Raw genomic sequence first — 56853 nt, 5'->3', positions numbered from 1 at the left:
CTGGGGCTGACGGCAGAGGTTGCTGGCCTGCCGGGCCTTGCGCGCTCTTTGCGGCCGGTGCCGCGCCCTGTGACCGTTGCCGCCCTGGCGCCTGCGCCCGTCGCCGCTGCTTCCGCGCCCGCCCAAGCAGCACCGGCGGCGGCGGCGCAGGTGGTGATGGCGACCGCCTCTGCCCCTGTGCCCGTGGAAAAAAAGGGGCTCTTCGGGATGCTGCGCCCGAACAAGCGGCCCGGCGATCTGGTGGACAAGCAACTGGTTTCCGCCACCTTGGCCCCCGTCGCGCCCGGCAAGCAGGGCGTTGTTTCGAGGAAGGGGGCAGTCTGCGGTGATCCGTCGATCATGGGCGAGGCTCTGGCCCCCATCACCTCGCGGGTGAAGGGATGCGGGGTGCCGGACCCTGTGCGCATCACCAGCGTGGCGGGGGTGAGGCTCAGCCAGGCCGCCACGGTCGATTGCGACACCGCGCGCGCACTGAAGACATGGGTGGAGCGCGGGCTGGAGCCTGCCTATGGCAAGGGCAAGGTGGTGCAGTTGCAGGTGGCGGGCAGTTATGTGTGCCGCACCCAGAACCATCGCAGCGGGGCGCGCCTGAGCGAGCACGCGCGGGGGCGGGCGATTGACATCTCTGGCTTTACCTTTTCGAACGGAAAGACGGTTTCTGTCCTGCGCAATTTCGACAAGACCATGCGAAAAGCGCACAAGGCGGCCTGCGGCATCTTCAAGACGACCCTTGGCCCCGGTTCAGACGGGATGCATGAGGACCATCTGCATTTTGACGTGGCGCAGCGGGGCAGCACCTATTGCCGCTAGTTCAGACGCGGCGCGGGGCCAAGCGGCAACAGGCCAAGCAGCATCTGGCCATTGCGGAAGGTCAGCGGCATTTCCAGCACATCGGGGTCGCCCGAACTGCTGGCGAGCGCCTGCATCATGTTTTGCATCATCGGGGCGAGGTCGGGCCGGATCAGGCCCGTCGAGGTCGCCAGCGTCACCAGATTGCGCCAGCCGTTCACGCGGACGGTAACACGACCTTCGGGCAGGCCATCCTGAACCTGTAGATCACCCTTGGCCAGAATGGACAGGCCCCCCCATGTCAACAGCGCCTCCTTGATGGTCAGGGCGGCTAGTTCGGGGCGGATGTCGGTCAGCACCAGATCGAGCGGGGCGGTGAGGGTGGCATTGGCATCCAACCGCGCGACGCTGATCTGCGGCGGCAAGTCCGGCAGGCGTGCGGCAAGGGCCGGATCGGGAGCAAGGCCAAGCAGTTCCAGCCCGAGGTCATAGGCATTGGTGCGGCTGGGATCGGTGCGGACGGCAAGGCGCAGGGTTTCGGCGGCAAGCGTCCAGCCAAGGCTCGACTCGGCCCGCACCGCATCTCCGACCAGTGTCGCGCGGTCCAGAGTCAGGGCCGATCCGGGTTTGACCACAAGGCTGCCCTGCAGTTTGCCGTTTTGCAGCGTGATGTCTTCGGCAGGGGTGCGCAGCATCTGTTCGGGCGCAAAGGCCGCGATGACATGCCACGGGCTGTAGCTGAGCGAGAACACCTGGACGAAGGGGGCCTCCCACTGGATCTCGCTGCGCAGGTCTTTGGCGCGCGGTTCGGTCACCGTCAGGTCAAAGCGGTTGGGAAAGCCCGCGACGGAATAGCCGGATTCGGACAAGAGGAACCCCTGCTGCGGTGCCGTTTGCAACAGGATGGCAAACTGACGTTCAACCCATGCCTTGCCCACGAACCAGTAACCCGACCAAAGTGCCACCAAAAGCGTGGCAACCCAAAGCAATACGCGCATCATCGGCCCTTTTCTTTCATTCGCCCGTGTTGTTTAGAGGCTGCGCAGGCGGAGGGCCAGTCACGTGACCGAGACGATGTGGGTCTTTGGATATGGATCGCTGATCTGGAATCCGGAGTTTCCGGTGGCCGAGACGCGGATCGCGCGGGTGCGGGGCTGGCGGCGGTCTTTCTGCATGCGCTCGATCCATCACCGCGGATCGGAAGCGGAGCCCGGACTGGTTTTGGCGCTGGATGCGGATGCCGGATATTATTGTGACGGCGTGACCTTCCGGGTCGAGCCGGGGGCAGAGGCCGCTACGCTGGCCCTGCTGCGCGAGCGGGAGTTGATTTCTTCGGCCTATCTGGAGGCGCAGGTGCGCGCCGATTGGCCGGACGGGGGCGGGTGCGATGCGCTGGTCTATGTGATCGACCCCCATCACTGGCAGTATTGCGGCAATCTTGATCTGGAAGAGCAGGCGCGGATCATCGCGCGGGCCAAGGGCGGGCGCGGTTTCAACCGCGATTATCTGTGGTCGACCGCGCAACATCTGGCCGATCTGGGCATTTCGGACCCCGAGTTGGAGTGGCTGGCACAGCGCGTAAAGGCGCTTACCCTGTGATGGGCCAGAGAATATCTGCAAATCGGGGGAATTTCTTTGGCACCGCTGATTTCGTGGCGTATCCTCTAGGCGGGCAGAACAAACGGGCAGGCAGCGTCTGATGAAGCAGACCAAGGCCGAGAACAAGGCCAAAGCAAGCCGCACTGGGCGAGAGCGCAGGGTCGCAAAATTCACGCAACCGATCCAGCAGATCGTGACCATGCTGGTCATCGCCGGTCTGGTGGCGGCGGGGGCATGGCTTATTCACGGGCAAGTCGCCGATGTGTTCCGCGCCAACCTTTGGCTGAACGGGTTCATCGCCTTTATCTTCGTTTTGGGGGTGTTCACCTGTTTCTGGCAGGTGCTGATCCTGATCCAGTCGGTCAGTTGGATCGAAGATTTCGTGAGCCACGGGCCGGGTGCGGAAACCCAGCGCCCGCCGCGCTTGCTGGCGCCCTTGGCCTCTTTGCTGCGCTCTCGCGGGCAGCAGACGCAGATTTCGGCCTCAAGCTCCCGCTCAATCCTCGAATCGGTGGCCACGCGTATTGACGAAGCGCGCGACATCACGCGGTATCTGACCAACCTTCTGATCTTTCTTGGCCTTCTGGGAACCTTCTACGGCCTTGCCACATCGGTTCCGGCCATTGTGGAAACGATCCGCTCGCTGTCACCGCAGCCGGGTGAAAGTGGCACCGCGGTGTTCCAAAAGCTTATGGGCGGGCTTGAGGCGCAGCTTGGCGGGATGGGGACGGCGTTTTCCTCGTCGCTTCTGGGGCTGGCGGGGTCTTTGGTGGTGGGATTGCTGGAGCTGTTCGCCGGACACGGCCAGAACCGCTTTTACCGCGAGTTGGAGGAATGGCTGTCCTCGATCACGCGGCTCGGGATCGCCAGCGGAGAAGCCGATGGCGACGGGGACGGTGATGCCGTGGTTCTGGTGCTGGACCAGATGGTCAGCCAGATGGAGGTGCTGCAAGGTCTTTATGCGCAATCGGACGCCAGCCGCGCCGAGGTGGACGCGCGCATCGGCGATCTGACGCAGGCGGTTGGCGCACTCGCCGAGCGGCTTGAGGCGGGCGGCGGCCAGACCGCCGCGCTGGAGCGTATCGCCGAGGGGCAGGAGCGGCTGATCGCAGCGCTTGTGGGGGCGGAAGGGGGCGCACATTCCGACGCGGAAAGCCGGATGCGCCTGCGGTCGATCGATGTGCAGTTGCTGCGCATTCTGGAAGAGATATCCGCAGGGCGTCAGGAAAGCGTGGCTGATCTGCGCGGCGAGATTTCGGCGTTGACCGCCGCGGTGCGCCAGCTTTCGCGCACGGGTGTGGGACGCTAGGTCATGGGACTGTCGCGGCGGCGGGACGCCTCGATCATCTGGCCGGGATTTGTGGACGCTGTCACCACGCTGGTGATGGTGCTGATGTTCGTGCTGACCATCTTTACCGTGATGCAGTCGGTGTTGCAGGAAACCATCACGACACAGGACAGCGAGTTGACCTCGCTGACCGATCAGGTGGCCGCCCTTGCCGATGCGCTGGGGCTGGAGCGGGGGCGCGTCGGGGCCTTGCAGGCGGAAGTGGGGGCGCTGCGATCCGATCTTGCGGCGAGCGAGGCCGAGGGCGCACGGCAGGCGGCGCTGGTTGCCGGATTGACGGGGCGTCTGGCGGTTGCAGAGGCCGATCTGCAAAGCGCGCAGGCGCGGGTCGCCAGCTTTGAGGCTCAGGTGGCGACGCTTCTGGCCGAGCGTGATGCTGCGCGTGGGCAGGTGGCGGATCTGACGGCGAGTTCTGCCGAGCTTGAGGCGGCGCGCGCCGCGCTTTTGACGGAACGCGATGCGCTGCAACTGGCCTTGGCGCGGGCGCGCAGCGAGATTGACGAAAGCGCCGAGGCGGCGCGACTGGCGGCGGCGCAGCGCGAGGCGATCGAGGCGATGCTGGCGGAGATGCGGGCGCAATCCAACGCGGATGCAGCCGCACTGAGCGCTGCGCAGGCGGAGCTTTCGGAGGCGGAGGCCGCGCGACTGGCGGATGCGGCGGCGCTCGAGGCGCTGCGGGCCCGCCTTGCGGGGGCGGATACCGAGTTGGCAGCGATGACGCTTGCCTTGGAGGAACAGCGCAAACGGGCCGAGGAAACCTTGCTTTTGCTGGCGGCAGCGCAGACGGAAGCCGCGCAGAATGCGGCGGAGGTGGATGAACGCGCGGCCTTGCTGGCAGCGGCGGAACGCGCGCTGACCGACGAGCAGGCCAAGGTGATCGAGGCGGCAGAGCGGGTGGCCCTGTTGAACGCCCAGATCGCCGCCTTGCGCGGGCAGTTGGGAAGTTTGCAGGCAGTGCTGAACGAGGCCAGCGAAAAGGATGCGCAGGCGCAGGTGCAGCTCGAGGCGCTCGGGTCACAGTTGAACGCCGCTTTGGCGCAGGTCGCGTCCGAGCAACGGCAGCGCGCGGCGCTGGAGGAGGCGGAGCGGCGGCGGCTCGAGGCGGAAAACGCCGATCTGGCGAAGTTCCGCAGCGAATTCTTCGGCCAACTCAGCCGCTTGCTTGCGGGGCGAGAGGGCGTGCGCGTGGTGGGGGACCGCTTTGTTTTCTCGAGCGAGGTGCTGTTCCAACCCGGTGCCGCCGATCTTGCCCCCGAAGGCCGGGCGCAGATTGCGGGAGTGGTCGAGATCCTGAACGAAGTGCGGGCCGAAATTCCTGAGACGATCGACTGGATCATCCGGGTCGATGGCCATACCGACAATGTGCCGCTGTCGGGGTCGGGGGCCTTTGCCGACAATTGGGAGTTGAGCCAGGCGCGGGCCTTGTCGGTGGTGCGATACATGCAGACCTCGCTCGGCTTTCCGCCCGACCGGATGGCAGCCACCGGCTTTGGCGAATATCGTCCGGTTGTGAGCGGCAATTCCGAGGCCGCACGCCAGCAGAACCGCCGGATCGAGTTGAAGCTGACAGAACGCTAGGGCCAAGGCCGAGGCGGTGTCTGGCCCTCCGCGTTGCCGGTCATGCAATGGGAAAAGGCCCCTGCTTTCGCAGGGGCCTTTCCAGATCTTAGGGCTTCCGCCTTATTCTGCGGTCAGCAGCGGCGGCTTGGAGCCTGTGAGGCGCGGCTTTTGCGGCTCGTCGATTTCAAGGACGATGGCATCATCCTTGACGGTGACCCGCACCACCCCGCCTTTGACCAGTTTGCCGAACAGAAGCTCCTCGGCCAGCGGCTTCTTGATGTGTTCCTGGATCACGCGGCCAAGGGGACGCGCGCCCATCTTGTCATCATAGCCCTTGTCACCCAGCCATGTTGCTGCCTCTGGCGTGAGTTCGATGTGAACCCCGCGATCCATCAGCTGTGCTTCAAGCTGCATGACGAACTTTTCGACCACCTGGAAGATCACCTCTTTGCCCAAGGCCGAGAAGGAGATCACCGCATCGAGACGGTTGCGGAACTCGGGGGTGAAGGTGCGTTCAATCGCAGCGGTGTCTTCGCCGGTGCGCTTGTCGCGGCCGAAGCCGATGGCCGATTTCTGCATGTCCGCCGCCCCTGCGTTTGACGTCATGATCAGGATCACGTTGCGGAAATCGACGGTGCGGCCGTTGTGGTCGGTCAGCTTGCCGTGGTCCATCACCTGAAGCAGGATGTTATAGACATCGGGGTGCGCTTTTTCCATCTCGTCGAGCAGCAGCACGCAATGCGGGTGCTGGTCGATGCCATCGGTCAGCATGCCGCCCTGATCAAAGCCGACATAGCCCGGAGGGGCGCCGATGAGGCGGGAAACGGCGTGTTTCTCCATATACTCCGACATGTCGAAGCGCAGAAGTTCCACGCCGAGGCTGGAGGCCAGCTGTTTGGCAACCTCGGTCTTGCCCACACCCGTTGGCCCGGCGAACAGATAGTTGCCGATGGGCTTTTCGGGTTCGCGCAGACCAGCACGGGCCAGTTTGATGGCCGAGCAAAGTGCCTCCACCGCCTTGTCCTGACCGAACACCACGCGCTTGAGCGTCTTTTCCAGATCACGCAGGGTTTCCGCATCATCCTTGGAGACATTCTTGGGCGGAATGCGGGCGATCTTGGCGACCACAGCCTCGATCTCCTTGGTGCCGATCACCTTGCGGCGCTTGGAGTCCGACAGAAGGTGCTGGGCCGCGCCCGCCTCGTCAATCACGTCGATGGCGCTGTCGGGCAGTTTGCGGTCGTTGATGTAACGGCTGGCCAGTTCCACCGCCGATTTGATCGCATCCGCGGTGTAGCGCAGATCGTGATGTTCCTCGAAATGCGGCTTGAGGCCCATCAGGATCTTGATGGCATCCGGGATGGATGGCTCGTTCACGTCGATCTTCTGGAAGCGGCGTGACAGGGCGCGATCCTTTTCGAAGTGCTGGCGGAACTCCTTGTAGGTGGTGGAGCCCATGCAGCGCAGTTTGCCGCCCTGAAGCGCGGGTTTGAGCAGGTTCGACGCATCCATCGCGCCGCCCGAGGTGGCGCCGGCGCCGATGACGGTGTGGATCTCGTCGATGAAGAGGATCGCGTCGGGGTGATCCTCCATTTCCTTGACCACGGCTTTCAGACGCTCTTCGAAGTCACCGCGATAGCGGGTGCCGGCCAGCAGCGCCCCCATGTCGAGCGAGTAGATGGTCGCGCCGCCCAGAACATCCGGCACTTCCTTGTTGATGATTTTCCATGCCAGACCTTCGGCGATGGCGGTCTTGCCAACACCGGGGTCGCCCACCAGAAGCGGGTTGTTCTTGCGGCGGCGGCACAGGACCTGAATGCAGCGTTCCACTTCGGAATCGCGCCCGATCAGCGGGTCGACATCGCCCTTGCGCGCCTTGACGTTCAGATCGACGCAGTATTTCGACAGCGCGGATTCCTTTGCGTCCCCGGCTTCGGCCTTGGGGGTTTCGTGCTGTTCTTCCGCACCCTGCACCGGACGGCTTTCGCCGAAGGACGGGTCCTTGGCCACACCATGCGCGATGAAGTTGACCGCGTCATAACGGGTCATGTCCTGTTCCTGCAGGAAATAGGCGGCGTTGCTTTCGCGTTCGGCGAAGATGGCGACCAAGACGTTGGCGCCCGTCACTTCGTTGCGACCGGAGGATTGCACATGGATTGCCGCGCGCTGGATCACGCGCTGGAAAGCCGCAGTGGGAACAGCTTCGGACCCTTCGACATCGGTGACGAGTGTGGACAGATCGTCATCGATGAAATCCATCAGCGTCTTGCGCAGATCATCGAGATTGACCGAGCAGGCCTGCATCACGCGGGCGGCGTCGGGTTCATCCAGCAACGCCAGAAGCAAATGCTCCAGCGTGGCGAGTTCGTGGCGGCGGGCGTTGGCCAGGGCCAAGGCACCGTGAATGGCTTGCTCGAGCGTGGTTGAAAACGAAGGCACTTGCTGCGTGCTCCTGATCCTCGGGGCAGGTTCGGGTGACGGACCACCCCAACCAACCGTTGCCTCATAACCTTTAAGTTCGGCTTTATTTGCCGCACTTCAAGAAGAATATTCACGCTTTTGGCCTTGGTGACATTTGTCACAACAAAAGTGATCAGAGCCTAAGCGGTCGTGTGTCAGAACCTGTCTTTGCGCTTGCGGATTTCGGCAAAGGCTTCCGCGTCGGTTGCATCGGGAAGTCCGATGGCAGCCTTCAGTTCTGGCAAGGCGGCACGAAGAAAAGGGTTCGTCGCCAGTTCTTCGGACAGGGTCGAAGGCACGGTGGGGCGACCATCCTCGCGCGCCAGTGCCACCTTCGATGCACGAGAGATAAGTGCCGGATTGCCGGGTTCAAGAGCAAACGCGAAGCGGATGTTCGAGGCGGTGTATTCGTGCCCCGAGCAGATCAGCGTCTGCGGCGGAAGGGCGGCCAGTTTGGACAGGCTGGCCCACATCATCGCGGGGCTGCCTTCGAACAGGCGGCCACAGCCTGCGGCCATCAGGCTGTCGGCGGTGAAGGCGAGCCCCGCTTGGGGAAAGTGAAAGGCGATATGGCCGATGGTATGGCCGGAGACGTCGATCACATGGCCGGTCTGGCTGCCGATCGAAAGCGTGTCGCCCTCGGCGAGCGCGTGATCGAGCGGGGGCAGGCGGTGCGCATCGGCCTGCGCCCCCCAGACCCTGGCCCCTGTTGCCGCGCGCAGATCGTTCACGCCTGCGATATGGTCATCGTGATGATGGGTGATCAGGATGTCGGTCAGCGACCAGCCGCGCTGTGACAGGGCGGCGAGAATGGGGGCCGTCTCTGGCACGTCGATGACGGCGGTTCTGTTTTCGACGGCATCATGGATCAGAAAGGCATAGTTGTCTTTCAGGCACGGGATCGTCACAAGGTCTAGGGGCATGGTCGTCCTTACGGTTGACTTTGTCGCAAGTGGCCAGCATGGCCCGGAAGAAGGATGGTCCGCAATGCATCTTGATGTGCTCGATCTGCGCAACTTCTATTACCGCACCCAGTTGGGGCGCGTGGCGCAGCGGGCGATCCGGGATCAGGTGGTCGCGTTCTGGCCTCCTGCAGCGGGGCAGACGGTGGCGGGCTTCGGCTTTGCGGTGCCGCTGTTGCGGCCCTATCTGGCCAAATCGCGCCGCGTGGTCGGGCTGATGCCCGGGCCGCAGGGGGTGATGCCTTGGCCTGCGGGGATGCTGAACGTCTCGGTCCTGTGCGAAGAGACGGCCTGGCCGCTGCCGACTGGTCTGGTGGACCGGCTGGTGCTGATGCATGGGCTGGAAACATCAGAACACCCGAGCGCCGTGCTGGAAGAGGCGCACCGGGTGCTCGGGCCGGGGGGGCGGGCCTTGTTCGTGGTGCCGAACCGGTCCGGCATCTGGGCGCGGCGCGATGGCACTCCTTTCGGCTTTGGCCGCCCCTACAGTCTGAGCCAGCTTGAAGCGCAACTGAAGCGGCACGGGTTCACGCCCGACCGCGCCACGGCGGCCCTGTTCGCGCCCCCGTCCAACGGGCGCTTCTGGCTGCGCACCGCCGATTTCTGGGAGCGGCTCGGCAAGCAGGCCCCCTGGCTGGTGGGGGGCGTGTTGATGGTGGAAGTGACCAAGCAGGTCTATGCGCCAACACGCGGCGGCCTTGCCGCAGCGGTGCGCCGGCCCCTGCGCATCCTCGAAGGCGTGGGCCAGCCGGTTCCCTCGCCTGCGGGGGCCAACCGTCTGGAAGAGCGGACGACCCATGCCAATGTTCCCTCGGGGGGGATTCGCCAGACGCTGTGAAACGCTCTCGCTGCGGGGCAGTTCCGGCGCGCTCTGACAGCGCAGCAGCGCCGTTTTGCCTTGCGAGGGGGCGGTGCAGAGGTGCCAAAGAGTCGCACCTGTGCAGGTGCAGCGCAAACATGTGCGAAACCTGCATCGAAGGTTCACAAAGTGGCGACCAACACGGTTGCGGGGTGCCGAAGGCTCTGCTAGAGACGCGCAAAATCAAGACGCATACCCTCGTATGCGCCATTGGCGGCCTCTGACCAGCGGACCTGCGGGGATGGGCCTAAGACAACGGAAGGGTTGACGTGTCCGAACCAGCTTCGATCTCCTCCGGCATCGCCGCGCGCTACGCCACCGCTCTGTTCGAGCTGGCCAAGGACTCCGGGAGCCTTGCGGCCCTTGAATCCGACGCAGACGCGCTGACTGCCGCATTGTCCTCCAGCGCTGATTTCGGGACGCTGATTTCGTCGCCCGTGATCACCCGTGACGATCAGGCCCGCGCCATGGCTGCGATCGCGGCAAAGATGGGTCTGTCGTCCCTCACCGCAAACACCCTGCAACTGATGGCGGCCAAGCGCCGCCTTTTTGTGTTGCCGCAGGTGTTGTCCGGCCTTGCCGCCCGCATCGCGGAAGAAAAGGGCGAGGTGACAGCCGAAGTGACGTCGGCGACCGCCCTGTCGGCGGAACAGTCCGAAACCCTTGCCGCGACGCTTCGTGCGCGTGTGGGCAAGGATGTGAAATTGAAAACCACTGTCGATGAAAGCCTCATCGGCGGTCTTGTCGTCAAGCTCGGCTCCACCATGATCGACACGTCGGTCAAGGCAAAGCTCGCAGCTCTCCAGAATGCAATGAAAGAGGTTGGGTGATGGGAATTCAGGCTGCTGAGATCTCTGCGATCCTGAAAGAGCAGATCAAGAACTTTGGCCAGGATGCCGAAGTGGCCGAAGTTGGCCGTGTTCTTTCGGTGGGTGACGGGATTGCCCGTGTGCACGGGCTGGACAATGTCCAGGCCGGTGAGATGGTGGAATTCCCGGGCGGTATCCGCGGGATGGCGTTGAACCTCGAAGTCGACAACGTCGGCGTCGTGATCTTCGGTTCCGACCAGGACATCAAGGAAGGCGACACCGTCAAGCGCACCAAGTCCATCGTGGACGTGCCTGCCGGTGATGCGCTGCTCGGCCGCGTCGTGGACGGTCTGGGCAACCCGATTGACGGCAAAGGCCCGATCATGGCCTCCGAGCGCCGTGTGGCCGACGTGAAAGCCCCCGGCATCATTCCGCGCCAGTCGGTGCACGAGCCGATGGCAACCGGCCTCAAGGCCGTGGATGCCATGATCCCCGTTGGCCGTGGCCAGCGCGAACTGATCATCGGCGACCGTCAGACCGGCAAGACCGCCGTGGCGCTCGACACCATCCTGAACCAGAAGTCCTATAACGAGGCTGCTGGCGACGACGAATCCAAGAAGCTGTACTGCATTTACGTGGCCGTCGGTCAGAAGCGTTCCACCGTGGCGCAGCTGGTGAAGAAGCTCGAAGAAACCGGTGCGATCGCCTATACCATCGTGGTCGCTGCAACCGCTTCGGACCCGGCTCCGATGCAGTTCCTCGCACCCTATTCGGCAACCGCAATGGCGGAATATTTCCGCGACAACGGCCGCCATGCGCTGATCATCTATGATGACCTGTCCAAGCAGGCCGTTGCTTACCGCCAGATGTCGCTGCTTCTGCGCCGTCCGCCGGGGCGTGAAGCCTATCCGGGCGACGTGTTCTATCTGCACTCCCGTCTGCTGGAGCGTTCGGCAAAGCTGAACAGCGACTTCGGTTCGGGCTCGCTGACCGCGCTGCCGATCATCGAAACCCAGGGCGGCGACCTTTCGGCCTTCGTTCCGACCAACGTGATCTCGATCACCGACGGCCAGATCTTCCTTGAAACGGAACTTTTCTACCAGGGCATCCGTCCGGCCGTGAACACGGGTCTGTCGGTGTCGCGCGTGGGGTCCTCCGCTCAGACCAACTCGATGAAAACCGTGGCTGGTCCGGTCAAGCTGTCGCTGGCACAGTATCGCGAGATGGCGGCTTTCGCCCAGTTCGGTTCCGACCTCGACGCCTCGACCCAGCAGCTGCTGGCCCGCGGTGCGCGCCTCACCGAGTTGATGAAGCAGAACCAGTATTCGCCGCTCACCAACGCCGAGATCGTCTGCGTGATCTATGCTGGCACCGCCGGGTTCCTTGACAAGGTTGCCGTGAAGGATGTGGGCCGTTTCGAAGCGGGTCTGCTGTCTTTCCTGCGCAACCAGCGCAAGGACATTCTGGACTGGATCACCAGTGCGGACCCGAAAATCAAAGGCGCTGATGAGCAAAAGCTGAAAGACGCTATCGCTGAATTCGCCAAAACCTTCGCTTAAGCGTCTGAAAGGACAGGGATATGCCCAGCCTTAAGGATCTTAAAAACCGGATCGGCAGCGTCAAGAACACGCGCAAGATCACGAAGGCCATGCAAATGGTGGCCGCGGCGAAACTTCGCCGCGCACAGGATGCGGCCGTGCAGGCGCGCCCCTATGCCGAGCGGATGAATGCCGTGATGGCGGGGCTTGCCTCGGGCGTTGGCCAGTCGTCCAGCGCGCCCCGGCTTCTGGCCGGGACGGGCCGTGACCAGGTGCATCTGCTGATCGTCATGACGGCAGAGCGCGGCCTGTGTGGCGGCTTCAACTCCAGCATTGCGCGTCTGGCACGCGTCAAGGCGAACGAGTTGCTGGCCGCTGGCAAGACGGTGAAAATCCTCACTGTCGGCAAGAAGGGCCGCGAGCAACTCAAGCGCGACCTGTCGCAGCATTTCGTCGGTCATGTCGACCTGACAGAAGTGAAGCGGATCGGTTACGCCAATGCCCAAGGGATCGCGCGCGATGTGCTCGCGCGGTTTGACGCGAACGAATTCGACGTCGCCACATTGTTCTACAACCGCTTCCAGTCGGTGATCAGCCAGATCCCGACCGCACAGCAGATCATTCCGGCCAAGTTCGAAGGCGACGCATCCACGGCGCTTTACGATTATGAACCGTCGGAAGAGGCCATCCTGACCGATCTGCTGCCCCGCGGCGTGGCAACCCAGATTTTCACCGCTTTGCTGGAAAACGGCGCCTCCGAACAGGGCGCCCGGATGAGTGCGATGGACAACGCCACCCGTAACGCGGGTGACATGATCAACAAACTCACCATCCAGTATAACCGCAGCCGTCAGGCCGCGATCACCAAAGAGCTTATCGAAATCATCTCGGGCGCGGAAGCGCTCTGACGAACTGGAGAAACACTATGGCACAAGCACCGAAAGCAGCTGCCGCGGCTGGCAAGGTCACTCAGGTGATCGGCGCCGTGGTTGACGTGCAGTTCGAAGGCGCGCTTCCCGCAATTCTGAACGCACTGACCACCGACAACAATGGCAAGACCCTGGTGCTGGAAGTGGCCCAGCATCTGGGTGAAAACACCGTCCGCACCATTGCGATGGACGCGACCGAAGGTCTGGTCCGTGGCGCCCCCGTGACCGACACCGGCGCACCGATCTCGGTGCCGGTGGGCGACGCGACGCTGGGCCGCATCCTGAACGTGATCGGCGAGCCGATCGACGAAAAGGGCCCCGTTGACGCGACCGTAACCCGCGCCATCCACCAGCCCGCGCCTTCCTTCGCGGAGCAGGCCACCGCGTCTGACATCCTTGTCACCGGGATCAAGGTGATCGACCTGCTGGCTCCCTATTCCAAGGGCGGCAAGATCGGCCTGTTCGGCGGCGCCGGCGTGGGCAAGACCGTTCTGATCATGGAACTGATCAACAACATCGCCAAGGTGCACTCGGGCTACTCCGTGTTCGCCGGTGTGGGCGAGCGGACGCGTGAAGGGAACGACCTCTATCACGAGATGATGGAATCGGGCGTTATCGTCTCTGACGACCTGACAAAGTCCAAGGTGGCACTTGTCTACGGCCAGATGAACGAACCGCCGGGAGCGCGTATGCGTGTGGCCCTGTCGGGTCTGACCCTCGCCGAGCAGTTCCGCGACCAGTCGGGCACGGACGTTCTGTTCTTCGTGGACAACATCTTCCGCTTTACCCAGGCGGGTTCGGAAGTGTCGGCTCTGCTGGGCCGTATTCCTTCGGCCGTGGGTTACCAGCCGACGCTGGCCACCGACATGGGTGCGCTGCAGGAACGCATCACCTCGACCAAGAATGGCTCGATCACCTCGGTGCAGGCGATCTACGTTCCGGCCGACGACTTGACCGACCCTGCGCCTGCGACCTCGTTCGCGCACCTTGACGCAACCACCGTTCTGTCGCGTGCCATCTCGGAACTCGGCATCTACCCGGCTGTGGACCCGCTCGACTCCACCTCGCGCCTGCTTGACCCGGCGGTTATCGGGGAAGAGCACTACAAGGTTGCGACCGACGTTCAGCAGATCCTCCAGCGCTACAAGTCGCTGCAGGACATCATCGCCATCCTCGGGATGGACGAACTGTCGGAAGAGGACAAGCTGACCGTGGCCCGCGCCCGGAAAATCCAGCGCTTCCTGTCGCAGCCCTTCGACGTGGCGAAAGTGTTCACCGGCTCGGACGGTGTGCAGGTTCCGCTGGACAAGACCATTGCCTCGTTCAAGGCGGTGGTTGCCGGCGAATACGACCACCTGCCGGAAGCAGCCTTCTACATGGTTGGTGACATCGAGGACGTGAAGGCCAAAGCCGCCAAACTTGCCGCTGCTGCGGCATAAGGAGGGGATCATGGCAGTTCAGTTTGACCTCGTCAGCCCGGAACGGCGCCTTGCGTCGGTTCAGGCGACCGAGGTTCAGATTCCGGGCGCAGAGGGCGACCTGACGGCGATGGCGGGGCATGCCCCCACCATCACCACGATGCGCCCCGGTATCCTGAAGGCGGTCAGCGCCGAGGGAACCAAGGCCTATATCGTGACGGGCGGTTTTGCAGAGATCACCGCAACGGGTGTGTCGGTTCTGGCCGAACGCGCCGTGCCGGTGGAAGAGGCGACGCCCGCCCTGATGGAGAGCCTTGTCGCCGAAGTGCGCGATGCCGCCAGCGGGTCGGAAGACAAGGACGCTGCCGATAAGGTGGTGGCTGACATGATGGCGGTTCGGACCGCAATCGGCCAGTAGAGCCTTGAATCAGTTGAATTCTGTTCAAGCCCCGGCATATGCTGGGGCTTGTTCGTTTCGGGGGCAGGGCCGTCTTGTGCAGGCTGACCGATGCGAAGTTTTGGGGATGTCTTTAACGTAGGCCAGCCGCATGAAGCGTTTTCCTCCGGGCAGTATCGGTATTCTTCAGGGCTCGCGGGTGATGTTTTCCGACTTTGCGGATGGCGGCGTGATGTGGACGGGCGAGGGAGACCGCGAGAGCCGCCATATCGTGACCTTCAAGGAAGCCTTTCGCCTGCCGCCCAGTGTTCACGTCAGCATTTCGATGTGGGACACCGATCACGGCACCAACGCCCGCGCCGATTTGACGGCCGAGCAGATCAGCGCGACCGGCTTTCATCTGGTGTTCAAGACATGGGCAGATACCCGCGTCGCCCGCATCCGCGCTGACTGGATCGCCATTGGTCAGGTGCAGGATGAGGACGACTGGGAGATTGACTAGGGCGCGCGGCGCTTAGCTGCGCTGATACATGCCCTCATAGATCGGGACGAGCGTTTCGGTTTCAAACAGGCTCGAGACGCTGGTGCCGTTCCAGATGTTGAGGATCGCTTGGGCGAACATCGGGGCGGTCGGCACCACGCGGATGTTGGAGGCTGCGGTCGCTGCGGCGCTTTGTTCGATCGAGTCGGTGATCACCAGCGATTTCATGACCGAGTTCTTGATGCGCTCTACCGCCGGGCCGGACAGAACGCCGTGGGTGATGTAGCTGTGAACTTCGGTCGCGCCGTTTTCCATCAGCACCTCGGCGGCTTTGCACAGCGTGCCAGCGGTGTCGCAGATGTCATCGACGATGATGCATTTCTTGCCCTGAACATCGCCGATCACCTTCATTTCGGCGATTTCCCCGGCCTTTTCGCGGCGTTTGTCAACGATGGCGAGCGGGGCGCTGATGCGCTTTGCCAGTTCGCGGGCGCGGGCGACGCCTCCGACATCGGGTGAGACGACCATCAGGTCATCCATCTGTCCTTTGAAGTGATGCTCGATATCCAGCGCAAAAACCGGGCTGGCATACAGGTTGTCCACCGGAATGTCGAAAAAGCCCTGAATCTGGGCGGCGTGCAGGTCGAGTGTGAGCACGCGGTCTACCCCGGCGCTTTCGATCAGGTTAGCGACCAGTTTGGCGGAAATCGGGGTGCGGGCCTTGGCGCGGCGATCTTGGCGGGCATAGCCGAAATAGGGGATCACGGCGGTGATACGCGCCGCAGAAGAGCGGCGCAGCGCATCGACCATGATAAGGAGTTCCATCAGGTTGTCATTGGCCGGGTTGGACGTGGGCTGGATGACATACATATCCTCGCCGCGCACATTCTCGAACACCTCGACAAAGATTTCCTGATCGTTGAAACGCTCGATCCGGGCATCGACCAGCCCCACAGACATGCCGCGATGCACCGACATGCGGCGGGCAATGGATTTGGCAAGCGGCATGTTCGCATTGCCGGAAATCAGTTTGGGTTCGGTGATGGCAGGCATTTGGGGTCTCCGGGGCCACGGATTCGGGATGTTGACACCGCTTATCACCCGACTAGGGTCTTGCAAACCAATGCGGGGCGATAGGGCAGCAAATGACTCAGATCGATTACTTTTTCGCAACCATGTCGCCCTACTGCTATCTGGCGGGGACGCGGCTGGAAGAGATCGCGGCGCGGCACGGGGCCAAGGTGGTTTACAAGCCGATCGCCATTCTTGCGCTTTTGCCGCGCACGGGCGGGCAGGTGCTAGCCGACCGGCATGAAAGCCGCCTCGCCTACCGGATGCAGGAACTGCGGCGCCAGTCGGCCAAGTTGGGGATGTCGCTGAACCTGCGGCCGGCCTTCTTTCCGGCAAATCCCGCTCCGTCCTGCTATGCGATCATCGCCGCCGCCGCGACGGGGGCGGATGTCGGGGCGTTGGTGCATGGCTTTTGCCGCGCGGTCTGGGCAGAGGACCGCGACATCGCGGATGACGGGGTGGTCAGGGACATTCTGGCCGCACATGGGTTTGACCCCAAGCTGGCTGACAGCGGCATGCTTGCCGGGGCCGAAACCTATGCGGCCAATCTGGAGGAAGCGGTGGCGCGCGGTGTCTTTGGCGTGCCGTCCTATGTCGTCGGTGACGAGATTTTCTGGGGGCAGGACCGGCTTGAAGATCTGGATCTCTACCTTGCAGGCAAACTAGGTGCCTAGGCCGCAAAGGCAGCGAGCAGCGCATCAACCTCTGCCCCGGTGGTGGACCAGGAGGCGACAAGGCGGCACAGCGTTTCATCGCTTTGATAATAGACCGCGCCCGAAGCCTTGGCGCGGGTATGGGCTGTCGCAGGAAGCTGGGCAAAGATGATGTTGGCGTGGCTGGGGTGCACAACCTCGGCCCCCGGCAGGGCAGAGAGGCCCCGAGCGAGCCGCGCGGCCATGCTGTTGGCGTGGCGGGCCATGTCGAGCCAGCGGTCTGCCTCGAACCACGCGTCGAACTGCGCCGCGACAAAGCGGAGTTTGGAGTTGAGATGGCCCGCGCGCTTGCGGCGCAGGGCGGCTTCCCACGCTTGGGCGGGGTTGAACAGCACCACCGCCTCGGCCGCCAAGAGGCCGTTCTTGGTGCCGCCCAGCGTCAGCACGTCAACGCCCGCGCGCCACGACATCTCGGCCGGCGTCGCACCCGTGGCGGCCAAGGCATTGGCAAAGCGGGCGCCGTCGAGGTGAACCGGAAGGCCATGCGCCTTGGCAATGGCGGTGAGCGCAGAGAGTTCTGCGGTGGTGTAGACGGTGCCGGCCTCGGTCACATTGGTAAGGCTGAGCGCGCCGCGTTGTGCGACATGCACCGACCCGCCGGTTTGCGCGATCGTCTGTTCGAGCGCATCGGGCGCAATCTTGCCGTGAGGGCCGTCGATCAGCGTCAGCTTGGCTCCGCCCGAGAAGAACTCGGGTGCGCCGCATTCGTCTTCGGCGATATGGGCATGACGGTGGCAAAAGGTGGTGGCCCAAGGCGGGGTCAGCACCGAAAGGGCAAGGGCATTGGCGGCGGTGCCTGTGGTCAGCAACAGGACCTCGGCCTCGGGCGCTTCGAACACCGTGCGGATACGGTCGCGCAGGGCTTCGGTGGCGGGGTCATTGCCATAGGACAACGCATAGCCTGAGTTTGCGCGTTCCATCGCCGCAAAGACGGCGGGATGGACCGGCGCGCCGTTGTCAGAGGCGAAGAACATCAGGGCGTTTCCTCGATCACGTAATCCTCCCAGTCATCCTCGGAGACGTCATATTCGGGGATCGTCCAGCCCCGCACCGACGCGCCCGCGGTGTGGGTGCTTTCGGGGTCGCCCGTGATCAGCGGATGCCATTCCGGCAAGGTTTTGCCTTCAAACAGAAGGCGATAGGCACAGGTGCGCGGCATCCAGTAGGCGATCTTGGGCAGGGTCTTTGGGGAGAGCTGCACACAATCGGGCACATATTGCTTGCGGGTCGGGTAGTGCTTGCAGCGGCAAGTGTCGCCATCGAGCAGACGGCAGGCGATGCGGGTGTATTCCACCTCGCCGGTGTCTTCATACTCGATCTTGTTCAGGCAGCATTTGCCGCAGCCGTCGCACAGCGCTTCCCATTCCTGGGGCGTCATTTTGGTGAGCGGAACGGTCTCCCAGAACTTCGGACGGTTGGGGGGCATGGGATTACAACGCTCTCAGGATGTCGCGGGCGCGGTCGCAGTCGGCGGCCATCTGGGTGATGAGGGCGGGAAGCCCGTCAAACTTCAACTCGGGGCGCAGGTAATCGACAAAGGCGACAGAGAGGTGCGCGCCGTAGAGATCGCCTTTGAAATCAAAGAGGAAGGTTTCAAGGTTGGGCTGGTTGACCCCGAACATCGGGCGCACCCCAAGGCTGGCCGCGCCGTTGTAGCTGCCCTTGTGCGGGCCGGTCAGAACATCGGCCTTGACCGCATAAACGCCCAGTTTGGGCAGGTGCAGCCCCTGGACAGACATGTTTGCGGTCGGATAGCCAAGCTCGCGGCCCCGCTTCTCGCCGTGGATCACCTCTCCCTCGATCCGGTGCCAATGGCCGAGCATGGCGGCGGCGTCGCGGGGGCGGCCATCGGTCAGCGCGGCGCGGATGGCCGAGGAGGAAATCGGCTGGTCGGCTTCGGTGACCAGATCGGCGATGGTGGTCTGAAAGCCATGACTCTGCCCAAGGCGTTGCAGGTCGGCGGCCTTGCCAGCGCGGGCCTTGCCAAAGCAGAAGTCAGCGCCGACGACAACGTGGCTGATGCCAAGTCCTTGCACCAGAACGGTTTCGACAAAGGCCTCCGGCGTCAGAGCGGCCAGATCTTTGTCGAAAGGCAGTTCGAACAGGTGGTTCACCCCCAGCTTGGCCAGACGGTTCAGGCGGGCCTCGGCGTTCATCAGGCGGAAGGGGGGTGCGTCGGGGGTGAAGACCTCGCGCGGGTGGGGTTCGAAGGTGATGATGCCCAAGGGTGCGTTGCCACGGGCCAGGTCGATCACCGCCTGATGGCCCAGATGGACGCCATCGAAATTGCCCATGGCGCAGGATGCGCCGCGCGCGGATGGGGCGAGCCCCTGCCAGGATCGGTGGATCTGCATTCTACCCCGGTCTGGGGCGGATGCCCCGTCAGTCGAACTTGCGGCTTGGCGCCAGAACCAGCGCCTCGCCCTTTAGCACCACCGTTTTACCGACAGAGCAATGGGTTTCAAGGGTCACCCGACGTTTTGCATGGTCGATCGCGGTGACGGTCACCACCGCCTCCACCCGATCGCCGGGCCGGACGGGCGCGAGGAAGCGCAGGGATTGTCCAAGATAAACAGTGCCATGACCGGGAAGCTGTTCGCCGATCACCGCCGAAATCAGCCCGGCGGTGAGCATCCCGTGGGCGATGCGGCCTTCGAAGATGGTGTCTTGCGCATAGGCATCATCGAGATGCACGGGGTTGTGATCGGTGGAGACCTCGGCAAAGAGGGCGATGTCGCGGTCGGTGATCTGTTTGGACAGACCGCGCGTCATGCCGATTTCAAGGTCTTCGATGCAGATGGTGCCGCGGGGCATATTGTCCAGCATCTTGCGATTCCCGTGCTTGTTTCGCAGGGAGTCTAACAAATGCTGCGGCGCAGCGCAATTCCGTTGCGCAAGTTATTTCCGAAATTACGACTAATGGCGCAATTATGTTACCCGCGCGGTGCGCGCAGCTCAGCGCAGATAGCCGATGGCATAGGTCGCCGAAAGCTGGTGTCCTTGCAGCCATGCTTGCAGCAAGTCATTGTCGGGATTGTCAAAATCCGGTCCGAACTCATGCGCGGCGATCCCGCCGGTGACAAAGAGCGTATCCAGCCCTTCGGCCACGCCGCCCTGCACATCGGTGTGGATGCCATCCCCCACGCAGAGGATGCGGGCGTCGTCGAGGCCGAGGCGGCGGCGGGCCAGATCGTAGATCGGCGGATGCGGTTTGCCGTAGTAGAGCGACTCGCCCCCCATGTCTTCATAGGCCTTGGCGAGCGCCCCTGCGCAGTAAAGCCGCTTGTCGCCCATATCGACGATGATATCGGGGTTGGCGCAGAGAAGTTTCAGACCTTTTGTCTTTGCCATCAACAGCTTGCCCCGATAGTCCTGTGGCGTTTCGGTCAGATCGTCTGCAAGCCCCGTGCAGATGACGCCGGTGGCTTGGTCGAGTGGCACGCGGGTGATGTCGGCGCGGGCGACCAGATGGGCCAGATCCTGCTCGAAATCGGTAAAGAAGGGTTCATCCTTGGGCGCGCCGATGTGGTAGACGCGCGGACCCGCCGCCCCCGAAAGCATCGCCGCCTGGGTGGCATCGCCCGAGGTGGCAACATCATCCCATGTGTCGCGCGGCAGGCCCATTGCATCCAACTGCTTGACAACGCTGGATTTCGGGCGGGGCGCATTGGTGACGAGCACCACCTTGCCGCCGTTTGCGCGAAAGCCCTGAAGCGCGGCAACGGCGGCGGGGAAGGGGGTGACGCCATTGTGCAGGCAGCCCCAGAGGTCGCAGAACAGCGCATCATAGCGGCCCGAAAGATCGGCGAGGGAGCGGATGATTTCGGTCATGGCTTGGCCTTTCTGGGCGGTGTGCGGCGTCTGGTCTGCGTCTGGCGCGCGTCTGGCAAAGGTATGGCAAACGTCGGGCTGTCTGTGCGCGACGTTTGCCGGGGGTATTTTCAGAGCTTGAGCGCAGGAATGATCTGCTTCTTGCGGCTCATGATGCCGGGCAGCACCACGGTGTCGCCGGTGACGGTGCAGCCGAAGGAGGCTTCGGCCATCTGCTTGACCAGATCGTTCGGCACCAGAAGCGTCGCCTCTTCGCGCAGGATGTCGACGACGAAGAGGAGCACCTGATCGGCGCCGTCCTCTTTCGCCACGGCCTCCATCGAGGCCATCAGGCTGGCCTTGCGGTCGAGCACGATCTTCGGCGCGGTGGTTTCCAGCACCGAGACGCGCAGTTCCTTTCCGGCGACGGTGTATTCCTTGGAATCCATCCGCAGCAGGTCGGCGTCGGAGAAGGCGGAGACATCGGATTTGGCCTCGAACATCGCGGTGGCGAGGTCTGCGATGTTGACGCCCAGATCGGCCGCGAGTTTCTCGGCCACGGCGCGGTCATGCGCGGTGGTGGTCGGCGAGCGGAATTCGAGCGTGTCGGAGAGGATGCAGGAGAGCATCGCGCCCTTGATCTCGCGCGGGGCGCTGGCGAGCGCATCGCCCATCAGGTCGTGCATGATGGTGGCGGTGCAGGCCAGCGAGCGGATGGTGATGTCGATCGGCCCTTTGGTCTTGAGCCCGCCCACCAGCAGGTGGTGGTCGATGATGGCCGCGATCTTGGCGTCGTTGATCGAGGGGGGCAGTTCGGCGGGGTTGTTGGTGTCGACGATCACCACGCGGTCATCTGCGGTCACGTCAGAGATGATCTCGGGCTTGGGCAGGTTCCAGTGCCGCAGCACGAAGGCGGCTTCGGTGTTCGGCTCGCCCAGCAGCACCGGCTTGGCCGGCGTGTTCTGGGTATGGGAAAGATACCACGCCCAGATGATGGGCGATCCGGTGGAATCGGTGTCGGGGGATTTGTGGCCGAAAACGAGCGTGGTCATGACAGCACCTTGCAGCAGGGGATTTTGACGCGGCTTATAGGCGGGCCGGGCAGGAATGTCATCTGCCCGGGCGCCGGACTTTGCCAAAGCTGCGCCGCAGCAACAGCGGTCAGGGAGCAAGGGGCGTGAGCGTCCAGCCCTGCTGTTCCAGCAAGCGGGGGATGCCGAAGTCGCCCGGCAGGTGCAGCGCGCCGAAGGCGACGACGACGGGGCCTTGGGCGGCGGCGGCCTCGATCACCGGAATCCAGCCCTGGTTTCGGGTGACGAGCAGGGCCTGTTCCATCTTGGCCATGTCTGCCTCGATCTGTTCGGGGGTGTAGCCCGGCATCTGGAGCGACAGATCGCGCATCAGTTCCCAGATCAGCCGCGATTCGCCCGCGAAATAGCTGTCAGCCAGCGTGGCGATATAGTCTTCGGCCTGATCCTCGATGGCGAGAGAGGCGCGCAGCATGGAAATCTGGTCCTCCCGCGAGAAGCTGTCGAAAAGGTTGAAGATGGTGTCATAGGCTTCCAGCCCCTGCACGGGGATGCCGCGCGCCTTGGCGGCGTCGATGATCCGGTGGTCAAGCCCGCTGCGGTCCTGCGCCTGCACCTCGGCCATCATGCAGGGCGGAACGGCAAGCAGCACGGTGATGTACCACGGCTGGAACTTGGCAGCCATGAAGCCGGGGATGCCGCGGCGCGTCATCGCCTCGGACAGGACGGCCCAGTCTTCGGGCTCCATCAGAGTGGGCAGCGTGGTGTCTGGCATCACGAAGAGCGTCGGGTCCTGCGCGACGGCAGAGACAAGCGCCGCCTCTTCCTCGGGTCCGGCCTCGACCAGAAGGGTGGTGGCCCCGTCGAGCAGCGGGGTGACAGTTTCCATCACCTTGTCGTGGCGCGGGTCTGACAGGTGGTAGGTGCCGACCAGCGTGACCTGCTGGCCGTCCTTGGTCGCGCGCCAGTAGTTGCCCTGATGGAACGGCTGTGCCGCAGCCTGTTGTTCCAGCCGGGCGCGATCGGCAGCGTCCATCTGCGAGAACAGGTTGGTCCCGTTGCAGGACGGTGTGGCTGCATGGGCAAAACCCAGCGGGCTGGCCAGAAGGCCAAGCAAGATCAGCAGGATACGCATGAATTCCCCTTTATGTCCGGCGGGCAGGGTGGCAGGCACGGCCCCGGATGCCAAGTAAAATTGCGATGAAGCGGGCGGGCGCTGGCGCTTGACAGAGGCGCGCGCGGCCCCTAGATAGGCGCCGTTAGCACTCGCTGATAGTGAGTGCTAAAAGATTCAACCTGGAACCTAAGGGAGTGTTACCAGATGGCTTTCAAACCGCTGCATGACCGTGTGCTCGTTCGCCGCATCCAAGGCGAAGACAAGACCAAGGGCGGCCTGATCATCCCGGACACCGCCAAGGAAAAGCCCGCAGAAGGCGAGATCGTTTCGGTCGGTGAAGGCGCGCGCAAGGATTCGGGCGAACTGATTACCCCCTCCGTCAAGGCTGGCGACCGTATCCTGTTCGGCAAGTGGTCGGGCACCGAAGTGACGCTGAACGGCGAAGAGCTGCTCATCATGAAGGAAAGCGACATCCTCGGCATCATCGCCTGAGCTTGACGCTTTCGTAAACCAGATTTGAAGGAGCTTCCAAATGGCTGCTAAAGACGTACGTTTTGATACCGATGCCCGCGACCGCATGCTGCGCGGTGTGAACATCCTCGCCGACGCCGTGAAGGTTACCCTTGGCCCGAAAGGCCGCAACGTGGTGATCGACAAATCCTTCGGCTCGCCCCGCATCACCAAGGACGGTGTGACGGTCGCCAAGGAAATCGAACTGGCCGACAAGTTCGAGAACATGGGCGCGCAGATGGTGAAGGAAGTCGCTTCCCGCACCAATGACGAGGCTGGCGACGGCACCACCACCGCCACCGTTCTGGCCCAGGCCATCATCAAGGAAGGCATGAAGGCCGTTGCTGCCGGCATGAACCCGATGGACCTCAAGCGCGGCATCGACATGGCCGTTGTGAAGGTCGTCGAGTCGATCAAGGCTGCCTCGCGCCCCGTCAAGGACAGCGCCGAAGTTGCGCAGGTCGGCACCATCTCGGCCAACGGCGAAGCCGAAATCGGCCGCCAGATCGCTGACGCGATGCAGAAGGTCGGCAACGAGGGTGTGATCACCGTCGAAGAGAACAAGGGTCTGGAAACGGAAACCACCGTTGTCGAAGGCATGCAGTTCGACCGTGGCTACCTGTCGCCCTATTTCGTGACCAACGCCGACAAGATGGTTGCCGATCTGGAAGACGCGTTCATCCTGCTGCACGAGAAGAAACTCTCGTCGCTGCAGCCGATGGTTCCGCTGCTGGAAGCCGTGATCCAGTCGCAGCGCCCGCTGGTCATCATCGCCGAGGACGTCGAAGGCGAAGCGCTTGCCACGCTGGTCGTGAACAAGCTGCGCGGTGGTCTGAAGATCGCTGCCGTCAAGGCTCCGGGCTTCGGTGACCGTCGCAAGGCGATGCTGCAGGACATCGCGATCCTGACCGGTGGCCAGGTGATCTCGGACGATCTGGGCATGAAGCTGGAGAATGTCGGTATCGACATGCTGGGCCGTGCGAAGAAAGTCACGATCAACAAGGACAACACCACCATCGTTGACGGCAATGGCGACAAGGCCGAGATCGAAGCCCGTGTGGCCCAGATCCGCGCCCAGATCGAAGAAACCACCAGCGATTACGACCGCGAGAAGCTGCAAGAGCGCGTGGCCAAGCTGGCTGGCGGTGTTGCTGTCATCAAGGTCGGCGGCATGACCGAAGTCGAAGTAAAAGAGCGCAAGGACCGCGTTGATGACGCGCTGAACGCAACCCGTGCTGCCGTTCAGGAAGGCATCGTGGTTGGCGGTGGTGTGGCTCTGGTTCAGGCCGGCAAATCGCTTGACGGTCTGACCGGCGCGAACAGCGACCAGAACGCCGGTATCGCCATCGTGCGCCGCGCACTGGAGGCACCGCTGCGCCAGATCGCAGAAAACGCTGGCGTCGATGGCGCTGTCGTGGCTGGCAAAGTGCGCGAGTCGAGCGACAAGAACTTTGGCTTCAACGCCCAGACCGAAGAATATGGCGACATGTTCTCGTTCGGCGTGATCGACCCGGCCAAGGTCACCCGCACCGCGCTGGAAGATGCAGCTTCGGTTGCCTCGCTGCTGATCACCACCGAAGCGATGATCGCGGATCGTCCGGCCAAGGAAACCGCTGGCGCACCCGGCGGCATGGGCGGAATGGGCGGCATGGACGGCATGATGTAAGGGTTACCCCCTTTATCTTCTGTCGTTTCCGTCCGGAAACAGGGGGCGGTCCGAAAGGACCGCCCTTTTTCATTCTGTGGTCTTGATATGGCCCAAGTCACGGGCAATGACTGGCCATCCGCCGGAGGGTTCCATGCCGCATTTGCTGATGATCGCGCCCGCACCCGTGATGCGCCTGCCGGACGGGCGGTTGCGGCTGGATGTGAAATATGTGGAAGGCATGCGCGCCCATGCGGCGCTGTGGCAGGGACGGGTTTCGGCGGTGGTCTGGGAGGGGGCGGCGTCGGTGCCCTTCGGGGCCGACTATGCGCCGCAGGAGCTGGGGTTTGACCTGACGGTGCTGCCTGCCGGAGCGCCGTTGCCGCAGATGCAGGCCGATCTGATCGCCGCCCCTGCCGATATGGCCGAGGCGCTGGCCCTCGCAGGGGGGCCGGTGCCGGTGGTGTTCGTGGTGGAATACACGATTGGCACGAGGCTGCGTATCGTGGTGCTGGACCGCGCGCGGGGGCTGCTGCGCAAGGGCTGGTCGGCGCTGTGGAATCTGGCGGTAGAGCGGCGGCGGCGGCAGGCGTTCCGCCGTGCGGCGGGGGTGCAGTGCAACGGTTATCCGGCCTTTGACGCCTATCGCGGGTTGAACGCCCGCACGTTTCTGTATCTCGACGGGCGGATGCGCGTCGACATGATGGCGACGGCGGCGCAGATGGCGGCGAAGGCTGCGCATGCGGGGCCGTTGCGGCTGGTCCATTCGGGGCGGCTGGAGCCGATGAAGGGCGCGCAGGACCTTGTGCCGGTCGCGCGGGCGCTGCTGGCGGCGGGCGTGGATTTCACGCTCGATGTCTTTGGCACCGGCGCGCTGGAGGCGGAGGTGCGGGCCGGGGCGGAAAGCCTTGGCGGGCGGCTGCGGCTGCATGCGCCGGTGGATTTCGAGACGGGGCTGGTGCCGTTCCTGTGCGCGCATGCCGATCTGTTCCTGAGTTGCCACCGGCAGGCGGACCCGTCTTGCAGCTATCTGGAAAGTCTGGGCTGCGGGGTGCCGGTGCTGGGCTATGCCAACGAGATGTGGGCGCGGATGGCGGCGGAATCCGGTGGCGGCTGGGCGGTGCCTTTGGGGGACCGGCGGGCGCTGTCGGACCGGCTGATCGCGCTGGACGCGGACCGCAGGGCGCTGCGGGTGGCGGCGGCGTCCGGGCTGGATTTTGCGCAGGCCCATGATTTCGAAACCGAATTCGCGCGGCGCATGGCGCATTTCGCAAGCTGCCTGCCGCGCAATGGGTCTTAGGCAGCGCGCGGTGGTCTGAGGTCGGATTAACCCTTTGTTGATAGCCCTTGGCCTCGCATGGCTGCGGATGCGTCCGCGGCCTTTGGGGACCAAGCGAGGGTTTAGGACATGAACAAGGCGATTACCGACGGGCTGGTGCTGATGCCGCCGCCATTCTCTGCGGGGCTGAACCTGTGGTCTCGGGAGGACGGGCTGCCGGGGCAGGGGTCTTATGCCAGCCAGCCGAATGCGGCCTTTGTTCCGGCCGATCAGGATTTTGGCGGCGCGCTGGAGCTGCAAAAGACGCTTGCCACACAGAAACTGCGCTGCTTTCAGCAGATCCCGATGCAGCCGGGCCTGTATCTGCGGGTCAAGGTGCGGGTCAAATGCGTCTCGGGCGCGTTTCCTTCGGTGCGCATCGCGGGCTGGGCGGGGCGGTCGAACGGCACCAACGTGCCGGGGGTGGTGCAGGCGGGGCCTTCGGTGGCGCTGACGCAATATGGCGCGGTGGCCGAGGTGACGGCGATCATCGGCGCCGGCGGCCGCGGCGGGGTGACGATGGCATGGGGCCCCACGGCGACCTATGGGCATATCGGGCTGGATCTGACGGGGCCGAATGGCGGCGTGGTGCGGATCGACGATATCGAGATCGAGGACATCACCGGAATTTATCTGCGCGACATCTTCGACGCGGTGGATGTGCGCGATTTCGGCGCGCGCGGCGACGGGGTGACCGACGACACGGGGGCCTTTGCCGCGGCGGATGCGGCGGCGCAGGGGCGCACGATCACGGTGCCGGCAGGCACCTACCGGATTGCGGGCAACCTGACCATCAACAACCCGATCCGCTTTCAGGGCACGCTGGTGCAGCCTGCCTCGGTGCGGCTGGCGCTGACGCGGAACTATGATCTGGATACCTATACCAGTGCTTTCGGGAATGAACTGCTTGGCTTTCGCAAGGCGTTGCAGGCGCTGTTCTATTTTACCGACCATGTGGCGCTGGACCTGTCGGACCGCCGCGTGGACCTGACCGAGCCCCTGGATGTGGCGGCGATCGCGGGGCTGACGACCTTTGCGCAGCGGCGGTTCCTGACCAACGGGCAGCTGAACGCGGCGGCGGGGCCGGGGTGGGATACGGTGACGGTGACATCCACCACCAGCTATACCCCCACCAACCCCACGCGGCTGAGTGCGGTGGCCAATGTCGCCAATATCGAGATCGGCGCGCATGTGAGCGGCAATGGCGTCGGGCGCGAGGTCTATGTGGTCGACAAGAATGTGGCGACAGGAACCGTCACGCTGAGCCAGCCGCTCTGGGGCGGGGCGGGGACACGCACGCTTTCCTTCACGCGGTTCAAATATCTGCTGGATTTCTCGGGCTTCGAGGACCTGTCCCGGTTCGAGATGGACCGGCTGGACTTCAACTGCAACGGGCTGTGTTCGGCGGTTATGCTGCCCAAGATCGGCCTGACGCTGCGGGTCGGGGACTGCGTGTTCAACCGGCCCAAGGACAGGGGGATCACCTCGATCGGGTCGGGCTGTCAGGGCCTGATCGTCGATGGCTGCCAGTTCTGGTCGAACGAGCAGGCCATGCTGGCGCAGGATCGCAGCAGCATTGCGCTGAACGTGAACGCCAATGATGCCAAGATCCGGTCGAACCGCGTGGTGCGCTTTGCGCATTTCATGGTGGCGAATGGCGGCGGCCACCTGATCCACGGGAACCACTTCTTCCAAGGCGACACGGCCTCGGCCGGACTGCGGCGGGCGGGCCTGATCATCACCCAGACCAACCCGCGGCTGACCTTCACCGGCAATTATGTCGACAACTGCTTTATCGAATGGTCGAACGAGCACGACGCCAACCCCAATTTCACCACCGGCTTCAGCTTTGGCAACCTGTCGATTGCGGCGAACCATTTCTTTGCCAGCGATGTCGCGCCGTGGTTCCGCTGGATCGTGATCGCGCCCAAGGGGTCGGGGCAGTTCGTGCAGGGGCTGACGGTTTCGGACAACACCTTTCGCACCGTCAACGGGTCGGTGGACCGGGTGGATGCGGTGGACAGCACCCATGCCACGCTGGATTTCAGCCGGTTTCGCAACCTGAACTTCGTGGCGAATGTGTTCAACGGGGTGTCGCAGATCGTGGTGAACCCGCTGACCATCCTGCACACGCAGAACACCGCCGCCGACACTTGGGTGGTCGACAGCGGTGCCTTCATGCCGTTCGGGGCGCGGGTGCGCAACACGCAAAGTCTGGTCGCCGATGGTGCGATCACCACGGCGGCAAATGTGGCGCAATATGTGATGCCCTTTGTGCTGAACGAGCAGGGCACGGCGCGCAATCTGGTGCATCTGCGCTGGCCGACGGCGGTGCGGGGCAAGATGCTGGCGACCGTCCGCTGCGACAACCCGACCTGAGCGGGCTTTGATCTGACGCGAGCGATGGGGGCGGCGCGGGCCGCCCCCTTTTTACATCAGGTCAGCGGGCAGCAGCCGGAAGGCGCGACCGAAGCCGCCATTGAGCAGAGCGGCCTGCGGCACAAGCCGGACCAGCGCGAAATCGGCAAAGTCGATGTAGAGCTTCGCCTTTGGATGATGGGTCAGCCAATGGTCACGCAGGTCCTGGCGCGCGGGGTCATCGGGGGCCACGAATGCGGCCTGCGCTTGCAGCATCAGGCGCGGATGGGTCAGCGGGTCACCCTTTTGCCCCGGCTCGCCCAGCAGGAGCGCGCAGGCAGGGTTGGCGCGCAGGGCCGCGAAATGGGGCGCGAGGGCGGAGATCAGCGTCATCGGCGTGCCATCGGGGGCGCGGCCAAAGGCGATGCGGCTGATCCCCGGCGCGCGCGTCTCTGCATCAAGGTAGGACAGGGCCGCATGGGGCGCGGCCATCAGGTCGCGGGCAAGGGCGCGGGCGGCGTCATCTGCGGGCGCGACCGGATCGGAGGGGCTGGGCATGATCTGGGTCCAAGGCGGTTGACTCACGCCCTTGTGAGGCGCTTCCTTGCGTCATGCAAGCGACCGAGCGGGGACAATGACCGAAACGCCGACCGAAAGACCGCCCGAGCCATCGCCCGAATTCCTGCCCAAACTGGTGACCGTGCTGCGCGAGGGCTATGGTGCGCAGGATTTCCGCGCCGATGTTCTGGCAGGGTTGACCGTGGCGATCGTGGCCCTGCCGTTGTCGATGGCGATTGCGATTGCCAGCGGGGTCGGGCCGGAGCGCGGGCTTTACACCACGATTGTCGGCGGGTTTCTGGTTTCGGCCCTCGGGGGAAGCCGGTTCCAGATCGGCGGGCCTGCGGGGGCGTTCATTGTGCTGGTGTCGGCCTGTGTGATGCAGATCGGGATCGAGGGGTTGATCCTTGCCACCTTCCTGTCGGGGCTGTTTCTGGTGGCGGTGGGGGCGCTGCGGCTGGGCACCTACATCAAGTTCATTCCCTATCCGGTGACGGTGGGGTTTACCGCCGGAATTGCGGTCATCATCTTTGCCAGCCAGATGAAGGACCTGTTCGGCCTGTCGCTGGGCGGGCCGGAGCCGGCGGAGATCCTGCACAAGGTGGAGGTGCTGTGGGAGGCGCGGCATACCGCCTCGGCGGCGGCCTTCGGGGTGGCGCTGGCCACCATCGCGCTGATCGTGGGGATCAAGCGGCTGCGCCCGGGTTGGCCCAACCTTCTGCTGGCGATTGTTCTGGTGGCGGCGGGGGTGGCGCTGCTGGGAGTTCCGGTGGAAACCATCGGCTCGCGCTTCGGGGAGTTGCCGCGCCTGCTGCCCGCGCCCGCGCTGCCGGTGCCGACCGCCGAGGCGGTGATGGCCGCGCTGCCCTTTGCGGTCAGCTTCACGCTGCTGGGCGCGATTGAATCGCTGCTGTCGGCGGTGGTGGCCGACGGGATGAGCGGACGGCAGCACCGCAGCAATGCGGAGTTGGTGGCGCAGGGCGTGGCGAATATGGGCGCGGCGGTGTTTGGCGGCTTTTGCGTGACGGGAACCATCGCGCGCACGGCCACCAATGTGCGGGCCGGAAGCCGCAGCCCTGTCTCGGGCATGCTGCATGCGCTGTTCGTTCTGGGCTTCATGCTGGTGGCGGCGCCGCTGGCGGCCTTCATCCCTCTGGCGGCGCTGGCGGGCCTGCTGGCGGTGGTGGCGTGGAACATGGCCGAGAAGGAGGAGTTCTGGGGCCTCATGCGCGCCTCGCGCGGGGATGCGATGGTGGTGGTCGTGACCTTCCTGCTGGTGGTGTTCCGCGATCTGACCGAAGGCATCGTGGTGGGCTTTGCCCTGGGCGGGCTGGTGTTCATCCGGCGCATGTCGGAGGCCGCCGAGGTCGAGGCGGCACAGGCCCCCGAAGGCGCGCGGGCGGAAGGGGCCAACCCCGATCAGGTGGTCTATCGCTTGCACGGGCCCTATTTCTTTGGCGCGGCGGCACGTCTGGGCGTGGTGCTGGACCGGATCGCGGATTATCCGCGCGCCTTTGTGGTCGATTTCAGCGATGTGCCGTTTGTCGATTCGTCGGGCGCGCGCGCCTTCGAGCTTTTGGCGCATAAGGTGGCGCGCAAGGGCGGGCAGCTTTACCTGATCGGCACCCGCCCCGAAGTGCAGCGCGACCTGCAGGTGCAGGGGGTACACGCGCCCTTGGTGCAGGTCTTGCCCGACCTGCAAAGTGTGACCGCCGCCGAGGCGAATCGTTAGCGCCATCATGATTCGCGCCCTTGCGGCGCTGTTTGCACCCTTCCGTGACAGGCAGCCAAAGGGGCGGGGCGGGCGTTTTGCGCCCGTGGCGGCACCTTGCGCGCACCTCACCCGTGCGTGATCGGGCAGAACCTTGAAAACCCTTGTCAAATTTTCGTCACTTTTCGGAAGTTTTCAGATTTGACATGAAGATGGAAAATTAATTTACAGAAATATCTATTGAACAAAAGGGGTTACATTAAAATTGACCAAGGAGTAGACTTGCCTTGGGTTGAGGTGTGACCTGCGGTGCTTTGGCGTGCCGCTGCGTCACGAAGGGCCGGTCCCGAACTGGCCGCGCAAGAGGAGATTTCAAATGACAGATCAGAGTTCGGCTTCGGGAGTCTACACCGCCTCGGCTGATTTCATCGCCAAGGCGCATGTCGATGCCGCGGGCTACGCGCGGATGTATGAAGCCTCTGTCACCGATCCGGACGCGTTCTGGGCAGAGCAGGCGCAGCGGCTGGACTGGATCACGTCATTCTCCAAGGTCAAGAACACCAATTTCGACTACGGCAATGTCTCGATCAAATGGTTCGAGGATGGCACGCTGAACGTCAGCGCCAATTGCATCGACCGCCACATGCTGACCCGCGCCGACCAGACCGCGATCATCTGGGAGCCGGACAGCCCCTCGACGCCCGCGCAGCACATCACCTACCGGCAGTTGCTGGAAAACACCTCGCGCATGGCCAATGTGCTCAAGGCGCATGGCGTGACCAAGGGCGACCGCGTGGTGCTGTATCTGCCGATGATTCCGGAAGCGGCCTATGCGATGCTGGCCTGCGCGCGGATCGGGGCGATCCATTCGGTGGTCTTCGCGGGCTTTTCGCCCGATGCGCTGGCCAACCGGATCAACGATTCCGAAGCCAAGGTGGTCATCACCGCCGATTTCGCGCCGCGCGGTGGCAAGAAGACGGCGTTGAAGTCGAACACCGACAAGGCGCTGTTCGACTGTTCCGACAAGGTGAAATGCCTTGTCGTCAAGCATACGGGCGACCAGACCACATGGATCGACGGGCGGGACGTGGACGTGAAGGCCGAGATGGCCGCCGCCAAGCCCTATTGCCCCTATGTCGAGGTGGGCGCCGAAGACCCGCTGTTCATCCTTTACACCTCCGGCTCGACCGGGCGTCCCAAGGGGGTGGTGCATACCTCGGGCGGCTATCTGGTCTATGCCTCGCTGACCCATCAATACACCTTTGATTATCACGATGGCGACGTCTTCTGGTGCACCGCCGATGTGGGCTGGGTGACGGGGCACAGCTATATCATCTACGGCCCGCTGGCGAATGGCGCGACGACGGTGATGTTCGAGGGCGTGCCGACCTATCCCGATGCGGGGCGGTTCTGGGAAGTCTGCGCCAAGCACAAGGTCAACCAGTTCTACACCGCGCCGACCGCGATCCGCAGCCTGATGGGCCTTGGCACCGAATGGGTGGAAAAGCACGATCTGTCGTCGCTCAAGCTCTTGGGGTCGGTGGGTGAGCCGATCAACCCCGAGGCGTGGAACTGGTACAACACCCATGTCGGCAAGGGCAAATGCCCCATCGTCGATACCTTCTGGCAGACCGAAACCGGCGGCCATCTGATCACCCCGCTGCCGGGTGCGATTGCGCAAAAGCCGGGGGCGGCGACCAAGCCCTTCTTCGGGATCAAGCCGGTGGTGCTGGACCCCGCCAATGCCGAAGTCCAGACCAATACCGCCGCCGAGGGCGTGCTGTGCATCGCCGATGCATGGCCGGGGATGATGCGCACGCTGTGGGGCGACCACGAGCGGTTCCAGGAAGCCTATTTCGCGCAATATCGCGGCTATTACTTCACCGGCGACGGCTGCCGCCGCGATGCGGACGGCGATTACTGGATCACGGGCCGCGTGGATGACGTGATCAACGTCTCGGGGCACCGGATGGGCACCGCCGAGGTGGAATCGGCGCTGGTGGCGCATGAGGCCGTCGCGGAAGCGGCGGTGGTCGGCTATCCGCATGACATCAAGGGGCAGGGCATCTATGCCTATGTCACGCTGATGAACGGCATCGACCCGACCGACAGCCTGCGCAAGGAACTGGAGGCATGGGTGCGGACCGAGATCGGCCCGATTGCCAAGCCGGACCTGATCCAGTGGGCGCCGGGCCTGCCGAAAACCCGTTCGGGCAAGATCATGCGCCGCATCCTGCGCAAGATCGCCGAGAACGACTTCGGGGCCTTGGGCGACACTTCGACGCTGGCCGACCCGTCGGTGGTCGATGACCTGATCGAAAACCGTATGAACCGTGGCTGAAGGTGCGTGACATGACCTCTCCGACGGTTCTGATCCTGCTTGGCCCCCCCGGTGCGGGCAAGGGCACCCAGGCGCGGATGCTGGAAGAAGACTTCGGTCTGGTCCAGCTTTCGACGGGCGATCTGCTGCGCGCGGCGGTTGCCTCGGGCAGTGCGGCGGGGCTGCAGGCCAAGGCCGTGATGGAGGCGGGCGGGCTTGTCAGCGACGAGATTGTGCTGGCCATCCTGAAGGACCGTCTGCGCCAGCCGGATGTTGCGCGCGGGATCATCCTTGACGGTTTTCCCCGCACCGACGGGCAGGCCGCCGCGCTCGATACGCTTCTGGCCGACGCGGGCCAGCGCGTGACGGCGGCGATCAGCCTTGATGTGGATGACGAGGCAATGGTCGGCCGCGTCGCGGGGCGCTTTACCTGCGCCGGTTGCGGCGAGGGGTATCATGACGAATTCAAGCAGCCTGCGGTGGCGGGCACTTGTGACAAATGTGGCGGCACGGCGTTCAAGCGCCGCGCCGACGACAACGCCGAAACCGTGCGGGAGAGGCTGAAGGCCTACCACGCACAGACGGCACCGCTGATCAGCTATTACGATGCCAAGGGGGTGTTGCAGCGGATCGACGCGATGGGAGAGATCGCCGCGATCCGTGCCGCCTTGGGAGACATTGTTTCCGGCGTATCGGCGGGATGAAGGGGGGCCTGCATCCCCAAGGGGGTGCGGGTGTGGAAAAAAACTCAGGGAGTAGCTTTCATGGCGGACAAATCATCGTCCAGCGCCTATTGGGCAGCGAACCTGCGGGTGATCTGGATATCACTCGCAATCTGGTTCGCCTGCTCGTTCGGCATTGGCATTCTTCTGCGGCCTGCCCTTTCGGGCATTTCGATCGGGGGCGCTGACATTGGCTTCTGGTTCGCGCAAAACGGGTCGATCTATGTCTTTCTCGTGCTGATCTTCGCCTATGCGGTGAAGATGAACAAGCTCGACAAAGAATTCGGCGTTGACGAGTAAGGGGGGAACAGATGGATCAGTTTACCCTTAACCTCATCGTCATCGCGATGTCCTTTGCGCTCTACTTCGGTATCGCAATCTGGGCGCGCGCAGGATCAACCGCAGAATTCTATGCTGCCGGACAAGGCGTCGGCCCTGTCGTCAACGGCATGGCCACCGCTGCCGACTGGATGTCGGCGGCTTCGTTCATCTCGATGGCCGGTCTGATCGCCTTTGGCGGTTACAACAACTCGGTGTTCCTGATGGGCTGGACCGGCGGCTATGTGCTGCTGGCGCTTCTCCTTGCCCCATACCTGCGCAAGTTCGGCAAGTTCACTGTGCCGGAATTCGTGGGTGACCGCTTCTACTCCACCTCGGCCCGCATGGTGGCCGTGATCTGCCTTCTGGTGATCTCGATCACCTATGTTATCGGGCAGATGGTGGGTGTGGGCGTGACCTTTGCCCGCTTCCTCGAAGTGTCGACCACGACCGGCCTTCTGATCGGCTCGGCCGTGGTGTTCGCCTATGCCGTTTTCGGCGGCATGAAGGGCATCACCTATACGCAGGTGGCGCAGTATGTCGTTCTGATCTCGGCCTACACCGTCCCCGCGATCTTCATCTCGCTCAGCCTGACGGGGAACTTCATTCCGCAGCTGGGCCTGATCGGGGGCTATGCGCCGACCGGCGGCGAGACCTATTTCCTCGACAAGCTGGATCAGGTCGTGACGGATCTGGGCTTTGCCGCCTATACCGCCGACACCTCGAACATGCTCAACATGTTCCTTGTGACCATGTCGCTGATGATCGGCACCGCGGGTCTGCCGCACGTGATCATCCGCTTCTTCACCGTTGCCAAAGTGTCCGACGCCCGCATCTCGGCCGGCTGGGCACTGGTGTTCATCGCGCTGCTCTACACGGTTGCTCCGGCAGTCGGCTCGATGGCGCGTCTGAACATCACCACGACCTTCTGGCCGGGTGCCGTGCAGGGTGAAACCTTCAGCCAGCCCGCCCTGTCGATTGCCGAAATCGACAGCAACCCGGACCTGACCTGGATCCGGAACTGGGAAAAGACCGGCCTGCTTGCGTTCACCGACCGCAACGGTGACGGCCTTATCCAGTACTTCAACGAGCCTGCCCCGCTGACGGCTGCCAACAAGGCAGTTGCCGATGCAAACGCGGCCCTCGCTGCCGCTGCTGCCGACGCTGACAAGGCTCCGTTGGAAGCCGCTGTCGCCGCCGCTGTCACCGCACGCGATGCCGTTCTGGCAGAGACCAATCTGGGTGGCCGTTCCTTGGCCGAACAGGGCTTTGTCGGCAACGAACTGACCACCGTCAACAACGACATCATGGTTCTTGCGAACCCTGAGATCGCGGCTCTGCCGGGTTGGGTGATCGCCCTTGTGGCTGCTGGTGGCCTTGCTGCCGCTCTGTCCACCGCTGCGGGCCTGCTGCTGGCCATTTCCTCGGCCATCAGCCACGACCTGATCAAGGGTGCCCTGAAGCCCAATATCACCGAGAAGGGCGAGCTTCTGGCCGCGCGGATTTCGATGGCCGGTGCCATCGCACTGGCGACCTGGCTTGGTCTGAACCCGCCCGGCTTTGCCGCGCAGGTGGTGGCACTGGCCTTCGGTCTGGCGGCTGCGACGATCTTCCCCGTGCTGATGATGGGGATCTTCTCGACCGTCGTCACCAAGGAAGGCGCGATCGTGGGTATGCTTGTCGGTCTGATCTCGACCGCCGTGTATATCTTCCTCTACCTCGGCTGGTTCTTCATCCCCGGCACCAACCTGCTGCCGAACACGCCGGCTGCCCACTTCATGGGTATCTCTCCGGCTGCCTTCGGCCCGATCGGTGCGCTTCTGAACTTCGCGACCGCCTATCTGGTCTCGATGATGACGAAAGCACCGCCGCAGGACGTGCAGGACCTGATCCAGTCGATCCGTGTGCCGAAAGGCGCCGGTGCGGCTCAGGCCCACTAAGCCCTATCGCGCCCCCGGTTCGTCCGGGGGCGCGAGACTTCACAAGGATCAGGCTCATGGACCACAGACTTGAGACGATCATCAGCTTTCTGGAAACGGTCCATCCCTATGATACCCTGCCGCGGGACGAATTGGCGCGGGTCGCCACTTCCTTCAGCCGCAGGGAATATGCCGCCGGAGAGGATGTCTATCGTGCCGGAGAGCCGCTGAAGGGTCTTTACCTTGTCAAGCGCGGCTCTGTTGAGGTGCAGGATGCTTCGGGTCAGGTGATTTCGTTGCTGGGACCGCGCAACAGCTTTGGCGAGCGCGGGCTGGCGCGGGACGGTCTGGCGGTGACCCATGCGCGGGTGATCGAGGACTCTGTGCTGCTCTTGCTGCCGGTTGCGGAGTATCGCCGCCTGCTGGCCCATTCCCCTGCCTTCGAGCGGTTTTTCAGTCGGGGCCGCAGCCACGAGGCCCGTGGCGGCGATCTGACCACGCAAAAGGTGGGCGACCTGATGGCGCGCAAGCCGGTGGTGGTGGGACCGCAGGATACGGTCCGCATGGCGGCGCAGAAGATGCGCGATGCGCGGGTCTCGTGCCTTGGTGTCGTGCGGGAGGGGCAGTTTCTGGGCATTGTGACCACGCGCGACATGACCAGCAGGGTGCTGGCCGACGGGGTCGACCCCGCAACGCCGGTGGCCGAGGTGATGACCGCCGATCCGGTGGCGCTGCGGCCCGACTCGCTTGGCTCGGATATTTTGCATATCATGCTGGAGCGCCGGATCGGCCATCTGCCGGTGGTCGAAGATGGGAGTCTGGTGGGCATCATCACCCAGACCGACCTGACGAGGTTTCAGGCCGTCAGTTCGGCGCAACTGGTGCGCGATGCGGCCACGGCGGAAACCGTGGCGGATATGGCGGCGGTCACCGCACGGATTCCCCGCCTGCTGGTGCAGCTGGTGGGGGGCAACAGCCCGCATGAGGTGGTGACGCGTCTGATCACCGATATCGCCGACACGGTGACGCGCCGCCTGCTGGGCATGGCCGAGGCAGAGCTTGGCCCCGCGCCGGTGCCCTATCTTTGGCTGGCCTGCGGATCGCAGGGTCGGCAGGAGCAGACGGGTGTTTCCGATCAGGACAACTGCCTGATGATCGACGACGCCGCGACCGAGGCGGACATGGCCTATTTCCATGCCTTGGCCAAGATCGTGTCAGACGGGCTGGATGCCTGCGGCTATGTCTATTGCCCCGGCGACATGATGGCGACGAACCTGCAATGGTGCCAGCCGATGCGCGTGTGGCGCAGCTATTTCCACAAATGGGTGCATACGCCCGACCCGATGGCGCAGATGTTGTCGAGCGTGATGTTCGATCTGCGCCCCATCGGCGGGCAAGCCAGCCTGTTCACCGAATTGCAGCGCGAGACGCTGGACATGGCGGCGCGCAATTCGATCTTTGTCGCGCATATGATCAGCAACAGCCTCAAGCACACGCCGCCCCTTGGCCTGCTGCGCGGCTTTGCGACCATCCGGTCAGGCGATTACAAGAACCATATCGACATGAAGCTGAACGGCGTGGTGCCGGTGGTCGATCTTGGCCGCGTCTATGCGCTGATCGGCCAGATGGAGCCGGTGAACACCCGCGCGCGGCTGGAGGCAGCCGAGGCGGCGGGCGTCATAAGCCAGTCGGGCGCGCGTGACCTGATCGAAGCCTATGACCTGATCGCGCAGACGCGGCTGGAAAATCAGGCGCGGCTGGTCCGCTCTGGGCGCAAGCCCGACAATTTCCTTGCCCCTTCCGACATGTCGGATTTCGAACGAAGCCACCTGCGCGATGCCTTTGTGGTGGTGCGCACCATGCAATCTGCCGTGGGACAGGCCCGCGGCGCCCGGAGTTGATGAATGGCCTTTGAATTGATTGCGGCGCTGATCGCGGCGTTTGCCCTTGGCGGGCTTGCGCATCTTTTGCGCAAACTCTCTGGCCAGCGGTTGCCGAAATGGTCGGTTTCTGCGGCGGCGGCGCTTGGCCTGATCGGCACGACGATCTGGCTGGAATATGACTGGTTCAACCGCGTCAGCGCGGAACTCCCCGAAGGCGTCGAGGTGGTCTGGAAGGCCGACGAGGTGATGGCGCTGCGGCCGTGGACCATGATTGCCCCGCTGACCACGCGCTTTGTGGCGATGGACACGCGCGGCATTGCCCAGCATCCGAACAATGCCGACTTGCGGATGGCCAAGCTGTTCAATTTCGGCCGCTGGCGGCCGGTGACAAATGCCTTGATGGTGATTGATTGTGCCGGACGCCGGCAGGTGCTGGTCAGCGAGGGCGTCGAGATTACAAACGAGGGCACCTTGCAGGGGGCCGAATGGGTGAACGCCCCCGAAGGGGACGGGTTTCAAGCGGCGGCCTGCAAGGCAGCCTGAGGAGGAGGCAGAGATGACGGCCGAAGGGGGGAGACGGCACCGCGTCCTTGTGGTCGAGGACGAGGACAACATCGCCATTGCGCTCGACTATCTGATGACGCGCGAAGGCTATGAGCATGACCGCATCGCCAACGGGGCAGAGGCGCTGGCGCGGATCAAGGCGACCCATCCCGATCTGGTGCTGCTGGATGTGATGCTGCCCGAGGTGTCGGGCTACGAGATCTGTCAGGGCGTGCGGCTGGACCCGACGCTGGCCGATGTGAAGATCCTGATGATGACGGCGCGCGGATCGGCGATCGAACGGCGCAAGGGGTTGGCGCTGGGGGCAGACGGGTTCATCTCGAAGCCATTCGAGCTGAAGGAATTGCGCGAAGAGGTGCGCCGCCTGCTGGTCACGGAGGGCTAGGCGGTGCTGATGCGCTTGTCCTTGCGGCTGCGGATTTTCCTGCTGTTCGCGGGGCTTGCCGCCGCCGCGCTGGTGGCGCTGATGGTGGGCCTTGGGCTGGGCTACCGGCGGCTTGGCTCTCCCGAGACCTTCGATGCCTTTGTGCAGGGCGGCGTTGTGGCCGCCTTTGTCATTCTGGGGGTGGTGGCCTGGGTCTGGTATCTGTTCGACCTGAACGTCGCCAAGCCGATCGACTCCCTGGCCGGGGCGCTGCGCGTGCGCGCCCATTCGGATGTGTCGGGCGCGATAGACCCGACGATTGCGGCCTATCTGGGAGATCTGGCACCTGCGGCCAAGGCGGCGGCGATGACCTTACAGGAAACCCGCAACGCATTGGCCGAGGCCGTGGCACGCGAGACGACGCGGCTGACGGTGGAAAAGGCGCGGCTGGAGGCGCTGCTTTCGGATGTCGATGCGGGGGTGGTGCTGTGTTCCGGCGATCATACGCTGGCCTTTTACAACGGGCAGGCGGTGGACCTGATGGGCGCGGGCGCGGCGGCGCCGGGGCTTGACCGGCGGCTGTTCGACTATTTGCGCGACGGGCCGATCCGGCTCGCGCATGAGCGGCTGATCGCCACGGGTGACCCCGAGGCGGCGTCTGACCTGCTGTGCGCCACGCTGAACGGAAGCCGCGTGCTGTCGGCGCGGATGCGGCTGATGGCGGCCGATAATGGTGCGGTGCCGGGCTATGTGCTGACGCTGCGCGATGTCACCGCCGACCACGCGCTCCACGCCCGCCGCGAGGCGCTGCTGGCCGAGGTGTTCGACCGCGTGCGCCGCCCTGCCGCAAACCTGACCACGCTGATGGCGGCCATCCCCGAAGGGGCAGCGGCCCCCGGCAAGCTGGACCTTGCCCTGCGCGAGGAGGTGGCGACGCTGACCGCCGCTGTCACCGACCTCAGCCGCCGCCATGACGAGGGGCGCGGTGACGGCTGGGCTTTGGCGATGGCGCGGGCGTCGGACCTGCTGGACGGGTTGCGGGCGCGGATGGAGCGCGAGGGTCTGCGGGCCGACACCCGCGCCGACGCGCTCTTGCTGCGCTGCAACGGGTTCGAGGTGATCGCGCTGCTGGCGGGGCTGACCGGGGCGATGGCGGGCGAAGGGCTGGCGCGCGCCTTCCGTCTGACCATCGAGGAGGATGGCACGGGCGCGCTGATCCGGCTGATCTGGACGGGCGCGGCGCTGCCCATGGCGCAACTGGAGCGGTGGCTGGATGCGCCGCTGGAACCCGGCATCTCGGCGCTGCCACGCCGCGCGGTGCTGGCGCGCCATGCCACGGAAATCTGGCCCGAGGCGGCGGGGCCGGGCGAGAACAGCCTGTGCCTGCCGATTCCGCAGGCCCGCCGCGTGGTGCGCCGCCCCGAGCCGATCGCGCGGCCCGTGGTCTATGATTTCGACCTTCTGTCGAAGGCGCGCAGCGCCAAGGTGCAAGATACCCGCTTGCCCGATCTGACCTATGTGGTGTTCGACACCGAAACCACGGGTCTGTTGCCGGGGCAGGGGGACGAGATCGTGCAGATCGCCGCTGTCCGCATCGTGAACGGGCGGCGGGTCGAGGGCGAGGTGTTCAACACGCTGGTGAATCCGCGCCGCCCGATTCCGCTGTCCTCGACCGAGGTGCATGGAATCACCGAGGCGATGGTGCAGGATGCGCCCTTTGTCGAAGAGGTTGCCGCCCTTTTTCACAAATTCGCCGAAGGGGCGGTGCTGGTGGCGCATAATGCGCCCTTTGACATGGAATTCCTGCGGCGGCTGGAACCCGGGCTTGGGCTGCGCTTTGACAATCCGGCGCTGGATACCGTGCTGCTGTCGGCGGTGATCTTTGGCCAGCATGAGGTGCACAGCCTCGATGCGCTGACCCACCGTCTGGGAATCACCATTCCCGAAGAAGCGCGGCACACGGCGATTGGCGATACCATTGCCACTGCCGATGCCTTCCTGAAGCTGCTGCCGATGCTGCAGGGCAAGGGCTTTGCCACCTTCGGGGCCGTGCTGTCGGAAGTGCGCCGCCACGGCCGGCTGCTCAAAGACCTGAACTAGCCGTTTCCCGTTGGCCCAGAAAACCAAAAAGCCGCCCGAAGGCGGCTTTTTAGGAAATTGGTGGAGCCAGGCGGGATCGAACCGCCGACCTCTTGAATGCCATTCAAGCGCTCTCCCATCTGAGCTATGACCCCACCGGGTATCGTCACGTTTCCGTTTCGATGGGCGGTGTTTAGGCGAGGGCGCGGGGGGGTGCAAGTGGTTTTTTGCGATCTTTCCCGCGCCCTTGCAAATTCTCAGACCTCGTCCTCGTCGCCGGCCACATCGGCCAGATCGTCGAGCGAGACATTGTCATCCGCATCGTCCTCGAGCAGGTCATCATCGAGATCTGCGTCGTCGGCTGCGGTTTCCAGCAGGTCGTCATCGGCTTCCAGATCGTCGACCAGAACTTCTTCGTCCTTTTCAGGCGCGACGCGGGCGATGACAGAGGCCGCCATCTTGCGGCGGGCGGATTCGATGTCCACGACCTCCCCGGTATAGGGGCTGATGATCGGGGAGCGGTTCAGGTCATAAAAGCGTTTGCCGGTGGTCGGGCAAATACGCTTTGTTCCCCATTCTTCCTTGGGCATGGTGGTTCCCTTAAGGCTACGGATATGGAAAGATGGCGTCGCTTGCCACATGGGCCCGCGTCTGTCAAAGGCTTTTGGCCCCATTGCGGCCATTGTCAAGGTGCCTATTCTGAATACGGCTTGCAAGAGCGAGAAATGCCCCAGCTTCCCGGTTTTCCCCCCGTCGATATCACGCTGCGTCGGTCTGCCCGCAGCACCCGGTTTTCGCTGCGCGTCTCGCGGCTTGACGGGCGGGTGACGCTGTCGATGCCGCTGCGCGCCCGCGAGACCGAGGCGCTGCGCTTTGCCGCCGAACAGGAAGGCTGGATCCGGCAGACACTGGCGCAGATGCCGGGGCGGCAGGTGGTGGGGCTGGGCGACGCGATTCCCGTGGAGGGGCAGTTGCGCCGTCTGGTGCAGGGTAGCGGGCGGTCGGTGCGGCTGGAGGATGATTCGCTATTGGTGTCGGGTGATCCGGCGCAGGCGGGGGTGCGCGTGGGGGCCTTCCTGAAGGTGATGGCGCGCGACCGGCTGGCCGCGGCCTGTGATCGCCACGCGGCCCGTGTGGGGCGGCCCTATGCCCGTCTGACGCTGCGCGACACCCGGTCGCGCTGGGGGTCATGCGCGCATGATGGGGCGCTCATGTTTTCGTGGCGGCTCATCATGGCCCCGCCTTCCGTGCTGGATTATGTCGCCGCGCATGAGGTGGCACATCTGGTGGAGATGAACCATTCTCCGGCGTTCTGGGCGGTGGTGGAGCGGTTGTTTCCCCGCTGGCAGGTGCAGCGCAACTGGCTGCACAGTGAAGGGCAGGTGCTGCATGGCTATGTCTTTGGCCCCCAGAGCGATGCGACGGATTGACCGCGACGCAAAAGCGGTGCTTGGCTGGCAATCATGCCGATCACGCCCCGCCTGACCGATCCGAACGCTGCTGCGCATGAGCGCCTGTATCGCAGCCTGCGCCAGCAGGTGATGCATGGCGAAGTGACGCCGGGCATGCCGCTGACATTGCGCGGGCTGGCCAAGGAATATGGCGTGTCGATGACCCCGGCGCGCGAGGCGATCCGCCGACTGGTGGCCGAGGGGGCGCTGACCATTTCCAGTTCGGGCCGCGTGTCCACGCCCGAGTTGACGCCCGAGCGGATCGAGGAACTGGCCGCCATCCGCGCGCTGCTGGAACCGGAGATGGCGGCGCGCGCGCTGCCGCGCGCCCATTTCGCGCTGATCGACAGGCTGGCGGCGATCAATGCGCTGAATGCCGAGGCGGTGCAGCGGCAGGATGCGGTGGCCTATGTGCGCACGAATCTGGAGTTTCACCGCACGCTCTATCTGCGCGCACAGGCCCCCGCGATGCTGGCGATCTGCGAGACGGTCTGGCTGCAACTGGGGCCGACGATGCGCGCGCTCTACTCTCGGTTGCGCCGGAAAGAGCCACCACAATATCACCGGTTGATCCTTGCAGCGCTGCGGGCGGGTGACGAGCCGGGATTGCGTCTGGCGGTGCGCACCGATGTGACACAGGGGCTGCGCCATCTGGCGGGATAGGCCGAAAACCTGTTGTGAATTCGAAAGGATTTGCCGCTATTGGTGCCGAACTCGAAACAACTGGGCCGCATGACCGCGCATCCTTTCTCCTTCCTGCTTCCCGGCGCGCGGATTGATCGCCGCACGACGGCCTTGGGCGTTTACGGGGCTGACGGGGCGCTTTTGCCCGATTGCAGCATCCGCACCTCTTCCTGGACGACACAGCCGCCCGAGCGCGCGGCGCCGCAGGTCGATGCGCCGCTGATCTTCGGTCCGGCGTTGTTCGCAGGGTCGGTTGACAAGCAATTTGGGTTTGTCCTGCTCAACGCGCTCGGGCGGCTCTGGGCGCTGGAAGGTTTGCCCGAACAGACGCTGATCGTCTATGCCGCCAAGCCGCAGGCGCGTGCGCCTGATTACCGGGTGGTGCCGGCGGTGCTGCGCGGGCTGGGGCTGCGCAATCCGGTCATGGTGACGGAAGGGGCCTTGCGCTTCGAGCAGTTGCACTGCGCCGAGGAACGCTTTGGCGAATGTCACGGCGGCACCGCCTTGCCGGGTTTTTATGACTGGCTGGATCGGCGCTGGACGCCGAGCGGCGCGCCCGACCCCGAACAAAAGGTCTACGTCAGCCGCAGCGGGCTTGGTCCCGCTGCGGGGCGCTTTGCCTGCGAAGACCATCTGGAGACCTTGCTGGAGGCCGAAGGCTACCGGATTTACCGGCCCGAGGCGCATGACATCGCCCATCAGGTGCGGACCTTTCAGGGCGCGGGCAAACTGATTTTTGCGGAAGGCTCGGCGGTGCATCTGTTCGCGCTGTTGCGCCAGCCCGGCCAGATATCGGCAGTGATCCATCGGCGCGAGCGTCTGCCCGATGTGATGCTGGCACAGATGGCAGACCGACCGGGCGCGCCCACCCGCGCCATCAATGCCGTGCGGGCCCTGTGGTGGCCGCCGCAGCGCGGAGAGCATCTGGGTCTGTCGGTGCTGGACTTCGCGGCGCTGGGTGAGGAACTGGCAGCGCTTGGCCTGATTTCGGGGCAGGGCTGGCACCCCCCGACCGAGGCGCAACTCGCCGCCTCGCTGGCGGCGGGCCTTGCGCCCGGAGAGCGGCTGATGACGCCGGACGAGCGGTCGGACTGGTTAAAGACACAGCGCGAAGCGCGGCGAAAGGGTTAGGGCATGTTCAAACAGGCCAAGGGACAGAAATACAGCGCATTCCTGACGGGGCTGCACCGCGCGGTGCTGTTCGACTGGTCGCTGGAAGTCGGCTATCGCAGCGCACGCAGTTTCGCCGATGCGCGCGGCAAGACCATTGTGGTCGATCCTGCCTTTCGGGCTGAAGGCAATATCATGGGGCCAAAGCCCGCGCTGCATGTGTTCCGGCAGAGCAGCGATGACTTCTTCGCCGGTGACTTTCTCAAGGCGCTGAAGGTCAAGCTGTCCTTCAGCTTTCTGGACGGGGTGCATCTGTTCGAGACCTTGCTGCGCGACTTCATGGCGGTTGAAAAGGCCAGTGACCCCAAGGGCGTGATCGCGCTGCATGATTGCTGCCCGTTCAGCCATGAGATGACGACGCGCGATCTGGCAGCCATTCCGAAGCATGCGTGGACGGGGGATGTGTGGAAGCTGATCCCGATCCTGATGGAGTATCGGCCCGATCTGCGGCTGACTGTGCTGGACGCCGCGCCGACGGGGCTGGTGCTGGTGAGCGGGCTGGACCCGAAATCGAAGGTGCTCGACAAGAAATACAGCGAAATCCTCGAGCTTTACGGCGATATGTCGCTGGAGGAGTTCGGGCTCGAGGCGTTCAACGCCCTGTTCGATTACGAGGATACGGCAGCCTTCATGGCGACGGGCTATCCGCTTTTCGCCGAGCTCGGGCTGGCCGAACCCGCGCCTGCGATGCCGGAAGCCGCGACGCCCTGAGCCATTTTCAGGACCAATGCAAGACGGGGGGCAATGGCCCCCCGTCTTGATGCTTTCCGGCACCCGTCTCAGGCGTGGATGGCGCCGTCGCCGCAGGCAAGCGCCGCTTCGCGCACCGCTTCGGAATAGGTCGGATGTGCGTGGCAGGTCAGCGCCAGATCTTGCGCCGATGCGCCGAATTCCATCGCGACGCAAACCTCGTGGATCAGATCGCCCGCAGCCGGACCGATGATATGCGCGCCGAGGATGCGGTCGGTCTCCTTGTCGGCAAGGATCTTGACGAAACCTTCGGCCTGGAACACCGCCTTGGCGCGCGCATTACCCATGAAGCTGAACTTGCCGACCTTGTAGGCACGGCCCTGTTCCTTGAGCTGCTCTTCGGTCGCGCCGACCGAGGCCACTTCCGGCGTGGTGTAGACGACGCCGGGGATCACACCATAGTTCACATGGCCATGCTTTCCGGCCATGATCTCGGCCAGCGCCATGCCTTCATCCTCGGCCTTGTGGGCCAGCATCGGGCCGACGATCGCGTCGCCGATCGCATAGATCCCCTTGACCGAGGTGGCGAAATGCCCGTCCGTCTTGATCTGCCCGCGCGGCAGCATCTCCACCCCCAGAGCCTCCAGCCCGAGCCCTGCGGTATAGGGTTTGCGCCCTGTGGCCACGAGCACGACATCGGCCGCGATCTCATGGGCGGAGTCGTCCTTGCGCAGCTTGTAGCTGACCTTGGCCCCCGTGCCTGTCACCTCGGCCCCCTGCACGGCTGCGCCCAGCACGAACTTGATGCCCTGTTTCGACAGGATCTTCTGGAAGGCCTTGGCCACCTCGGCATCCATGCCGGGGGTGATGGCGTCAAGATATTCGACCACGGTCACCTCGGCCCCCAGACGTGCATAGACCGAGCCCATTTCCAGCCCGATCACGCCCGCGCCGATCACCACGAGGGATTTGGGGATGCTGCCAAGCGCCAGCGCCCCGGTGGAGGTGACGATGGTCTTTTCGTCGACCGTCACGCCCGGCAGGGACGAAGGTTCGGAGCCGGTGGCGATGACGATATGCTTGGCGCTGTGGATGTCGTCGCCGACCTTGACCTGACCGGGGGCGGGGATGCTGGCCCAGCCCTTGAGCCAGGTGACCTTGTTCTTCTTGAACAGGAACTCGATGCCCTTGGTGTTGCCTGCGATCACATCGTCCTTGTAGGCCAGCATCTTGGCCCAGTCGACGGTGGGATGCGCGCCCATCAGGCCCATCTTCTCGAAGTTCTCGTGCACTTCGTGCAGCTGGTGGGTGGCGTTCAGCAGCGCCTTGGACGGGATGCAGCCCACGTTGAGGCAGGTGCCGCCCAGGGTGCCGCGCCCTTCAACCACGGCGACCTTGAGCCCCAGTTGCGCCGCGCGGATCGCACAGACATAGCCGCCCGGGCCAGCGCCGATGATGATGGTGTCAAACTCTGCCATGGTCGTCTCCTTTGGCGGGCCGGGGAACCGGGGGCGCTTCGCCCCCCGGGCCCCCCGAGGATATTTGTGAACAGATGAAGGCGGTCAGATCAAGGCGGCCACGATCATCGTCAGGGTTGCGAAAAAGCCGATGGCCCAGATGGCGGAACGCCACGGGCGCAGGCCATAGGCATAGGCGGGAACATAGAGGATGCGGGCGGCGAGGTAGACCCAGGCCGCCGTCTGCGTCACGCCGGTGGATTGCTGGCCGAGGGTGACCACGACCACGGCGAGGGTGAAGAGGATCAGCCCTTCGAAATGGTTGTTCAGCGCGCGTTGCAGGCGCGCCGTGCGGATGGACATCTGCCGGGATGGCGGCCTGTCCCGCGCCGAGGAGGTGTAGCCGGTGCCGAGTTCCCTGTTCGCGGGCACGGCGAAAACGACAAACTGCACGGCTTGCAAGAGGCCAGCGAGGGCGAGGGCGGTGAGTTCGGGAGTCATCGGGCGCCTTGGTTGGGGCGGCAGCGGGGCCGCCCGGCGGATGGGAGGGGGCGGGGTTTCCCCCGCCCCGCCGGATCACAGATCCATCAGCAGGCGGCGGGGATCTTCCAGCGCCTCTTTCACGCGAACAAGGAACGTCACCGCCCCCTTGCCGTCGACGATGCGGTGGTCGTAGGACAGCGCGAGATACATCATCGGGCGGATGACGATCTGGCCGTTCACCACCACGGGGCGGTCCTGGATCTTGTGCATGCCGAGGATGCCCGATTGCGGCGGGTTCAGGATGGGCGAGGACATAAGCGAGCCATAGACGCCGCCGTTGGAGATGGTGAAGGAGCCGCCCTGCATCTCGGCCATCGACAGCTTGCCGTCGCGGGCGCGCAGGCCGAGTTCGGCGATCTTCTTCTCGATGGCGGCAAAGCCCATCTGGTCGGCGTCGCGCACAACGGGAACGACGAGGCCCGAGGGCGTGCCGACAGCCACGCCCATGTGGACGTAATGCTTGTAGATGATGTCGCCGCCGTCGATCTCGGCATTGACCTCGGGCACTTCTTTCAGCGCATGTGTGCAGGCCTTCACGAAGAAGGACATGAAGCCAAGCTTGACGCCGTGCTTTTTCTCGAAGGCGTCCTTGTATTCATTGCGCAGGGCCATGATGCCGGACATGTCCACCTCGTTATAGGTGGTCAGCATCGCGGCCGTGTTCTGCGCATCTTTCAGGCGGCGGGCGATTGTGGCGCGCAGGCGGGTCATCTTGACCCGCTCTTCGCGGCTGGCGTCATCGGCGCTGACCGGACCGCGCGGCACCGAAACCGGCGCGGGGGCGGCCGAGGCGGCGGCCGGCGCGCTTGCAGCCTTGGCCACGTCTTCCTTCATCACGCGGCCGTCCTTGCCCGAACCCTGCACTTGGTCGCGGGACAGGCCTGCTTCGGCCATCGCCTTCTTGGCGGAAGGCGCATCCTCGACATCCTTGCGCGGGGCGGGGGTTTCCGGCCCTGCGCCGGGAGAGTTCACGGCAGCGGCCTCTTTGGCCTTGGTTTCCGGCTTGGCTGGAGGGGCGGCGGCCCCTTCCGAGATGATGCCCAGCCGCGCGTTGGCGGCGACGGTTTCGCCCTCTTGCACCAGAATCTCGGCCAGCACGCCCGAGGCCGGTGCCGGAACTTCGACCGACACCTTGTCGGTTTCAAGCTCGCACAGCATCTCGTCCTGTTTCACCACATCGCCGACCTTTTTGAACCAGGTCGAAACGGTGGCCTCGGAAACCGATTCACCAAGGGCGGGAACCATTACGTCAGTCATCTTCGTCTTCCTCCACGCCGCTCGGGCGTTCTTGACAGGGGCGGGCGGGGCCTTGTGGCGGCCCCGCGGCGGTCAGAATGTTGCGATCAGAAGGTCAGCGCTTCGGAGACCAGCGTCTCCTGTTCGACCTTGTGGCGGCTGGCAAGGCCGGTGGCGGGCGAGGCCGAGGCAGGGCGGCCGACAAAACGCGGGCGGGTCTGCGTCGCGCCGATCTTGGTCAGGACCCATTCGATATTCGGCTCGACAAAGGTCCAGTAGCCCTGGTTCTTCGGCTCTTCCTGACACCAGATGATCTCGGCACCCTTGAACCGTTCCAGTTCCTTGCTCATCGACTGAACCGGGAAGGGATAGAACTGTTCAAGGCGCAGCAGATAGATGTCATCGGCGCCGCGCTTGTCGCGCTCGGCCAGCAGGTCGTAATAGACCTTGCCCGAACACAGCACCACCCGCTTGATTTCGGCATCGGGCTTCAGCACCAGTTCGGAATGGCCCTTTTGCGCATCGTCCCACAGGACGCGGTGGAAGGACGAGCCGGTGGTGAAATCGGCGGCATCGCTGATGCACATCGGGTGACGCAGCAGCGATTTCGGCGTCATCAGGATCAGCGGCTTGCGGAAAGAGCGGTGGATCTGGCGACGCAGGATGTGGAAATAGTTGGCCGGCGTCGAGACGTTGGCCACGATCCAGTTGTCATTTGCCGACATCTGCAGGAACCGCTCGGGACGCGCCGAGGAATGTTCGGGCCCCTGACCTTCATAGCCATGCGGCAGCAGGCAGACGAGGCCCGACATGCGCAACCACTTGGATTCGCCCGAGTTGATGAACTGGTCGAACATGATCTGCGCGCCGTTGGCGAAATCGCCGAACTGGGCTTCCCACAGCGTCAGCGCATTGGGTTCGGACAGCGAATAGCCATATTCGAACCCGAGCACCGCATATTCCGAGAGCATCGAGTCGATCACCTCATACCGCGCCTGACCCGCGCGGATGTGGTTGAGCGGGTAGTAACGCTCTTCCGTGGTCTGGTCGACCAGACCGGAATGGCGATGGCTGAAGGTGCCACGGGTGCAATCCTGACCGGCCAGACGCACGGGCACGCCTTCGGTGACAAGGCTGCCAAAGGCGAGCGCCTCGGCGGTTGCCCAGTCAAAACCCTTGCCTTCGGCAAACATCTTGGCCTTGTTGTCCAGCAGGCGGCCAACCGTCTTGTGCAGGTCGAACGCCTCGGGTGCGCGAGACAGGGCGGCCCCGATCTCGGCCATCGTCTCGGGTTTGATCGCGGTTTCGCCCGCCTGATATTCGTCGCGCTCACGCTCCAGCCCGGACCAGCGGCCGTCGAGCCAGTCGGCCTTGTTGGGCTTGAACGCCTTGCCGGCCTCGAACTCCTCGTTCAGGCGCGACTGGAACGCGGCCTTCATATCCTCGATCTCGCCCTCGGGGATCAGCCCGTCCTTGACCAGACGCTCGGTGTAAAGCTGAAGCGTGGTCTTGTGCTTCTTGATCTCGGTATACATCGCCGGGTTGGTGAACATCGGCTCGTCGCCTTCGTTGTGACCGAAGCGGCGGTAGCAGAAGATATCCAGCACCACGTCCTTGTGGAACTTCTGGCGGAATTCGATGGCCACCTTGGCGGCATGCACCACAGCCTCGGGGTCATCGCCGTTGACGTGGAAGATCGGTGCCTCGACCATCAGCGCGATGTCAGTGGGGTAGGGGCTGGACCGCGAGAAGGACGGCGCGGTGGTAAAGCCGATCTGGTTGTTCACGACGATATGGATCGTGCCGCCGGTGCGGTGGCCTTTCAGCCCCGACAGGCCGAAACATTCCGCCACCACGCCCTGACCGGCAAAGGCCGCATCGCCGTGCAGCAGCACGGGAAGCACCATGGTGCGGTCGGTGTCGTGCAACTGGTCCTGCTTGGCGCGGACCTTGCCCAGAACGACGGGGTTCACCGCCTCGAGGTGGCTGGGGTTGGCGGTGAGCGACAGGTGGACCTTGTTGCCGTCAAATTCGCGGTCGCTGGAGGCACCGAGGTGGTATTTCACGTCGCCCGATCCGTCGACGTCTTCCGGCTTGAAGGACCCGCCCTGGAATTCGTGGAAGATCGCGCGGTAGGGCTTGCCCATCACATTGGCCAGAACCGACAGGCGGCCGCGGTGCGGCATGCCGACCACCACTTCCTTGAGGCCAAGCTGACCGCCGCGCTTGATGATCGCTTCCATTGCGGGGATCAGCGCCTCGCCGCCATCAAGGCCGAAGCGCTTGGTGCCCATGTATTTGACATGCAGGAACTTTTCGAAGCCCTCGGCCTCGACCAGCTTGTTCAGGATGGCGCGGCGGCCTTCGCGGGTGAACTGGATTTCCTTGCCGTAGCCCTCGATCCGCTCTTTCAGCCAGCTGGCCTGCTCGGGATCGGAGATGTGCATGTATTGCAGCGCGAAGGTGCCGCAATAGGTGCGCTTGACGATATCCATGATCTGCCGCATCGACGCGACTTGCAGGCCGAGCACATTGTCGATGAAGATAGGGCGATCCATGTCGGCTTCGGTGAAGCCGTAGGAGCGCGGGTCGAGTTCCGGATGCGGGGTCTGGTCGCGCATTTTCAGCGGATCGACATCCGCGATCAGATGGCCGCGGATACGGTAGGCGCGAATGATCATCAGGGCGCGGATGCTGTCGAGCACGGCGCGCTGCACCTGCGCGTCAGACAGCGAGACGCCTTTTTCTTCGGCCTTGGCCGCGATCTTGGCGGCGGCGGCACGGCCTTCCTTTGCCGGAGCTGCGGGCCATTCGCCGGTCAGGGCGCCCGTCAGATCATCGACGGGCTGCGGCGGCCAGTCGGCGCGGGCCCAGCTTGGGCCTTGCGCGGCGCGCTTGGCATCGACTTCGCTTTCGCCAAGCTCACGGAAAAACGCAGCCCATTGCGCATCGACCGACGCGGGGTCTGCGGCATAGCGGGCCTGCAACTGGTCAATGTAGTCGGCATTTGCCCCGTCAAGGAACGCGCCGGCGCGAAACTGGCTGTTGGGGGATTGCTCGGTCATGGGGTAACCTCGTCTGGGTTGGGACCGTGTCGGTTTGCAGGGCGGTCGGTCGGGACATGTGACATCCCGGTTATATGGCCTGTCGGTTGGGAAGACGTTGACAAGACCGTGGGGCGGCGGGAAACGCGCAAAGCGGTGCCGGGGAAGCGCGGGCTTCCGCTAACACCGTTGCAAATGGTCTTTCTCAGTCCCATTCCGGGGCGTATTCCTGTGTTTGGGGTTGCAGGCTGGCCCGCAACCCCGGTCTGTGCGTTACTTGCCAAGCGCCTTCATCACGGCCTCGCCCAGCGTGGCAGGGCTGTCCGCAACGATGATACCGGCGCTGCGCATGGCTTCGATCTTCGACTCCGCATCGCCCTTGCCGCCGGCCACGATGGCACCGGCATGGCCCATGCGGCGGCCCGGAGGAGCGGTGCGCCCTGCGATGAAGCCTGCGGTCGGCTTCCAGCGTCCGCGCTTCTTCTCATCGGCGAGGAACTGTGCGGCCTCCTCCTCGGCCGAACCCCCGATTTCGCCGATCATGATGATCGACTGGGTTTCCGGATCGGCGAGGAACATTTCCAGCACATCGAGGTGCTCGGTGCCCTTGATCGGGTCGCCGCCGATGCCCACGGCGGTGGACTGGCCAAGGCCCAGATCGGTGGTCTGCTTGACGGCCTCATAGGTCAGCGTGCCCGAACGCGACACGACGCCGACAGAGCCGCGACGGTGGATGTGGCCCGGCATGATGCCGATCTTGCAGGCATCTGGGGTGATGACGCCGGGGCAGTTCGGCCCGATCAGGCGCGATTTGCTGCCTTCCAGCGCGCGCTTGACCTTCATCATGTCCAGCACCGGAATGCCTTCGGTGATGCAGACGATCAGTTCCATCTCGGCGTCAATCGCCTCGAGGATCGAGTCGGCAGCGAAGGGCGGCGGCACATAGATGACCGAGGCATTGGCGCCGGTCACATGGCGCGCCTCATGCACCGAGTTGAATACGGGCAGGTCGAGGTGGGTGCTGCCGCCTTTGCCGGGGGTCACGCCGCCGACCATCTTGGTGCCATAGGCAATGGCCTGTTCCGAGTGGAACGTGCCCTGACTGCCGGTAAAGCCCTGGCAGATCACTTTGGTGTTTTCGTTTACGAGAACGGCCATCGGGGCCTCCTGAAGAAATTGTGAAATCTGAGCCGCGCGCGGCCTCTGGATCATCTGCCGCCAAGGCGGCGGTTACCTGTAATCGCCGATCCCATGATCGGGGCAGGAAATGGCAATCTGGCCCGTCGGCACCGTGCCCGCCCGCGCCCAATCCGACTGCTCCTGACAGACAGGGGCGTGGTTGGTGTGGGTGTCCGGCGTGAGGACCGAAGTGGCGCAAGCGCCAAGGGTCATCAGGCCGACAAGTCCGCAGACGGGCAGGATGCGCATGGGGTTAGCCTTTCACTGCTTTGACAATCTTCTGTGCCGCATCCGAAAGGTTGTCGGCAGCAATCACATTGAGGCCGGAATTGCGGATGATGTCCTTGCCGAGTTCCACGTTGGTGCCTTCAAGGCGGACCACCAGCGGCACCTTCAGGCCCACATCCTTGACTGCTGCGATCACGCCTTCGGCGATGATGTCGCAGCGCATGATGCCGCCGAAGATGTTGACGAGGATGCCTTTGACGTTCGGATCAGAGGTGATGATCTTGAACGCCTCGGTCACCTTCTCCTTGGTCGCGCCGCCGCCCACGTCGAGGAAGTTCGCGGGTTCCGCGCCATAGAGCTTGATGATGTCCATCGTGGCCATCGCAAGGCCCGCGCCGTTCACCATGCAGCCGATTTCACCATCGAGCGCGATGTAGTTCAGGTCGAACTTCGAAGCGGCCAGTTCCTTCGGGTCTTCTTCCGACTCGTCGCGCAGCGCCATGATGTCGGCGTGGCGATAGAGCGCATTCGAATCGAAGCCCATCTTGGCGTCGAGGCACTTCAGGTTGCCGTCGGTCATCACCACCAGCGGGTTGATCTCCAGCATCTCCATGTCCTTCTCGACGAACAGGCGATACAGGTTCTTGACCAGAGCCACGCACTGCTTGACCTGATTGCCGGTCAGCCCCAGCTCGAAGGCGACGCGGCGGCCGTGGAAATCGGACAGGCCCGAAGCCGGATCGACGGTGAAGGACAGGATCTTTTCGGGGGTGTCATGCGCGACATCTTCAATCGACATGCCGCCTTCGGTCGATACGACGAAAGAGATGCGGCTGCTGGCGCGGTCGATCAGCATGGCGAGATAAAGCTCGCGCTCGATGTCCGAACCATCCTCGATATAGATGCGGTTGACCTGCTTGCCCGCTTCGCCCGTCTGCACGGTCACGAGGGTGCGGCCCAGCATCTGGCGGGCGAATTCTGCGGCCTCTTCCACCGAACGGGCCAGACGCACGCCGCCCTTTTCACCGGCTTCGGCCTCTTTGAACGTACCCTTCCCGCGCCCACCGGCGTGGATCTGCGCCTTGACCACCCACAGCGGGCCGTCCATCTCGCCGGCAGCGGTCTTTGCCTCTTCGGCTCTCAGCACCACGCGCCCGTCGGAAACGGGAACCCCGTAGGCCCGCAGGAGTGCCTTGGCCTGATATTCGTGGATGTTCATGAACAGCGTCCTCTGGGTCGTGAATTTGCGTGCCTCTTGCCATGAATATGGGCACTCACCAAACAGGTTCGTAGCTGTTAGCGCTAAATGAGCGGAAATTCCGGCATTTGTGATCACACGATTGAGGGGTGTGATCACAGATTCAAATGCTGTGATCACTGCGGCGCGGTTTGCGGCCAGACAGTCTGCATGCCACGGCATGCTGCGGTGATTCGCCGCGATTCAGGGCCGGGGCAGGGCTGCCACCAGCGCCTGACCGCGCGGCAGCAGGGCGGTCTGAAGCTCGGCCTGCCATCCCGTCCGGGCGCAGCAGGCCAGAACGGCGTCGGGATCGAAATGATAGGGCGGACGGTCGGGATGCGTCACCACGCCATCGGGTTGCCGCAAGGGGCCGGCGGCGGGATCCGGTGACAGGAATACGGTGAAGAACAGCCGCTTGAGCCGAGGCAGGCGTGGCCCCATCCGGTCCAGCGCCCCGGCAAGCGTATCAAAGGGCAGATGGGTGAAAACGCCGAAGGCGATGGCGAAATCCATCGTTTCCGGCAGACCGGGCAGTTCAAAACTGCTGTCCTCGATCAGGTGCTCGGGCGGCAAGCGTTCGGGGTCGGGCAGTTCGACCGCGCGGCCCCGAAGCATCAGCGCGCGGCTGGCATCTGTGGCCCAGTAATGGCCGCGGTCCAGATAGGGAACCGCCTTGCACCCGAGCCGCAAACTGCCGGCCCCGATGTCGAGCAGGTGGTGATGCGGCTCCATTCCGGCGTCGCGCAGGATCTGCATCTGGACCCGTCCGGTTTCATCCCAGCGCCCGCCCACGATATCCCTGTGCCGCCCCCGCGCCAGCGCGGTGTCGTAAAAGCCGGGCACGAGGTAGGGGGAAACCGGGTGGGCCACCGGGGCGCTCATCCAGCCTTGCGGCTGTCTTCGCCGGGCTGGGCCGCCTCTTGCACGAGGGCAAGGCAGAGTTCCGTGGCCTGTGCCATGTCCTGCACCGAGATCCATTCGAGCGGGCCGTGGATGTTCTGCATGCCGGTGAACAGGTTGGGGCAGGGCACGCCCATTTCTGTCAGCCGCGAGCCATCGGTGCCGCCGCGGATCGGGACGGACACAGGGGTGACGCCAATCCGCGCGCAGGCGGTGCGGGCGAGGTCGACCGGGGTCATGTCATTCTCCAGCCAGTAGCGCATGTTGCGGTATTGGGGGGTGATGGTGCAGGTGATCTTGGCGCGCGGCTCGCCCGCCTGCACGGCGGCGCAGACCTGTTGCAGGATCTCGCCCTTTTGCGCCAGCCCCTCGCGTTCGAAATCGCGCAGGATGAAATGCAGCTTCATCTCGGCCGACCCGCCCGTCATGTCGGTGGCGTGGATGAACCCCTCGCGGCCAGAGGTGGTTTCGGGCGACATGGTCGACTGGGGGAGGGCCGCGATGATCTTGGAGGCAAGGGTGATCGCGTTGACCATTTGTCCTGTGGCGGCGCCGGGGTGGATCGAGACGCCGGTGACGGTCACCACCGCGCCGTCGGCGGAGAAGCTTTCAAACTCCACCTCTCCGACCGCGCCGCCGTCGAAGGTATAGGCGAAGTCGGCGGCCAGGTCGGCAGGGAGGCGCTTGTCGACGCCGCGGCCGATTTCCTCGTCGGGAGTGAAGGCGATGCGGATGGGGCCGTGGGGGATGGAGGGGTTCTCCAAGAGGTGGCGGGCCGCGGTCATGATGATGGCGACGCCGGCCTTGTCATCGGCGCCGAGCAGGGTGGTGCCGCTGGCGGTGATGATCGTGTGGCCCTGCTTGGTGGCGAGGTAGGGGAATTCGGACGGGGAGAGGACGAGGCCGGGGGCGTCGGGAAAGGTGATCTCGCCCCCGTTGTAGCCGTGGATCACGCGGGGCTTGACCCCCGAGGCGTTGAACTGGGGGGCGGTGTCGACGTGGGCGAGGAAGCCGATGGTGGGGCCGGGGGCGGTGCCGGGGATCGTGGCGAGGACGGTCCCGTAGTCGGTCACCTGCACCTCGGCCGCGCCGATCCGGGTCAGCTCGTCGGCCAGCAGGCGCAGGATGTCCCACTGGATCGGGGTGGAGGGGGCGCTGGGGGAGGCGGCGTCGCTCTGGCTGTCGAGGGCGGCGTAGCGGGTCAGGCGGGTTTCCAGCTCGGCGTCGAAAGGGGGCATCTTGGTCCTCGCTATGGCTGGGGGAAGTTGGCAAGAGAGCGGCGGGGAAGTCAAGGGCCGCGGCTGTGTCTGCTGTGTTACACGACGTGTAGTCTAATGTAATCAACAGGTTGAGGCCGGATTTTAGGGGGTTGTTAACTTTTGCCGCTCTGGTGTCCGGGCGTGCTGTCCGGAAGGGTGGCGCGCGGCTGATTGCAGGAATACCGGCCTGCGGCGGGGAGCAGTTCGGGCGGCAGGCGCCGCATTGATGCCTTGGCGGGCGCGGATGGTTCGCAAAGAGGGAAGGGCGAAGGGGCTGCGGAAGGCGTGGCGGGGCGGGGCCGGTATCAGGCCGCTTGGGGCGCGGGTTGATGCCGAGCGCCGAGGGGCGTGGGGCAGGGACGCCGCGCGGAGGTCGGGCGCTGCGCAAGGCGTGTCGGGGCGGGGCCGGTATCGGGCCGCTCGGGGCGCGGGTTGATGCCGAGCGCCGAGGGGCGCGGGGCAGGGGCGCCGCGCGGAGGTCGGGCGCTGCGCAAGGCGTGTGGGGGCGGGGCCGGTATCAGGCCGCTTGGGGCGCGGGTTGATGCCGAGCGCCGAGGGGCGTGGGGCAGGGACGCCGCGCGGAGGTCGGGGCGCTGCGGAAGGCGTGGCGGGGCG

At 64.3% G+C, this 56853-nt stretch carries 50 protein-coding genes, 1 tRNA gene and 1 pseudogene (1 of these 52 only partly in view); 29 read left to right on the top strand and 23 right to left on the bottom strand.

What is annotated here, in order from left to right:
- Nucleotides 1-810: the 3' portion of an extensin-like domain-containing protein gene (locus tag G3572_RS15005; protein ID WP_164613780.1), read on the top strand. The gene continues 129 nt to the left of window position 1, outside the view; the window shows 810 of its 939 coding nt (coding positions 130-939); its start codon lies beyond the left edge, outside the window; it ends in the stop codon at nt 808-810.
- Here the strand turns inward: G3572_RS15005 and G3572_RS15000 are convergent.
- Nucleotides 807-1790: a DUF2125 domain-containing protein gene (locus G3572_RS15000; RefSeq protein WP_164613340.1), complete on the bottom strand. Its 984-nt coding sequence runs from the start codon at nt 1788-1790 to the stop codon at nt 807-809. The genes G3572_RS15005 and G3572_RS15000 overlap by 4 nt on opposite strands.
- 73 nt (nt 1791-1863) lie before the next feature.
- Here G3572_RS15000 and G3572_RS14995 point away from each other — a divergent pair, with 73 nt between their 5' ends.
- From G3572_RS14995 to G3572_RS14985, 3 genes are all read left to right on the top strand, one after another.
- Entirely contained in the window at nt 1864-2388 is a 525-nt protein-coding gene (locus G3572_RS14995; protein ID WP_164613778.1) for a gamma-glutamylcyclotransferase, read from the top strand.
- 199 nt (nt 2389-2587) lie between these two features.
- A complete protein-coding gene (locus G3572_RS14990) occupies nt 2588-3697 on the top strand; it encodes a biopolymer transporter ExbB (protein WP_240335587.1) in 1110 nt (369 codons plus the stop codon).
- 3 nt (nt 3698-3700) lie between these two features.
- The gene (locus tag G3572_RS14985) at nt 3701-5314 is read left to right on the top strand and encodes a peptidoglycan -binding protein (protein ID WP_164613338.1); all 1614 of its coding nucleotides are present in this window, start codon (nt 3701-3703) and stop codon (nt 5312-5314) included.
- A 102-nt stretch (nt 5315-5416) separates the two neighbouring features.
- Here the strand turns inward: G3572_RS14985 and clpA are convergent, their stop codons facing one another.
- Together clpA and gloB are read right to left on the bottom strand one after the other, a co-directional pair.
- Nucleotides 5417-7735, bottom strand: coding sequence for an ATP-dependent Clp protease ATP-binding subunit ClpA (gene clpA / locus G3572_RS14980; protein ID WP_164613336.1), 2319 nt, complete (start codon nt 7733-7735; stop codon nt 5417-5419).
- 176 nt (nt 7736-7911) lie between these two features.
- Nucleotides 7912-8679, bottom strand: coding sequence for a hydroxyacylglutathione hydrolase (gene gloB, locus G3572_RS14975; protein WP_164613334.1), 768 nt, complete (start codon nt 8677-8679; stop codon nt 7912-7914).
- Between the two features lie 64 nt (nt 8680-8743).
- On the opposite strand from gloB, the gene G3572_RS14970 reads away from it, so the two are divergent.
- The 7 genes from G3572_RS14970 (at nt 8744) to G3572_RS14940 (ending at nt 15170) form a co-directional block, all read left to right on the top strand.
- Entirely contained in the window at nt 8744-9556 is an 813-nt protein-coding gene (locus tag G3572_RS14970; RefSeq protein ID WP_164613332.1) for a class I SAM-dependent methyltransferase, read from the top strand.
- A gap of 290 nt (nt 9557-9846) precedes the next feature.
- Nucleotides 9847-10407 carry a F0F1 ATP synthase subunit delta gene (locus tag G3572_RS14965; protein WP_164613331.1) on the top strand — a complete coding sequence of 187 codons (561 nt, stop codon included), beginning with the start codon at nt 9847-9849 and terminating at the stop codon, nt 10405-10407.
- Nucleotides 10407-11945 carry a F0F1 ATP synthase subunit alpha gene (gene atpA / locus G3572_RS14960; protein ID WP_164613329.1) on the top strand — a complete coding sequence of 513 codons (1539 nt, stop codon included), beginning with the start codon at nt 10407-10409 and terminating at the stop codon, nt 11943-11945. Before G3572_RS14965 ends, atpA begins: the two co-directional genes overlap by 1 nt.
- Nucleotides 11946-11965: 20 nt before the next feature.
- Nucleotides 11966-12832 (top strand): F0F1 ATP synthase subunit gamma, encoded by an 867-nt coding sequence (locus G3572_RS14955; RefSeq protein ID WP_164613327.1) that lies wholly within the window; start codon nt 11966-11968, stop codon nt 12830-12832.
- A 17-nt stretch (nt 12833-12849) separates the two neighbouring features.
- On the top strand, nt 12850-14292 hold the full coding sequence (gene atpD, locus G3572_RS14950; RefSeq protein ID WP_164613325.1) for a F0F1 ATP synthase subunit beta: 1443 nt from the start codon (nt 12850-12852) through the stop codon (nt 14290-14292).
- A 10-nt stretch (nt 14293-14302) separates the two neighbouring features.
- Nucleotides 14303-14689 carry a F0F1 ATP synthase subunit epsilon gene (locus G3572_RS14945; protein WP_164613323.1) on the top strand — a complete coding sequence of 129 codons (387 nt, stop codon included), beginning with the start codon at nt 14303-14305 and terminating at the stop codon, nt 14687-14689.
- A gap of 130 nt (nt 14690-14819) precedes the next feature.
- Nucleotides 14820-15170 carry an H-type lectin domain-containing protein gene (locus G3572_RS14940; RefSeq protein WP_164613321.1) on the top strand — a complete coding sequence of 117 codons (351 nt, stop codon included), beginning with the start codon at nt 14820-14822 and terminating at the stop codon, nt 15168-15170.
- A gap of 12 nt (nt 15171-15182) precedes the next feature.
- On the opposite strand, the gene G3572_RS14935 is transcribed toward G3572_RS14940, so the two are convergent.
- Nucleotides 15183-16202, bottom strand: coding sequence for a ribose-phosphate pyrophosphokinase (locus G3572_RS14935; protein WP_164613319.1), 1020 nt, complete (start codon nt 16200-16202; stop codon nt 15183-15185).
- Between the two features lie 92 nt (nt 16203-16294).
- On the opposite strand from G3572_RS14935, the gene G3572_RS14930 reads away from it, so the two are divergent.
- Complete coding sequence (locus tag G3572_RS14930; protein WP_164613317.1) at nt 16295-16894, top strand: 2-hydroxychromene-2-carboxylate isomerase; 600 nt, start codon at nt 16295-16297, stop codon at nt 16892-16894.
- On the opposite strand, the gene G3572_RS14925 is transcribed toward G3572_RS14930, so the two are convergent.
- The 7 genes from G3572_RS14925 to G3572_RS14895 form a co-directional block, all read right to left on the bottom strand.
- Nucleotides 16891-17907: a threonine aldolase family protein gene (locus tag G3572_RS14925; RefSeq protein WP_164613315.1), complete on the bottom strand. Its 1017-nt coding sequence runs from the start codon at nt 17905-17907 to the stop codon at nt 16891-16893. The genes G3572_RS14930 and G3572_RS14925 overlap by 4 nt on opposite strands.
- Nucleotides 17907-18359, bottom strand: a complete 453-nt coding sequence (locus G3572_RS14920) for a YcgN family cysteine cluster protein (protein WP_164613313.1) — start codon at nt 18357-18359, stop codon at nt 17907-17909. The genes G3572_RS14925 and G3572_RS14920 overlap by 1 nt, the downstream gene beginning before the upstream one ends.
- 4 nt (nt 18360-18363) lie before the next feature.
- Nucleotides 18364-19287: a bifunctional riboflavin kinase/FAD synthetase gene (locus tag G3572_RS14915; protein WP_164613311.1), complete on the bottom strand. Its 924-nt coding sequence runs from the start codon at nt 19285-19287 to the stop codon at nt 18364-18366.
- A 28-nt stretch (nt 19288-19315) separates the two neighbouring features.
- Nucleotides 19316-19759 carry a MaoC family dehydratase gene (locus G3572_RS14910; RefSeq protein WP_164613309.1) on the bottom strand — a complete coding sequence of 148 codons (444 nt, stop codon included), beginning with the start codon at nt 19757-19759 and terminating at the stop codon, nt 19316-19318.
- 129 nt (nt 19760-19888) lie between these two features.
- Nucleotides 19889-20764 carry a TIGR01459 family HAD-type hydrolase gene (locus G3572_RS14905; protein WP_164613307.1) on the bottom strand — a complete coding sequence of 292 codons (876 nt, stop codon included), beginning with the start codon at nt 20762-20764 and terminating at the stop codon, nt 19889-19891.
- Nucleotides 20765-20874: 110 nt separating this feature from the next.
- Nucleotides 20875-21795, bottom strand: a complete 921-nt coding sequence (locus G3572_RS14900) for a manganese-dependent inorganic pyrophosphatase (protein ID WP_164613305.1) — start codon at nt 21793-21795, stop codon at nt 20875-20877.
- A gap of 109 nt (nt 21796-21904) precedes the next feature.
- A complete protein-coding gene (locus G3572_RS14895) occupies nt 21905-22906 on the bottom strand; it encodes a TraB/GumN family protein (protein WP_164613303.1) in 1002 nt (333 codons plus the stop codon).
- A 186-nt stretch (nt 22907-23092) separates the two neighbouring features.
- Between G3572_RS14895 and G3572_RS14890 the strand changes: the two genes are divergently transcribed.
- The 4 genes from G3572_RS14890 to G3572_RS14875 all read left to right on the top strand — a co-directional run bounded on the left by G3572_RS14890 (nt 23093) and on the right by G3572_RS14875 (nt 28740).
- Complete coding sequence (locus tag G3572_RS14890) at nt 23093-23380, top strand: co-chaperone GroES (protein WP_164613301.1); 288 nt, start codon at nt 23093-23095, stop codon at nt 23378-23380.
- Nucleotides 23381-23420: 40 nt separating this feature from the next.
- On the top strand, nt 23421-25064 hold the full coding sequence (gene groL / locus G3572_RS14885) for a chaperonin GroEL (protein WP_164613299.1): 1644 nt from the start codon (nt 23421-23423) through the stop codon (nt 25062-25064).
- Between the two features lie 133 nt (nt 25065-25197).
- Nucleotides 25198-26343: a glycosyltransferase gene (locus G3572_RS14880; RefSeq protein WP_164613297.1), complete on the top strand. Its 1146-nt coding sequence runs from the start codon at nt 25198-25200 to the stop codon at nt 26341-26343.
- A 108-nt stretch (nt 26344-26451) separates the two neighbouring features.
- Nucleotides 26452-28740, top strand: a complete 2289-nt coding sequence (locus G3572_RS14875; protein WP_164613295.1) for a glycosyl hydrolase family 28-related protein — start codon at nt 26452-26454, stop codon at nt 28738-28740.
- Between the two features lie 51 nt (nt 28741-28791).
- Here the strand turns inward: G3572_RS14875 and G3572_RS14870 are convergent, their stop codons facing one another.
- On the bottom strand, nt 28792-29277 hold the full coding sequence (locus G3572_RS14870) for a pyridoxamine 5-phosphate oxidase (RefSeq protein WP_164613293.1): 486 nt from the start codon (nt 29275-29277) through the stop codon (nt 28792-28794).
- Nucleotides 29278-29353: 76 nt separating this feature from the next.
- Here G3572_RS14870 and G3572_RS14865 point away from each other — a divergent pair, with 76 nt between their 5' ends.
- From G3572_RS14865 to G3572_RS14825, 9 genes are all read left to right on the top strand, one after another.
- Nucleotides 29354-31009, top strand: coding sequence for a SulP family inorganic anion transporter (locus G3572_RS14865; RefSeq protein WP_164613292.1), 1656 nt, complete (start codon nt 29354-29356; stop codon nt 31007-31009).
- 355 nt (nt 31010-31364) lie between these two features.
- The gene (acs, locus tag G3572_RS14860; RefSeq protein ID WP_164613290.1) at nt 31365-33329 is read left to right on the top strand and encodes an acetate--CoA ligase; all 1965 of its coding nucleotides are present in this window, start codon (nt 31365-31367) and stop codon (nt 33327-33329) included.
- 11 nt (nt 33330-33340) lie between these two features.
- Nucleotides 33341-34012, top strand: coding sequence for an adenylate kinase (locus G3572_RS14855; protein ID WP_164613288.1), 672 nt, complete (start codon nt 33341-33343; stop codon nt 34010-34012).
- A 60-nt stretch (nt 34013-34072) separates the two neighbouring features.
- On the top strand, nt 34073-34330 hold the full coding sequence (locus G3572_RS14850) for a DUF4212 domain-containing protein (protein WP_164613286.1): 258 nt from the start codon (nt 34073-34075) through the stop codon (nt 34328-34330).
- An 11-nt stretch (nt 34331-34341) separates the two neighbouring features.
- Nucleotides 34342-36288, top strand: a complete 1947-nt coding sequence (locus G3572_RS14845) for a sodium:solute symporter family protein (RefSeq protein WP_164613284.1) — start codon at nt 34342-34344, stop codon at nt 36286-36288.
- 56 nt (nt 36289-36344) lie between these two features.
- Entirely contained in the window at nt 36345-38168 is a 1824-nt protein-coding gene (locus G3572_RS14840) for a DUF294 nucleotidyltransferase-like domain-containing protein (RefSeq protein WP_164613282.1), read from the top strand.
- Between the two features lie 3 nt (nt 38169-38171).
- Nucleotides 38172-38693 (top strand): hypothetical protein, encoded by a 522-nt coding sequence (locus tag G3572_RS14835; RefSeq protein WP_164613280.1) that lies wholly within the window; start codon nt 38172-38174, stop codon nt 38691-38693.
- Between the two features lie 13 nt (nt 38694-38706).
- Entirely contained in the window at nt 38707-39099 is a 393-nt protein-coding gene (locus tag G3572_RS14830) for a response regulator transcription factor (RefSeq protein WP_164613278.1), read from the top strand.
- 9 nt (nt 39100-39108) lie between these two features.
- Nucleotides 39109-41178 (top strand): exonuclease domain-containing protein, encoded by a 2070-nt coding sequence (locus G3572_RS14825; RefSeq protein ID WP_205518747.1) that lies wholly within the window; start codon nt 39109-39111, stop codon nt 41176-41178.
- A 58-nt stretch (nt 41179-41236) separates the two neighbouring features.
- Here the strand turns inward: G3572_RS14825 and G3572_RS14820 are convergent.
- Nucleotides 41237-41312: transfer RNA gene (locus G3572_RS14820), tRNA-Ala, on the bottom strand.
- A 102-nt stretch (nt 41313-41414) separates the two neighbouring features.
- On the bottom strand, nt 41415-41747 hold the full coding sequence (locus G3572_RS14815) for a TIGR02300 family protein (RefSeq protein ID WP_164613274.1): 333 nt from the start codon (nt 41745-41747) through the stop codon (nt 41415-41417).
- 135 nt (nt 41748-41882) lie between these two features.
- On the opposite strand from G3572_RS14815, the gene G3572_RS14810 reads away from it, so the two are divergent.
- From G3572_RS14810 to G3572_RS14795, 4 genes are read left to right on the top strand one after another with little or no spacing between them, the layout of a single operon-like run.
- Complete coding sequence (locus G3572_RS14810; protein WP_164613272.1) at nt 41883-42587, top strand: M48 family metallopeptidase; 705 nt, start codon at nt 41883-41885, stop codon at nt 42585-42587.
- 33 nt (nt 42588-42620) lie between these two features.
- Nucleotides 42621-43271, top strand: coding sequence for a GntR family transcriptional regulator (locus G3572_RS14805; RefSeq protein WP_164613270.1), 651 nt, complete (start codon nt 42621-42623; stop codon nt 43269-43271).
- Between the two features lie 42 nt (nt 43272-43313).
- Nucleotides 43314-44423: a glycosyltransferase 61 family protein gene (locus G3572_RS14800; protein ID WP_164613268.1), complete on the top strand. Its 1110-nt coding sequence runs from the start codon at nt 43314-43316 to the stop codon at nt 44421-44423.
- Between the two features lie 3 nt (nt 44424-44426).
- On the top strand, nt 44427-45173 hold the full coding sequence (locus G3572_RS14795; RefSeq protein ID WP_164613266.1) for a class I SAM-dependent methyltransferase: 747 nt from the start codon (nt 44427-44429) through the stop codon (nt 45171-45173).
- A gap of 68 nt (nt 45174-45241) precedes the next feature.
- On the opposite strand, the gene lpdA is transcribed toward G3572_RS14795, so the two are convergent.
- The 9 genes and pseudogenes from lpdA to pepT all read right to left on the bottom strand — a co-directional run bounded on the left by lpdA (nt 45242) and on the right by pepT (nt 56217).
- On the bottom strand, nt 45242-46630 hold the full coding sequence (lpdA, locus tag G3572_RS14790) for a dihydrolipoyl dehydrogenase (RefSeq protein ID WP_164613264.1): 1389 nt from the start codon (nt 46628-46630) through the stop codon (nt 45242-45244).
- An 84-nt stretch (nt 46631-46714) separates the two neighbouring features.
- Nucleotides 46715-47110 (bottom strand): MAPEG family protein, encoded by a 396-nt coding sequence (locus tag G3572_RS14785; RefSeq protein WP_164613262.1) that lies wholly within the window; start codon nt 47108-47110, stop codon nt 46715-46717.
- Between the two features lie 75 nt (nt 47111-47185).
- A pseudogene (gene odhB, locus G3572_RS14780) lies at nt 47186-48454 on the bottom strand (2-oxoglutarate dehydrogenase complex dihydrolipoyllysine-residue succinyltransferase); the annotation flags it as partial.
- Between the two features lie 41 nt (nt 48455-48495).
- Nucleotides 48496-51453 carry a 2-oxoglutarate dehydrogenase E1 component gene (locus tag G3572_RS14775; RefSeq protein ID WP_164613260.1) on the bottom strand — a complete coding sequence of 986 codons (2958 nt, stop codon included), beginning with the start codon at nt 51451-51453 and terminating at the stop codon, nt 48496-48498.
- A gap of 252 nt (nt 51454-51705) precedes the next feature.
- Nucleotides 51706-52590: a succinate--CoA ligase subunit alpha gene (sucD, locus tag G3572_RS14770; protein ID WP_100198244.1), complete on the bottom strand. Its 885-nt coding sequence runs from the start codon at nt 52588-52590 to the stop codon at nt 51706-51708.
- A 72-nt stretch (nt 52591-52662) separates the two neighbouring features.
- The gene (locus G3572_RS14765) at nt 52663-52860 is read right to left on the bottom strand and encodes a hypothetical protein (protein WP_164613258.1); all 198 of its coding nucleotides are present in this window, start codon (nt 52858-52860) and stop codon (nt 52663-52665) included.
- 4 nt (nt 52861-52864) lie between these two features.
- Nucleotides 52865-54058 carry an ADP-forming succinate--CoA ligase subunit beta gene (gene sucC, locus G3572_RS14760; RefSeq protein ID WP_164613256.1) on the bottom strand — a complete coding sequence of 398 codons (1194 nt, stop codon included), beginning with the start codon at nt 54056-54058 and terminating at the stop codon, nt 52865-52867.
- Between the two features lie 222 nt (nt 54059-54280).
- The gene (locus G3572_RS14755; protein ID WP_354004048.1) at nt 54281-54949 is read right to left on the bottom strand and encodes a class I SAM-dependent methyltransferase; all 669 of its coding nucleotides are present in this window, start codon (nt 54947-54949) and stop codon (nt 54281-54283) included.
- Between the two features lie 8 nt (nt 54950-54957).
- The gene (gene pepT, locus G3572_RS14750) at nt 54958-56217 is read right to left on the bottom strand and encodes a peptidase T (RefSeq protein WP_164613252.1); all 1260 of its coding nucleotides are present in this window, start codon (nt 56215-56217) and stop codon (nt 54958-54960) included.
- Nucleotides 56218-56853 lie beyond the last annotated feature (636 nt).

It is taken from the genome of Pseudotabrizicola algicola, from assembly GCF_010915705.1.
GTDB lineage: Bacteria > Pseudomonadota > Alphaproteobacteria > Rhodobacterales > Rhodobacteraceae > Pseudotabrizicola > Pseudotabrizicola algicola.
Note: the sequence above shows the minus strand (reverse complement) of the source record. Positions and strands in the feature narration are given on the sequence as shown.

Bases quoted from the DNA above. Each gene is read 5' to 3' on its own strand.
- G3572_RS14855 (WP_164613288.1), top strand. From the start codon at position 33,341: ATGACCTCTCCGACGGTTCTGATCCTGCTTGGCCCCCCCGGTGCGGGC.
- G3572_RS14845 (WP_164613284.1), top strand. From the start codon at position 34,342: ATGGATCAGTTTACCCTTAACCTCATCGTCATCGCGATGTCCTTTGCG.
- G3572_RS14840 (WP_164613282.1), top strand. From the start codon at position 36,345: ATGGACCACAGACTTGAGACGATCATCAGCTTTCTGGAAACGGTCCAT.
- G3572_RS14915 (WP_164613311.1), bottom strand. From the start codon at position 19,287: ATGCAGATCCACCGATCCTGGCAGGGGCTCGCCCCATCCGCGCGCGGC.
- G3572_RS14970 (WP_164613332.1), top strand. From the start codon at position 8,744: ATGCATCTTGATGTGCTCGATCTGCGCAACTTCTATTACCGCACCCAG.
- G3572_RS14880 (WP_164613297.1), top strand. From the start codon at position 25,198: ATGCCGCATTTGCTGATGATCGCGCCCGCACCCGTGATGCGCCTGCCG.
- acs (WP_164613290.1), top strand. From the start codon at position 31,365: ATGACAGATCAGAGTTCGGCTTCGGGAGTCTACACCGCCTCGGCTGAT.
- G3572_RS14865 (WP_164613292.1), top strand. From the start codon at position 29,354: ATGACCGAAACGCCGACCGAAAGACCGCCCGAGCCATCGCCCGAATTC.
- G3572_RS14925 (WP_164613315.1), bottom strand. From the start codon at position 17,907: ATGTTCTTCGCCTCTGACAACGGCGCGCCGGTCCATCCCGCCGTCTTT.
- G3572_RS14775 (WP_164613260.1), bottom strand. From the start codon at position 51,453: ATGACCGAGCAATCCCCCAACAGCCAGTTTCGCGCCGGCGCGTTCCTT.
- gloB (WP_164613334.1), bottom strand. From the start codon at position 8,679: ATGCCCCTAGACCTTGTGACGATCCCGTGCCTGAAAGACAACTATGCC.
- G3572_RS14870 (WP_164613293.1), bottom strand. From the start codon at position 29,277: ATGCCCAGCCCCTCCGATCCGGTCGCGCCCGCAGATGACGCCGCCCGC.
- G3572_RS14810 (WP_164613272.1), top strand. From the start codon at position 41,883: ATGCCCCAGCTTCCCGGTTTTCCCCCCGTCGATATCACGCTGCGTCGG.
- groL (WP_164613299.1), top strand. From the start codon at position 23,421: ATGGCTGCTAAAGACGTACGTTTTGATACCGATGCCCGCGACCGCATG.
- G3572_RS14940 (WP_164613321.1), top strand. From the start codon at position 14,820: ATGAAGCGTTTTCCTCCGGGCAGTATCGGTATTCTTCAGGGCTCGCGG.
- G3572_RS14910 (WP_164613309.1), bottom strand. From the start codon at position 19,759: ATGCTGGACAATATGCCCCGCGGCACCATCTGCATCGAAGACCTTGAA.
- G3572_RS14825 (WP_205518747.1), top strand. From the start codon at position 39,109: ATGCGCTTGTCCTTGCGGCTGCGGATTTTCCTGCTGTTCGCGGGGCTT.
- G3572_RS14945 (WP_164613323.1), top strand. From the start codon at position 14,303: ATGGCAGTTCAGTTTGACCTCGTCAGCCCGGAACGGCGCCTTGCGTCG.
- G3572_RS15000 (WP_164613340.1), bottom strand. From the start codon at position 1,790: ATGATGCGCGTATTGCTTTGGGTTGCCACGCTTTTGGTGGCACTTTGG.
- sucD (WP_100198244.1), bottom strand. From the start codon at position 52,590: ATGGCCGTTCTCGTAAACGAAAACACCAAAGTGATCTGCCAGGGCTTT.
- pepT (WP_164613252.1), bottom strand. From the start codon at position 56,217: ATGCCCCCTTTCGACGCCGAGCTGGAAACCCGCCTGACCCGCTACGCC.
- G3572_RS14985 (WP_164613338.1), top strand. From the start codon at position 3,701: ATGGGACTGTCGCGGCGGCGGGACGCCTCGATCATCTGGCCGGGATTT.
- G3572_RS14900 (WP_164613305.1), bottom strand. From the start codon at position 21,795: ATGACCACGCTCGTTTTCGGCCACAAATCCCCCGACACCGATTCCACC.
- G3572_RS14785 (WP_164613262.1), bottom strand. From the start codon at position 47,110: ATGACTCCCGAACTCACCGCCCTCGCCCTCGCTGGCCTCTTGCAAGCC.
- G3572_RS14890 (WP_164613301.1), top strand. From the start codon at position 23,093: ATGGCTTTCAAACCGCTGCATGACCGTGTGCTCGTTCGCCGCATCCAA.
- G3572_RS14795 (WP_164613266.1), top strand. From the start codon at position 44,427: ATGTTCAAACAGGCCAAGGGACAGAAATACAGCGCATTCCTGACGGGG.
- G3572_RS14875 (WP_164613295.1), top strand. From the start codon at position 26,452: ATGAACAAGGCGATTACCGACGGGCTGGTGCTGATGCCGCCGCCATTC.
- G3572_RS14805 (WP_164613270.1), top strand. From the start codon at position 42,621: ATGCCGATCACGCCCCGCCTGACCGATCCGAACGCTGCTGCGCATGAG.
- G3572_RS14935 (WP_164613319.1), bottom strand. From the start codon at position 16,202: ATGCCTGCCATCACCGAACCCAAACTGATTTCCGGCAATGCGAACATG.
- sucC (WP_164613256.1), bottom strand. From the start codon at position 54,058: ATGAACATCCACGAATATCAGGCCAAGGCACTCCTGCGGGCCTACGGG.
- G3572_RS14955 (WP_164613327.1), top strand. From the start codon at position 11,966: ATGCCCAGCCTTAAGGATCTTAAAAACCGGATCGGCAGCGTCAAGAAC.
- G3572_RS14920 (WP_164613313.1), bottom strand. From the start codon at position 18,359: ATGCCCCCCAACCGTCCGAAGTTCTGGGAGACCGTTCCGCTCACCAAA.
- atpA (WP_164613329.1), top strand. From the start codon at position 10,407: ATGGGAATTCAGGCTGCTGAGATCTCTGCGATCCTGAAAGAGCAGATC.
- atpD (WP_164613325.1), top strand. From the start codon at position 12,850: ATGGCACAAGCACCGAAAGCAGCTGCCGCGGCTGGCAAGGTCACTCAG.
- G3572_RS14830 (WP_164613278.1), top strand. From the start codon at position 38,707: ATGACGGCCGAAGGGGGGAGACGGCACCGCGTCCTTGTGGTCGAGGAC.
- lpdA (WP_164613264.1), bottom strand. From the start codon at position 46,630: ATGGCAGAGTTTGACACCATCATCATCGGCGCTGGCCCGGGCGGCTAT.
- G3572_RS14850 (WP_164613286.1), top strand. From the start codon at position 34,073: ATGGCGGACAAATCATCGTCCAGCGCCTATTGGGCAGCGAACCTGCGG.
- G3572_RS14990 (WP_240335587.1), top strand. From the start codon at position 2,588: ATGCTGGTCATCGCCGGTCTGGTGGCGGCGGGGGCATGGCTTATTCAC.
- G3572_RS14905 (WP_164613307.1), bottom strand. From the start codon at position 20,764: ATGACCGAAATCATCCGCTCCCTCGCCGATCTTTCGGGCCGCTATGAT.
- G3572_RS14815 (WP_164613274.1), bottom strand. From the start codon at position 41,747: ATGCCCAAGGAAGAATGGGGAACAAAGCGTATTTGCCCGACCACCGGC.
- G3572_RS14930 (WP_164613317.1), top strand. From the start codon at position 16,295: ATGACTCAGATCGATTACTTTTTCGCAACCATGTCGCCCTACTGCTAT.
- G3572_RS14895 (WP_164613303.1), bottom strand. From the start codon at position 22,906: ATGCGTATCCTGCTGATCTTGCTTGGCCTTCTGGCCAGCCCGCTGGGT.
- G3572_RS14765 (WP_164613258.1), bottom strand. From the start codon at position 52,860: ATGCGCATCCTGCCCGTCTGCGGACTTGTCGGCCTGATGACCCTTGGC.
- G3572_RS14835 (WP_164613280.1), top strand. From the start codon at position 38,172: ATGGCCTTTGAATTGATTGCGGCGCTGATCGCGGCGTTTGCCCTTGGC.
- G3572_RS14995 (WP_164613778.1), top strand. From the start codon at position 1,864: ATGTGGGTCTTTGGATATGGATCGCTGATCTGGAATCCGGAGTTTCCG.